Here is a 57,164-nt window from a genome sequence, read left to right as displayed (position 1 = left end):
GAGCCAGTGCGGCGTGACGGCGCTCGTCGTCCAGGACCTGCTGGGCGGCGACCTGATCCACGGCGAGGTGCACATGAACGGCGCCATGGTCTGGAACCACTACTGGAACCGGCTGCCCGACGGCGCCGAAGTCGACCTCACCGCCGACCAGTTCCGCTTCCTCGACGGCGCCACCGTCACCAACGGCCAGGTGGTACACCGCCCACCGGACGGCCCCCGCCGCTGCCGCGAGGAGTACGAACTGCTGCGCGAGCGCGTTCTGGCCGCACTGGCCCCCGAGCAGGGCTGAGGCAGGCCATGGAGATCGACCTGGACGCCGCGGTGTCCTTCGTCGCAACGCACGCCCGCATCATCGACAGGCGCCGCCTACAGTTCCTGCTCGACGAAGGCTCCCCGGCAGGCGTCCTGGCCGCCCTGGACGCCTACCGCAACCCCGACGGCGGCTACGGATGGGGCCTGGAACCGGACCAGCGCTCGTCCACGAGCCAACCGGTCGCGGCCATGCACGCACTGGAGGCGCTCGCCGCCATCCGCGACAACAGCGACCGCGCCCCGCAGATCTGCGACTGGCTCGCCGAGCACACCCTGCCCGACGGCGGCGTGGCATTCAGCCTCCGGCACTCCGACACGACGGGCTGCGCCCCGCACTGGCTCGGCGCCGACACGGGAACATCCTCGCTGCAGATGACGGCGCAACTCGCCGCCCAGGCCCACCGCCTCGCGCGGCACCGCAAAGACCTCGCGGACCACCCATGGCTGGCCGGGGCCACGAACTTCTGCCTGGACGCGATCGACCAGATCAAGGAGGCCCCCCACCCCTACGAGCTGATGTTCGTATTCCTCTTCCTCGACGCCATCGCCGACCACGACCCCCGCGCCGAGGAACTGTTCGACCGCGTCCAAGAATTCGTGGCCACCGACGGCCCAACCCCCGTACCGGAAGCAGAAGGCGAGGTATTGCACCTGCTGGACTTCAGCGCCTACGCCGACTCCCGATCCCGCGCACGCTTCGACCAAGCCGCGATCACCACCGACCTGCATCGCCTGGCCTCGCAGCAACAGGCCGACGGCGGATGGCAGGTCACGTTCCGCGCCTACTCCCCCGCCGCCGCCCTGGAGTGGCGCGGATACGCGACATTGCAGGCCATCGCGACGCTGCGGGGCGCGACGCTGTAGGCGGGGGCGGCTGCGGTTGGGCTGTGGTTTACAGGCGATTTTTACGGCTTCGCTTAAGGTTTGGTGACCTCGCAGGGGGACGCAGTTCGGTTCAGCGACTCGTTTCGCACTGGCGGCCGGCGGCGAGCGCGGACACGACCGCGCACCGGCCGAAACGACCGCGCGAAACATCGGCGGCCCGCGGTTGGCAACGGTGGGCGGTGACGCCGCAGCGCGGCCAGGCTACCTGCTCCGACTAGAACCGGTGCGCTCAATGCACTGGCGGCTGGCGACTGGCGGCAGCGGCACGGCAAGCGGGCCGGTGTGGCCGGGCTGCCGGCTCCGGTGAGAACCGGCGCCTTGGCGGCTGCGGATGGCGACAGGACAGACCGGCCGGTGGCGTGGTGAGGGGGTCCGAAGGACCATGTGGGGTGTTGGTTCTGGGTCCCCTCGTAGTGCTTCAGGTGGCGTCCCCGTGCACGGAGAAGGCGCCACCGTAGCGGCGGCAATAGCCGTGCCCCGACCCAGCTCAAGGCTCTACTTGCGTCTAGGCTGCCTACATGACAGCTGCGCGAGTGTGGTCCGTCACGTCCACGACACCCACCCAGGCCGACGCCCTGACGCTGGCGCGTGTGGCCGTGGACGAGCGACTTGCCGCTGGGGCTGAGATCACGGGTCCCGCGATCTCCGTCTTCTGGCACCTCGGCGAGCTCGGCGAGGGCGAAGAATGGCGCGTGACCTTGCGTACCTCTTCGTCGTCGCGTGATGCGCTGGCCGCACGTCTTGCCGACCTGCACCCGTGGGACAGCCCGGAGGTCTCAGCGGCGCCGGTGGCCTGGTGTGCCGAGAGCTACGCCGACTGGGTCGAGCGCACTACAGCTCAGCCGGAAGCGGCGGGGTGAGCTTCGCTACCCGTTCGGCCAGTTGCGACATCTCGGGAAGGCCATAGGCAGTGAGACGCTGGGCCACTTCTTTGATCCGGTTCGCTGGGCGGGCAGAAGCAACGGGGTTCGCGAGCGTAACGGCACGACCCAGCGTTGATGCCGCCTGATCGACCTCTCCAGCATCAATGTAGGCATCCGCCAACCATGTTGAATACAGCGCTTTGTCTCTAGCCCATTGATCCGGGTAGGTCAGGAGCGCACGCTCAAGCGCAGGAATAGCCTTTTCCGGAGCGTGAAGCACGGCCCATACACGCCCGGTCATAATTTCGATCTCGGTCGAGTCTATCCAGCTTGACCAGTGCGGAGCAGCTGCTAGTGGGCGCGACTCCAAAGAGGTCCAGGCCTGCTCCAACGCGTGTTCTGCGCCGCCGACGTCTCCAGCGACCGCGTACGACCATGCTCGGCGGGAAGCCACAAGTGCGAGAGTCGCAGGAGCAGCATCTACCGGAACTACTTGACACGCGGCATCAGCCGCGTGTGTCGCCGTTCTCGCGTCGGTTGCATAGGCAATGTGAACGAATGAGTTCGCCACCAGGTCGGTGCTCCCGGCATCGTCGGCAGCTCGACGGCTGTACTCGAACAACTGAAGGGCGGGAACGGCGTGACCTGCGTCAAAAGCCGCCCAGCCCGCCTGTTGTGCTTGTTCGGCTGCCAACTCGGTTAGCGCAACGCGCGTAGCGCCGCTGTAGTTGCCGTCGTTGAGTAGCTGCTCCGTGTGGGCGAGCTCTGTGCCGTATAGCCGAAAAGTGTCGGCACCACCCAAGTAGTTATCCAGGTCACGGAGCCGAGCGGACCGACTTCGCAGGCCCTCGATATCTGGCTGCCCAACTCAGCGGGGGCTGGTCTCCAACAATCCCAGACCTGAAAGCGCCAGGAAATCTCTTCGCTTCGTGGCGGCCACCTTCTCAACGTCTCGACGGGTCTCTTGGGGAACAACCCGAGATCTGCGTCTGAGCTGACGCCGAAGACAGCTTGCAAGGCTAGGCGTGTAGCCGCAACTGGCCAAGTGACCTCGCCACGTTCCATGCGGCTGATTGCCTGAGCGTCTACGGCCGGCCTGCGGCCAGTAGCCTGCTGAACCGCGTCGCCCACCAGCTCAGCTACCTCGGCTTGTGTCCAGCCGGAGCGAAGTCTCAGGGCAACAAGTCGCTCGTTGGTCATCACCATCAGGCTACTGATCCACGCCCTAAGTTGCCTACTATTCTGCGCCGTTGGCTGCTCTTGATCCAAATCATGCTAGTGGCATGGAAACGGGTCCGGAAGCGAGTGTGCTGAGGCGGCGTCCGGCTGGTTCGATCGGAGCGCTTGAACCAGTGGTGATGTCACCAAAGGCGGAAGCACGCCGCATCGCGCTCCGCGACTACGCCCGGTTGCGCCTTCATGCGCGCAATTGCACTGATTGCAGGCCGGGCCCTGAAGAGGCAGACCCTCCTCGGATCAACCGGGTGTGCAAGGTCGGCATGTTCGGCAAGGCCGAGTACGAGCGGGCGTATCGGACCTGGGTGAACTGTCCGGAAGGGGACGGCTCATGAGCCTGCTGAACGGTGGTGCGCCGGTGCCGCTGCATGAGATTTCGCGTGGGGCGTACGTGGCGATGGAGCCGACAAGATGGCGCTAGCTTGAGGGTTGGTCCGTTGGACAAGCTGCGACGCAGCAGAAGTGATTTGAGCCCAGGGCAGGCGTGGGGCGGTGGGTGGGGCGCGATACTAGTAGCCGCCTCAGCAACCTGGGCCAGCAGCCGGCCGATGCGCGGTTTGTCCGGTAGTGCTGTGTGCAGGGCGGGCCAGGCTGTCGGCGGCGATGGCTAGGCTCGCGGCATGCCTGAGCCGACAGATACCCGCTTAGACGCCCGCACTGTGCGAGCTTGGCTGAGGCGGAATGGTGTGGAGATCTCGGATCGCGGTCGCATTCCGAGCGATCTTATAGCTCGGTACGAGCGGGCACACGGGCTCGACCGGATTCCCGACGACCAGGGCCGCGCGCTTCCACTACTGCCTCATTTCCTTCATGGAGCGTTGCTCATCCGCACCGATTTCTCCGACGACGATGCCTGGCTCGCGGTGATCGCTGCGGTACGGGCGCCAACAGTGGAAGGCTTCACAGCGCACATCGACATCTGTGAGGATCGCGCGTTCGCGGATCTGCCTCCCGACCGGCTCACAGCCCACCTTCCCAACCGCCACAGGCACTCGGTCCTGTTCGTTGTCGACGCGGTCACCATCCGGAATCCCGAGCATCCGCTCGTCGCCATCGGTCTTGACGTCACGCAGCCACCCGTTGCCACGCTGCGGATCATCCCGTCGGCCGTGCAAATGATCGAGAACAACCTGACCAGTACCAAAATGTGGTTCCAGGACTTCGTGGTCCAGGCCGACCCGGACGGCGTGCTGCGTCTCTACTGATCTGTGGCAGGCGGCTTGGTTCCCGGTGAAGGTATCTGCATGCCCGCACCGACCGGTACCGGGCCCGCCCGTACTGGCAGGTTCGGCTGGCAAGCGGCTGTCCCTTGTGGTGAGCGTGTAGTTCGGTCGCGCGGACCGGCCAAAGGCCGCATGCCGCGCGGGCGGCTGGCCGGAGCCACCGGCCCGGACGCCGCCCCGCTGCGTCGCGCGGGCCCTTGTGATCGTTTCCCGGCATGCGCTCCCATCAGGTTGCGAGGAGGCTGCCGAGCGGCTGCGGTTCAGAGTCCTCCGCAGCGCCACCGGCGCCGGATGGGGGCGTGCCGTTACAATCTGCGCCATGAGCTGAGCGACGGCGGTGCCGTCTGCGCTCATGGTCAAGACGTGGGAGGGGTCTCATGGTCCTCAAAAACACATCGCCGGCCGTTGACTACCCGCGAACGCCGCGCTGGTGGGCAGTGCCATTGGTGGCGACCATCGCGATCCTGGTCACCAGTGTGACAACCCTGGTTGCCGCAGACGGCCGGAACTCGCGGCAAGGGACCGGGATTGCCGTCTACTTCCTCATACTCCTCAGCTTCTTCACGCTGTGCGGGATGTGGGCAGCAGCTGCGTTTCCCACAGGGAAGACCTCTCGTCCGGATCGAGTCGCGCCGGCGGTGTTCGGGTTCGCCTTCCTCGCAGCGGTGTTTCTGGTCGGCGCGACGCGGATCGCGTTTGCCTAGGCTTAGGCGAGGCCGTAAAAACCGCCTGTAAAACCACAGACAACCCGCACCGCACCGCTGAACCGCCCCGGCTTCGGTCCAGACTCTAGGTTTGGGTTGTGAGCTTGGCTGTTTGCTGGTTTTGGTAGAAGGCTGTCTCGTATTCAGTTGGTGGGACGTGGCCTATCTCACCGTGTAGACGGTGGTTGTTGTACCAGTCGGTCCATTCGGCGGTGGCCAGTTCGACGTCGGTCAGGGTGCGCCAGGGACCGAGGCGTTTGATCAGTTCGGTCTTGTAGAGCCCGATCGTCGACTCCATGAGTGCGTTGTCCAGGGCGTCGCCGACGGTGCCGATGGAGGCGGCGATGCCTTCGCCTGCAAGGTGGGCCGCGAGGCGGAAGCTGGTGTACTGCGATCCAGCATCCGAGTGATGGATGAGGCCGTTGCGCTCCTGCCCGGCACGGTCACGCTGCCATATGCCCATCTCCAAGGCGGCCAGCACCAGGGGCGTGCGCTTGTTGGTGGCCGCAGACCAGCCCACGATCCGGCGGGAGTAGGTGTCCACGACGAAGGCCACATAGACGATGCCGGCGTGCGCGGCCACGTGTGTGAAGTCCGCGACCCAGACTCGGTTCGGGGCTGCGGCGACGAACGCCCGCTTGACCAGATCCGGGGCCCGTTCGGCCGCCGGATCGCAGATCGTGGTGCGGACCTTCTTGCCGCGCACCACACCGAACAGGCCCAGCTCGCGCATCAGACGTTCCACGGTGCAGCGGGCGACCTGGTGGCCTTGCCGCTGCAGCTGACGCCACACTTTGCGCACCCCGTACACGCCGTAGTTGTCGGCATGGACCTGCGCGATGAGGGCCTTGAGCTCGGCATCGCGTAGGGCCCGGGCCGAGACAGGCCGTTTCTTGAACTTGTAGTAGGTGGATGGGGCGATCGGGCAGCCGTGCGTGGTGAGCGTGGTGCATATCGGCTCGACGCCGCCGAAGCGGTCCCGGTGCTCGTCGATGAATCTCACGAGCGTCGATGTGGCCGGTCGAGCTCGGCCGCGAAGAAACTGGCTGCTGCTTTGAGGATCTCATTGGCCCGGCGCAGCTCGGCGTTCTCCCGCTCCAACGCCTTGATCCGGGCAGCTTCCGCGGTGCTGACCCCGGGCCTGGCGCCGGCATCGACCTCGGCCTGACGCACCCAGTTCCGCAGCGACTGGGCCGTCCCGATCCCGAGCTTGGCCGCGATGGACTTGACCGCCGCGTCCCGGGATGGGTACTGGTCCTCGGTCTCTAACACCAGGCGTACCGCCCGATCCCGCAGATCAGCGGGGTATGGCTTCCTGTTCGACATAACGACTCGATCCTTCCAAAAAGATCGAGTCCGGACCAAACCCGGAGCGGTTCACCGCACCCCAACACAGACCCCCACACCAGCCCCCGCCCAGTTCATCCCGTCGCCTCCCGACGCAGCGGCGCGCGCCCGACCGGCTGGCGAGGCGGCGTGGTCGGCGCTATCCGCGGAATCGCCCTGGTAACCGACGCGCCTTCGCCAACCTCAATAGGTTCGTCATGATGCAGCAGATGCAGCGCATCCCCCTCAACGAGCTGATAGCTGACAGCATCCCCCGTCACCTCGACCCGCAGTCGACTGCCACGCACGCACAGGTTGACAGCCAGCCGCGTAATCCCTGCGGGGAGTCGTGGTTTGAAGCAGAGGGTGCCGTTGTGTTCACGCATGCCGGCGAGTCCTGCGACGAGGGCGATCCAGGAGCCGGCGAGGGAGGCCATGTGGAGTCCGTCGCGGGTGTTGTGTTCCAGGTCGTCGAGGTCCATGAGGGCGGCTTCGGCGAGGTAGTCGCCTGCGAGTTGGAGGTGTCCGACTTCGGCGGCGATGACGGCTTGGCTGCAGGCTGATAGGGAGGAGTCGCGGACGGTGAGGGTTTCGTAGTAGTCGAAGTTGCGGGTTTTCTGCTCGTCGGTGAAGGCGGCGGGGCGGAGGTGCATGGCCAGGACCAGGTCGGCTTGTTTGACGACTTGTTTGCGGTAGAGGTCGAAGTAGGGGAAGTGCAGTAGGAGGGGGTATTGCTCGGGGGTGGTGTTGGTGAAGTCCCAGGTTTCGTGGGTGGTGAAGCCGTCGGATTGGGGGTGGATGCCGGTGGCGGGGTCGTAGGGGATGTACATGGCTGTGGCGGCGTCGCGCCAGGAGGCGGCTTCTTCGGCGTCGACGCCGTGGTGGAGGGCTTTGTCGGGGTAGCGTTCGGCGACCTGCGCGGCGCAGGTGAGGTTGTGTTGGGCCATCAGGTTTGTGTAGACGTTATTGTCGGCGATGGCGGAGTATTCATCGGGTCCGGTGACGCCGTCGATGCGGAATCGGCCTTGGGGGTCGTGGTGGCCTAGTGAGCGCCACAGTCGGGCGGTGTGGATGAGTAGTTCCAGGCCGGTGGTTTTTTCGAATTCGGTGTCGCCGGTGGCGCTGATGTAGCGGGTGACGGCGTCGGCGATGTCGGCGCCGACGTGGAAGGCGGCGGTGCCGGCCGGCCAGTATCCGGAGCATTCGGCGCCGGTGATGGTGCGCCAGGGGAACGCGGCGCCTTTCAGGCCCAACTGCCGGGCGCGCTCCAACGCCTGGGGCAGGGTGTCGCAGCGCCAGCGCAGGGCGTCGGCGGCGGCGTGCGGGACGGTGTATGTCAGCACCGGCAGAACAAAAGTCTCGGTGTCCCAGAACGCGTGGCCGTCGTATCCGGTGCCGGTCAGGCCCTTGGCCGGGATGGCCCGGCCCTCGGCCCTGGCGCCGGCCTGCAACACATGGAACAACGCGAACCGCACCGCCTGCTGGATCTCGGCGTCGCCCTCCACCTCGACGTCAGCGCGGGCCCAGAAATCATCCAGATACGCACGCTGCTCGGCGACCAAACCGTCCCAGCCAGTCTGGACGGCACCAGCCAGCGCGGCCTCAGCCTGAGCCCGAACCGCAGGCTCTGAACGAGCTTGAGACCAGCCGTAGGAAACGTATTTGATCAGCCGCAACCGCTCCCCCGGCTGAAGCATCGCCGTGACGGTGTACCGAGCCAGGTCCTCGAAGCACTCCACAGTCTCTTTCAGCGACGGCAACGACGGCAGCGCCTGCACCTGATGGTCCATCGCCGCAGCGACCCGCAGCCCGCTAACCGCGGTCCGGTGCACCAGCACCCCTCCCGCCGGACGACTGCTGTGCTCCTCCGGCTGCAAAGGCGCCTCCAACACGGCTGCGGCTCGGGGATCAGCGGCAGCCCGCGGAATCTCCTCGTTGGCGACCAACTCGGACTGGATGACCACCCACAGCTCGGAATCGACAGCCTCCACCTCATAGACGATCGCCGCCACTGAACGCTGCACCAACGACACCATGCGCGCCGAACGCACCTTCACCCGCTTACCGGCCGGCGACTCCCACTCCACCTCCCGCTCCAGCAAGCCAGTCCGGAAGTCCAGAACCCGCTCATGCCCCAAACAGCGGCCATACCGCAGGTCGAACGGCGAATCGTCGACCATCAGCCGGATCACCTTGCCATTGGTCACGTTGATGACCGTCTGACCGGCTTCAGGGTCGCCGTATCCGGCCTCGGCATAGGGCAACGGCCGCGACTCGTACACGCCGTTCAGATACGACCCGGGCAGGCCATGCGGCTCACCCTCATCCAGATTCCCCCGCCACCCGATATGCCCATTCCCCAAAGCGAACACCGACTCGCTCTGACCCAGCACATCCAGGCCCAGCTCCGTCTCCCGCAGACTCCACGGCTCCACCGCATACGACGGATGCTGAATCACGACTGATCCGCCTTGCCCAACAGCTCAGCCAAGTCGGTCACGACCGTGTCAGCACCGGCATCCCGCAACGCCTGAGCCTGCCCCGCGCGATCGACGCCCACCACGAACCCGAACTTGCCGGCCTCCCCGGCCCGCACGCCCGCCAAGGCGTCCTCGAACACCGCGGCCTCATCGGGCTTCACACCCAAGGCCTCCGCCGCGGCCAGGTACGTGTCCGGAGCCGGCTTGCCCGGCAGATGCTCCTTCTCGATGGTGACCCCGTCGACGCGAACTTCGAACAGGTCAGCGATCCCCGCAGCCTTGAGCACGCTTTCGCAGTTGGCGCTGGAGGACACCACCGCCCGATGCAGCCCCGCCGCCTGAACAGCCTTCAGATACCGGACCGAACCGGCGTAGACGTGCACCCCGTCGGAGTCCAGCAGCCGCAAGACGATCTCGTTCTTGGCGTTGCCCAACCCGTTGACCGTCTCGGCACTCGGCGGGTCATCGGGAGAGCCATCCGGCAGCTCGATGTGCCGGGACGCCAAAAACGACCGTGTCCCATCGGCCCGAGTCTTGCCATCGACATATGTGTCGTAGTCCGCCACCGGATCGAACGGCACGAAAGGCCCAGGACGCGAACGCAAGAACGCGTCGAACATCTCCTTCCACGCCCTGGCATGCACCGTCGCCGTCTCGGTGAGCACACCGTCCAGATCGAACAGACACGCTTTGATCTGCTTCGGAAGACCAGTCTTCGCGGATGTATCGTCCATGAGGCCCTGTTGTCCAGACCCTGGAATTGCTAACACCCCCGACGCCGCTTTCCGGGTCAATCAGCCGACCGACCCGATTCGGATCCCGAACGCTGGGCATCCCTCGATCATTCTCACTGCCGGTCGATCGAAGGGGTGAACTGAACGATGAGCGCCACCCAAGGTGCCCCGGCCAAAGCCGCCCACCGCAGCCTGGTCCCCGCCCGCATGGACCGGCTCCCCTGGAGCAGGTTCCACTGGCTGGTGATCGTCGGCCTCGGCGTCTCCTGGATCCTGGACGGCCTGGAGATCCAGATCGTCTCGCAGGCCGGCTACCAGCAGTCCCTCGGCCTGACCACCGCCGAGGTCGGCGCGGTCGGCTCGGTCTACCTGGCCGGCGAGGTGGCCGGCGCGCTGGTCTTCGGCCGGATCACCGACCGGCTCGGCCGCCGCAAGCTGTTCATGGTCACGCTCGGCGTCTACCTGGTCGCCAGCGGCCTGGCCGGGTTCTCCTGGGACCTGTGGTCGCTGCTGATCCTGCGCTTCATCGCCGGCACCGGCATCGGCGGGGAGTACACGGCCATCAACTCCGCCATCGACGAGCTGATCCCCTCCCACTACCGAGGCCGCGTCGACATCGCCGTGAACGGCACGTACTGGGGCGGAGCCGCCCTCGGCGCCGCCGCGAACCTCTACCTGCTCTCCGACCAGGTGCCGCAGAACGTCGGCTGGCGCATCGGCTTCCTCATCGGCCCGGCGATCGGCATCGCGATCATCGCCCTGCGACGCCACATCCCCGAGAGCCCCCGCTGGCTGATGACCCACGGCCGCCAGGAGGAGGCCGAGAGCGTCGTCGACGACATCGAGGCCCGGGTGAAGGCCGACGGCGTGAGTCTGGAGGAGGTGCCGGACAGCAAGGCGATCGAGATCGTCCCCGAGAAGAACATCAGCTATCCGCAGATGGCGAAGGTGTTCTTCGGACAGTATCCGCGCCGTTCGATCCTGGGCTTCTCGATGATGGTCACCCAGGCCTTCCTCTACAACGCGATCTTCTTCACCTACGCCCTGGTGCTCCAGCACTTCTACGGCGTGTCGAAGGCCCACACCAGCTACTACTTCTTCCCGTTCGCCATCGGCAACCTGGTCGGACCGCTGCTGCTGGGGCACCTGTTCGACACCGTCGGCCGGCGCAAGATGATCCTGCTGACCTACGGCCTGTCCGGATTCCTGCTGCTGGTGTCAGCGTTCTTCTTCCACGCCGGCGTGCTCAACGCCACCACCCAGACGGCGTTCTGGTGCGTGATCTTCTTCTTCGCCTCCGCCGGCGCCTCCTCGGCCTACCTCACCGTCAGCGAGATCTTCCCGCTGGAGCTGCGCGCGCAGGCCATCTCCTTCTTCTTCGCGCTCTCCCAAGGCGCCGGCGGCGTGGTCGCACCGTTCCTGTTCGGCCACCTGATCGGCGGCCAGAACAACCCGCACCCGGACCGCACGCCGCTGTTCTGGGGCTACGTCATCGGCGCGGTCGTGATGATGATCGGCGGCGCGGTCGGCTGGTTCCTCGGCGTCAACGCCGAGCGCCAGGGCCTGGAAGACGTCGCGCCGCCGATCTCCGCTGTCGGCAAGAGCGGCAAGAGCGGCGGCGCGACCGCGTCGGCAACCGTGTGAGGGCCGATCGCGTAAAGGTCGATCGCAAAGAGGTCGATCGCATAAAGGCCGATCGTGTGACCGTCGATCAGTCGGTGCCGTAGTCGGCCTCACGCCACGGAGTCCCGCCGTGTCCGTGCTGGTGGTCGGCATCGAGCCCGGCGGCGATCCCGTCGTCGCCCCGGCTGAGCTTGAGCAACGCCGCGGAGATCCGCGTCGCCAGCATCCCGGAGACCTCCGAGGGCATCAAAAGCGGTCCGCCGTCCACGGCCCCCGCCGTCGGGGCCTCGACAGCGGGACCGAAGTCCGCGGGAACCACGACGACCTGCCGCGCACCAAGCTGCCCACACCGCTCGACACCCTCGGCGACGTCGGGCTCGCCGCCCCGGAGCGCCACCTCGACCCACGGCAGATCGCCTCGCGACTTGACCAGATGCGCGATCCGGAACAACTCCGCGTCATCGAAGGGGTTGGCCGCCTTGGCCGTCAACAGAACCGCGACATCCGGAGCGTCGAAGGGATCGACGACCCGCGCCACCGCCACCCGCAGCCATCCCGTCAAGAGCGTCGCGTTGCCGAACGGCTCGGCCAGCATCACGCGGCCGGCCATCGGGCCGCGCGTCAGCCAGGTCAGCGTCCGAGCGGTGTCGGCGACCAGCTGCGGATCACGTCCCAACGTCATCGGCACCACGCACACCGGCAGATCAGTACCGTCAAGAGCCTGCTGTACGGCGTTCTCCAACAAATGTCCCGCCGAAGACGCCCTCAGCAACGGGCCCTGCTCGACCAAAGGCTCGACCGGCACCTCGGCACCGCCCTCATGACCGCCGACGATGACCACGGCGGCCCGCGCCGCGTCCGGCTCCGAGTGGACCGTCGCCACTCCTCGGCCGACGATGTCGACGACATCGGCGGCATCACGAAGAGAAGAGTTCATATCCATTGCCAGGGCCTCAATTTCTAGTCTCACCGCTTGAACGGCCGACTCCTCATGACCGCTCCGGGCAGGCGGCCAGGCCGCCCACGCGCTTGCCCCGTATGACCAGCTATCCACAGGCCAAACCCTGTCGATCGTACGGAACCGGTGTTTCGCGTGGGTTTCGTCCGACAAGTGTCGAACAAACCTAATCTTCACCGGTTGAATGGCGGGATCATGGGTACTGAGAGGTCCGCGTTGCGGTTGTCCGGATTCGTCTTCAGAGAGCCCGTGAAGACCGTCAGCGCCCCCGACGTGTCCACAGCGGCGCGCCGAGGACAATTGGCATAGCGAGAGGCGTTTGGCTTGTGGATGCGATAACGGAGCGCGGCGCGGATTTCCTGGTCGTCGCCAACCGGCTGCCGGTCGATTTGGAGCAGCTGGAGGACGGCACCGAGCGGTGGCGTCCGAGCCCCGGCGGTCTGGTCAGTGCGCTGGAGCCGTTTCTGCGCCGGCGTAACGGCGCGTGGATCGGCTGGTCCGGACGGGCCGACATGGACGTGGCCTCGTTCGACGACGACGGCCTGCTGATGCACCCGGTCAGACTGTCCTCCGACGAGGTCCGGGACTACTACGAAGGCTTCTCCAACGCCACGCTGTGGCCGCTCTACCACGACGTCATCGTCCCGCCGGTGTTCGAGCGGTCCTGGTGGGACAGCTACGTCACGGTCAACCAGCGCTTCGCCGACGCCGCCGCCGAAGCCGCCGCCCCCGGGGCGACGGTGTGGGTGCAGGACTACCAGCTCCAACTCGTTCCCGCGATGCTGCGCGAAAAGCGTCCGGACCTGAGCATCGGTTTCTTCCTCCACATACCGTTTCCGCCGGTCGAGCTGTTCATGCAGCTGCCGTGGCGGACCGAGGTCGTGCGCGGGTTGCTGGGGGCCGACGTGGTCGGGTTCCAGATGCCCGGCGGCGCCCAGAACTTCCTGTGGCTGACGCGACGGCTGCTCGGCTTGGAGCCCACCAAGGCGGCTGTCAGGGTCCGCAGTCGCCCCGGGTCGGTGCCGTTCGACGGCCGGCAGGTACGCGTCGGCGCGTTCCCCATCTCCATCGACGCCGCGGGCTTCAACCAGCTCTCCCGCAGCACCCGCACCTCGGAGCGCGCCCTCAAGATGCGCTCGGAGATGGGCGATCCGCATCGCCTGCTGCTGGGAGTGGACCGGCTGGACTATACGAAGGGCATCGACGTGCGGCTGCGAGCCCTGCGCGAGCTACTGGTGTCGGGGCGGGTCGATCCGGAGTCCGTCGCCATGGTCCAAGTCGCGACGCCCAGCCGCGAACGCGTCGGGCAGTACAAGGCGATGCGAAGCAGCATCGAGGAACAGGTCGGACGACTCAACGGCGAGTTCGGCAGGGTCGGACGGCCCATCGTGCACTACCTGCACCAACCGATGGACCGCGACGAACTCGTCGCGCTGTACTGCGCAGCCGACGTCATGGTGGTCACACCACTACGCGACGGAATGAACCTGGTCTGCAAGGAGTACGTCGCCACCCGGCACGACCTCGACGGAGTACTGGTGCTCTCCGAATTCGCCGGGGCCGCGGCCGAACTGACCGGCGCCCTGTTGGTCAACCCGCATGACTCGGACGGTGTCGCACGGGCTTTGGAGCAGGCGCTGACCATGGACCCCGGCGAGGAGAAGGCGAGGATGCGGACCCTGCACCGGCAGGTGATGACGCATGATGTGGGCCGTTGGGCGCGGTCGTACCTGGACTTCCTGGACCCCAACGCCGCGACCGCCAACGCCACCGAGCTCCAGGCGGTGCACCAGTGACCACCGCCGAATCGCTGCCATCGGAGCTGCGGCAGGCCATCGCCGGCCTCGCCCGCACGCCACGGCTGCTCGTGGTCTGCGACTACGACGGAACGCTCTCGCCGATCGTCGCCGATCCAGCGAAGGCGGTCCCGCGTCCGGAGTCGATCCAGGCCATGGCGACGCTCGCCACGCTGCCCGACACGACCGCGGGCGTGATCTCCGGCCGGGCGCTGAGCGACCTGGCCGCGCTGTCCCGCCTACCGTCCGACGTACACCTGATCGGCAGCCACGGCGCCGAATTCGACGCCGGATTCGCCCACGCGTTGGACCAGCAAGCGCAGGCGCTGCACCGCCGACTGGCGACCGACCTCGAACAACTCATTGACCGCAGCCCCGGCGCCTCCTTGGAGCTGAAACCGGCCAGCATCGCGGTGCACGTACGCCGGGCCGAACCGACGATCGGCGCCTCCGTCCTGGAAGCAGTCCGCACCGGCCCGGCACGCTGGGACGGCGTGCACGTCACCGAGGGCAAAGCCGTGATCGAGCTGGCCGTCGTCGAGACCGACAAAGGCGAAGCCCTGGACATGCTGCGCCGTGGCGCCGACGCCACCGCCGTACTGTTCGTCGGCGACGACGTCACCGACGAAAAAGCCTTCGCCCGCCTCACCGGACCGGACGTCGGCGTGAAAGTCGGCCACGGCGAAACCCTGGCCGAATACTCCATACCGGACACCGAAGACGTCGCGGCCATGCTGGCCTTCCTCGTGACGGAGCGTGATCACTGAGTCCGATGCAGTATCGGCGAGCCTTCGGCATTACCATCGCGCCAACGGGTGAACCGATCTGAAGTTGAGGACTCGACTGTGGCGCGTTGGAAGCCATTGCCCGAAGGGCTGGACCCGCTGGTGGTCCAGTTCGTCGCGGAACTGCGGAAGCTGAAGGACGACAGCGGCCTGAGCTTGAATCAGCTCGCGAAGAAGACCGGATTCAGCGCCTCCTCCTGGGAGCGTTACCTCGGCGGCCGGGCGTTCGCGCCGGAGAGCGTGGTGCGTGCGCTGGCCGCGGCGGTGGGCGCCGGGGAGACGAACCTTCTGGTGCTGCATCGGACGGCCCAGCAGGCGTGGGTCGCGTCCCGGCCGGAGGACGTGGAGGAGGACGCCGAGGAGGCGGAGGAGGAGGCGGAGCCGCCGACCGCACAGGCTCCGGCGGACGAGGCGGAGCTCGGGCAGCGCGGCGCCGTCGGCGGCAGTGACGGCGACGGCGATACCGTTGACAGTGCCAGCGACGGTGACGGTAAACGTGCCGATGCCGGTGGCAGTAAGCGAAGCACGGTCGGCAGGAGGATCCCCTCCCTCCGGACCATAGGCCCGCTGCTCGCCTCCGCCCTCATCGGCTCGGCCCTCACGCTGCTCGTCGTCCAGCCCTGGCACGGAACGAAGACGGTCCTGCGCCCCGTGGCCAAGACCGTGCCCAAACACTACGACTGCCGATTCACCCAGACCGACGGCAAGTGGTACGCCGGCAACAGCACCACCAATTCGGCGGCGGTCACGTACGGCATGTCCGGACCGGACGTCGCCGAACTCCAGTGCCTCCTCCAGCACGCCGGCCACTCCCCCGGCGTCATCGACGGCGACTTCGGCCCGAACACGCTGCGTGCGGTCATCCAGGAGCAGTACACGGCGAACATCGATCTTGACGGCCAAGTAGGCTCGCAGACGTGGGCGAAGCTGCGCGGGTGAGCGGATCGCCGGTCGCGTGCGTCCTCCTCGCCGAAGAGCTCAAGGCGTTGCGCAAGCGCGCCGGGCTGAGCTTCGCGGCGCTGGGCGCGCAGACGCTTTACAGCAAGTCTTCGTGGTCCCGGTACCTCAACGGCGATGCGCTACCGCCGTGGAAGGCCGTGCAGGCGCTGTGCGAGCTCGCCGGAGTGGCGGAGCCGCGGCTGCGCGCGATGTGGGAGCTCGCGGAGCAGGAGTGGAGCCGGCGGGACGCGGTCGGCGCGGGTGCCGCGGACGCCGGCAGCGGGGTCAGCGGCAACGCGGTCGGCGGTAGCGCGGTCGCTGGCGGCGCGCCGGACGATGCCGACGTCACCATTCACGTCGGCACCCTGCCGCTGCCGGCGGTCGCCGCGCAGACAGCAGCCGCCGCGCCGGCGACGGCCGCACAGCTGGACGCCGCGCCGCCGACTTCGGCACCGTCGACCTCGGCCCTGTCTGCCCCATCGGCCCCGATCCCGGCCCCGGCCCCACGCCGCAAGCTCTTCTCCCACCCGCCGGGCTGGGTCTGGATGGTGGTCGGCGTCGTCCTGGCGAGCGCCGTGTTCGGCATCGGCTCGTGGTACCAGTCCCGCTCCGGCCAACCGGTCTCGTCCTCGGGCGTCAGCTGCGTCGGCGTGTCGTGCGACGGCCTGGACGCCCAGCCGACGTACTGCGGCGGCGACCCGACCCCGCTGGGCACCTGGGCGATGCAGGGCGTCACCGAGCTCGACCTCCGCTACAACGCCGCTTGCCGCTCCGCGTGGGGCCGCGTCTGGCACGGCACGATCGGCAGCCGGGTGTCGATATCGGTCGCGGGCAAGGACACCCGTTCCGCGGTCGTTCAGGACGCCTCGGACAGCACCAACTTCGTAGTCACGCTGATGGTGCCCGCAGTCACGCCCGGAGAGATGTTGCAGGTGTGCTGGACGCCGGTGCAGGGTGCCTCGATTTGCCGGTCGGCTCCGGTGCCTCGATGAAGCGCTCTGCAACACACGCAAGATAAACGCCGGCTGCGGAGACGTCCCCGCAGCCGGTGTTCCATACCGCAACTGAAGCCTTTACCCGAGCGCGAACCTCTGGTAGTTCCCGCCGTTGCACGGGTCTATGTAGACCGAACCAACGTTATTCCCCTCACCATCGGTGTTGCTGTCCAGACACCACGTGCCAGTGCTGAAGGTGTCGGTGCCGTCGGAGTTGCTGATGACGCTGAAGTTCACCGCGTTACCGGCGCATGATTCCGTCTTCATCAGGACGAGGTTGCTGTTGACCTGCGTTCCTGTGGTCAGGCACAGGTTGGTCTGGGCGTCCTCGAGAGCGCGGCTGGTCCCTTCGATATTGATGGGAAGCCAGTTCTGGAAGTTGCCGCCGTTGCACGGAAGCGCGTAGGCGTTGCCTGAGGTGTTGCTGTCCAGGCAACGGCCGGTCGCCTTGTCGTGCAGGTGGATCGTGCTGCCGCCCGCCGACGCCGAGCTGGTGAACGACATCGTCAGAGCTGCGGTACCGACAAGGACACCGGCTGCCTGGATCAACCTGGTGCGGAACATGAGCCACCTCCATCGCGCGGCGCCGGCGCGCAGTCCAAGCACGCACGGACACCCAGACTGCGCCGCGACCGTGTGGCCGGGGCACGGAAAGTCTCTCCGCAGGTGGGACGCGAGCGCGCCACCTCGCGCGACATTGACGGCCACGCGGGACGGGATGCCTCCTGACCTGGGGTTTCCCACCGGTGGTTGACGAAATCGCGGGCCTGGGACGTCCGGCCGCACCGCAATGCGGTGACGCCCCGGCGCCTGATCCGGCCGGCTCGGGCAGACGGAATAGCACCGGCGCGCATCGCCTTGGGCTGAGACGTGACTGATCATGAACTGTTCGATCTCGGCGACTTCCCGCTCCAGCACGGCGGCCTCCTGTCCGGCGCCCGGCTGGTCTACCGGACCTACGGACGGCTGTCGAGCGACAAATCCAACGCGATCGTTTTCCCGACCTGGTTCGCCGGCACGCACGAGAGCAACGAGTGGCTCATCGGCGAGGGCAAGGCGTTGGACACCGAGCGGTACTTCGTGATCGTCCCCAACCTGTTCGGCAACGGATTGTCCAGCTCGCCGAGCAACACCCCGCCGCCCCACGACCGTGCCCGCTTCCCGCGCACGACGATGTACGACAACGTCAGGGCCCAGCACCGGCTGCTGACCGAGCGGTTCGGCATCACGCGCCTGGCCCTGGTCGTCGGCGCGTCGATGGGCGCCGGCCAGGCCTACCAGTGGGCGGTCAGCCATCCGGCGATGGTCGAACGGGTGGCCCCGATCGTCGGCTCGTCCCACACCAGCCCGCACAACCAGGTGTTCCTGGAGGGCATCCGTGCGGCGCTGACGGCCGACGCCGCGTTCGACGGCGGCGACTACGCCGAACCGCCCCGCACCGGGCTCCGGGCGTTCGCGCGGGTCTACGCGGGCTGGGGCTTGTCGCAGGCGTTCTACTGGCAGCGGCTGCACGAGCAGCTGGGGTTCGCCACGCTGGAGGACTTCCTCACCGGGTTCTGGGAGGACGGCTTCGCCGACTGGGACGCCAACGACCTGCTCGCGATGATCTGGACCTGGCAGCACGCCGACGTCGGGCAGACCCCCGGCTTCGGCGGCGACACCCGGGCCGCGCTGGCGTCGATCACCGCGAAGACGTTGCTCATGCCGTCGGAGAAGGACCTGTACTTCCCGCCCGAGGACGAGGAGTGGAGTGCCGCGCACATCCCCGGCGCCGAACTGCGCGTCATCCCCGGTGTCTGGGGCCATCTCGCCGGCGGCGGCGACGACCCGCAGGCGGCGGCGTTCATCGGCGCTGCCCTGCGCGAGTTCTTGGGCGACGCCTGACCGGCCGACATCGCGGCGACCGGCGGCCTCCACCCCGGGCGACGCTGATCACCTTTCTCTCTGTCCGGGTTTGACCATCCCGGATCGCGGATAACCGGCGCGTTCGACCGGCGATACGTGCGGCCTCAGCGCAGCCGGATCGCCGGTGACACGTCGACTACTTGCTGTACAGGGAGAGTGGGATGCAGGACAGGAGTGTGAGTTCGGGAACCGGTAGGGAGCGAGAACCACTCCTCATCGTCCCGGCCGACGCCCAGGTGCCGGACCTGCGCAGGCGGGCAGGCCGGAGCCTGCGGCAGGTGCTGCTGCGACGCGGGGCGTTCGCCTCGGCGATCGCCGTCGCGGGGCTGGTCGTCTCCTACCACTACGGCGGCCTGATCGGGACCAGCCAGCACCAGGTCCTGCACCACCTGCTCGCAGTGGCCGGCGCGGTCGTGTTCCTCGTCAGCGCGGTGATCGCCGTGCGCTGCGCGACGAACGACATCCTGGGGCTCGTGCACGTCCCGGGCCGGCTCAGCGACGCCCGGGCGAGCACGTTCCGCATCCTGTGCCTGCTCTGCGGCTACATCCTGGTGGTCCTCGGCGCGCTGAGCCTGCTGCAGGTCCCGGTGGGGCACCTGCTCCTCGGCGGGGTCCTGACCGGGGTGATCCTGGGCATCGCGGCGCAGCAGGTCCTCGCGAACGTCTTCGCGGGGATCATGATCCTGTTCGCCAAGCCGTTCGCGATAGGCGACGAGCTCCGAATCCGCTCCGGAGCCCTCGGCGGGCCCATCGTCGGCCGGGTGTCCGGGATGACGCTGACATACGTGACGGTGTCGACCATCGCCGGGCCGGTGTTGGTGCCCAACAGCGCGGTACTCGCGGCGGCCGTGGGTCCGGCGGCGGAGTGGCTCGAACCGTAAGCGGCGTGGCTGGAACCGTAACTGGCGTGCCTGGAACCGTAATCGGCCACGGTCGGGCCACCGCTTACCGATTGGCCGTGTGATCTCCGGACTGCGAACTCTGATACTGGCCAGACGTTCGTCTTTGGAGGAGATCACTGTGTCTTTCGTTCGCATCGAATCCTTGCCCTTCACCGCGGCGGTCCCGCACGCCGGCTTCACGTTCGTCAGCGGCCAGGTCGGCGTGGACCCGGCCTCCGGCGCGCTGCCGCCCGGAGGCGTCGTGGCCCAGTTCGAGCAGGCGGTGGCCAATCTCGAAGCCGTGCTCGCGGCTTCCGGCCGGACGCTCGCCGATGTCCTGCGCGTCGGCGTCTACCTGACCGACATGGACGACTACGCCGCCGTGAACGACGCCTACCGGAAGGCGTTCGCCGAGCCGTATCCGGCGCGCACCGCGATCGGCGTCGTGGCGCTGCCGCTCGGCGCGGCGGTCGAGATCGACGCGATCGTCGCTGATCGGGGCGCCCGGATGTGAGCGGCCCGGTCCGCCCCTCAGTCCCCGGTCGGCGCCCGGTCCTGCGCCGCCATCGCCGAATCCCACGCCTTCCGGTCGCCTGCGGTGGTCGGCGGCGGGAACAGGCTGCGCGGCCACAGCTTGCGGGCGCGGACCACGTCGACCTCGACGGCGTACAAGGTCACGCGGGCCTGAAGGTACAGCCAGGCGATCAGGCCGAGGACCAGGCCGAAGGCGCCGTAGAGGGTCGAGGCGTGCCGCAGCTGGTGCGTGACGTAGTAGCCGCCGACCGCCTGCAGGATCTGCCAGCCGACGGCGCCGATCACCGCGCCGGTCCACAACTGGCCGCCGGGCACCTCGGCGGCGATCGCCAGGCGCAGGGCCAGCCAGTACGTCAGGGTTCCGATCGCCACCGCCGCCAGGAGCGCCGCCAGCCGGACCCCGAGCGCGAGCGGCCCGCTGCCGAGGCCGGCCGCCAGGTCGGCCACCAGGGTGGTGACCGCCATGCCGACGCCGACCACGGCGATGAACGCGTAGCTGCGCAGCCAGGACCACGGGAAGCCGGGCCGGCGGTTGTACGGGACCGCCCACATGCGGTTCAGCACGTTCTGCGCGGCGTTGGCCAGCCCGCGCGCGCCGAGCAGGGACCCTGTCAGCCCGACCACCAGGCCGACCGGGCCGCGGCCGAGGGCGTGGATGTTGCCGCGCAGCTGGTCGCCGATCACCGGGAAGTCCGCCAGCGCCGAACGCAGCACCCACTGTTGCAGCGCCGGGTCGTGGCGCAGTGCGAACCCGAGCACCGTCACCAGTAGGAGCAACAGCGGGAACAAGGAGACGAAGGCGTAGAAGGTGAGCAGCCCGGTGAGGTTGCCGACCTGGTCGTCGGAGAGCTTGCGCCACACCGCTGCGGGGAATGCCAACCAGCGACGCCGCTGCTGGAAGGTGTCGATGCGGCGGGTCAGGGCCCTGGTACGGTCGCCGAGGCTCATGACGCCGTGCCGGGTCGGCCAGACAAGGACGCGTTCATGCGAGCTCCTCCTCGTTCACGGCTCCAGGCCCTTCGCTATGTCCAGCGCGCCGCATGCCAAACAGCCCCGCACAGCCCGGAACGGCCCGGAACGGCCCGGAACGGCCCGGAACGGCCGAAGAGGAGGACGCAGACCATGTGCCGGTTGTTCGCGATGACGAGTGCCCCGCAGCGCGTGCGCGCGACGTTCTGGCTGCTGGAGGCCAAGGACAGCCTCGCCGTACAGAGCAGGCGGGATCCGGACGGGACAGGGCTCGGCTACTTCCGGCCCGACGGGGAACCCGTGCTGCACAAGGCCCCGATCGCGGCCTACGAAGACCGCGCCTTCGCCGAGGAGGCGCGGAGCGTGGAGTCCGCGACCTTCATCGCGCACGTCCGCTACGCCACGACCGGCGCCTTGTCCGAGCGCAACACCCACCCTTTCTGCTTCGGCGGGCGGATGCTGGCGCACAACGGCGTCATCGGAGGGCTGGACGAGCTCGAACGGCATCTCGGCGACGCCATGGAGCAGGTCCGCGGCGACACCGACTCAGAGCGCTTCTTCGCGCTGGTCGACCGCGAGACGGAGGCCGCCGGCGGAGACGTGACGGCGGGTCTGCGGTCAGCGGCTCAGTGGACTGCGGCGCATCTGCCGCTGTTCGCCCTCAACATCGTGATGACCACCGCCGACCAGCTGTGGGCGCTGCGGTATCCCGACACCCACGGCTTGTACGTGCTGGACCGCCACAGCGCCGGCCCCCACCGGGGACGCCACCTCGACCAGTCCGGGACCGGCGGACGGCTGCGGGTGCGCGCCGACGACCTCGCCGAGCTGCCGTCCGTCGTCGTGGCCAGCGAGCGCCTCGACGACAACCCCGACTGGCGCGCGCTGCGCCCCGGCGAACTCGTGCACGTCGGCCCGGACCAGCGCGTCACGAGCCGGATCGCGCTCCCGGACCCGCCGGCGTACCCGCTCACGGTCGCGGATCTCGATCCGCGTGCTGCCGCGTCGCAGAACACGGCTTGAGGGTCGGCACGCGCATCAGGTCTCGGCACGCGCATCAGGTCGTCATCGGGTCGTGATCGGGTCTTCACCGACTCAGGACGCTCAGCCACTCCCGCAACAACGCCGCCTCGGTGGCTCTGAACCCGGCGTCCACGACCGGGTCGCCCCCGCGACCGTCACCGACGGCGGCCAGCAGCGCCAGAGCGCGCTCGGCCATCCTCGCCCGGGCGTCGTCGGCCGCCGGTTCGGTGCTGACGATCGAATCGATGACGGTGTCACGCAGCCCGGTGAGCGGGGCCGGGTCGCGCTCGTCCTCCGGCTGCGCGAGCAGCTGCAGCACGGCGCCGGTCGTCGAGGCCTCGATGGCCCGCGCGGCCGTCTCGACCGGGACCCGGAGCCGGCCCTGCTCGCGGGCCCGCTCCAGCAGGCGGCGCAGGATCTCGCCGTTCTCCTGGACGGCGGCCGGACGGCGGCCCGGGCGCAGGTTGCCGTACATCAGGGCGTAGAACGCGGGATTGCGCAGCCCGAACTCGACGTGGATGTTCCAGCCGCGCCTGATGTCCTCGATCGCGTCCTCCCCCGGTTCCAGAGCCCGCTTCTCGGCCAGGTAGCTCTCGAACCCGTAGCTGGCGAGGGCGTCGAGCAAGCCGTCCTTGTCCCCGAACAGGCGATACAGCGCGGGCGTCTGCACCCCGGCGGCGGTCGCGACCGCCCGCGTCGAGATGGCGGCCGGACCGTGTTCGGTCAACAGCTCGGCCGCCGCCTTCAGGATCGCCTGCTGCTGGTCACGGCGGTCCGCACCCGTCTCGGAGCCAAGGTCGCTGCGCATGTATCGATGGTACCAAGATTTGGGTGACGTTGACACTGACAGCGATACCCGCTTAGCGTTGACACTGTCATCACGAGGCGAGAACGTCGCCGATTGCTAGGAGATCCCATGGCCCCACCCGTTCCGACCGTCCGACTCAGCTCCGACGGACCCCTCGTCGGCGCGCAAGGGCTGGGCTGCATGGGGATGAGCGAGTTCTACGGCGACACCGACGCCGACTCGGCCCGCCAGACCCTCAACGCGGCCCTGTCCGCCGGCGTCACCCTGTTCGACACCGCCGACATGTACGGCCACGGCGACAACGAGCGCTTCCTCGCACCGTTCGTCCGCGCCCACCGGGACGACGTGGTCATCGCGACCAAGTTCGGCAGCGTGCGCGCCGCCGACGGATCGATGTCGTTCCGCAACGACCCCGCGCATATCCGCCGGTCCGTCGATGCCAGCCTGACGCGACTGGGTATCGAGGTCATCGACCTGTACTACATGCACCGGCGCGACCCGGCGGTCCCGCTGGCCGATTCCGTCGGGGCGATGGCCGACCTCGTCCAGGCCGGCAAGGTCCGCCACCTGGGCCTGTCCGAGGTCACCGGCGAGGAACTGCGCGAAGCCCACACCCACCACCCGATCAGCGCGGTGCAGTCGGAGTGGTCGCTGTTCACCCGCGACATCGAACGCGGTCTCGTCCCGGCCGCCGCCGAACTCGGCGTCGGCGTGGTCGCCTACTCCCCGCTCGGCCGAGGCTTCCTCACCGGCGCCCTCCCCGGCGAGTTCACGGCCAGCGACGTCCGCTCCCGATTCCCGCGCTTCACCGGGGAGAACGCCCGACGCAACACCGCCCTGCTGCACCCCATCACCACGATCGCCGCCGGCCGCGGGGCCACGCCCGCACAGGTCGCGTTGGCCTGGCTGCACCAGCGACGCACCGTCCACGACCTCACCGTCGTGCCGATCCCCGGCACGCGGCACCCGAACCGCCTGAACGAGAACCTCGCCGCCCTCGAACTCACCCTCACCGCCGACGAACTCGCGCTCCTCGAACCCATCGCCGCCCAGGTCACCGGCGACCGGTACCCCGACATGGCCGAGACGTCCAACGCCCGCGAAGCCTGACCAGCAAGAACACGAACACGAACACGAAGAACGGAACAACGATCATGACCGGCATCACCATCGCCATCGCCTACACCTCCGGCTACGGCCACACCCGCGAACTGGCGAACGCCGTCGCCCAGGGCGCCGCGTCAGTGCCCGACACAGTCGTCGCACTGATCGACGTCGTCGCCATCACCGACGACGACTGGCACACCCTCGACCACTGCGACGCCATCATCTTCGGCAGCCCCACCTACATGGGCAGCGCCTCGGGCGCCTTCCACGCCTTCGCCGAGGCCACCTCCGCACGCTGGATGACCCGCGCCTGGCAGGACAAGCTCGCCGCCGGCTTCACCAACTCCGGCTCCATGAGCGGTGACAAGCTCCACACCCTGCAGTACTTCGCGATGTTCGCCGCCCAGCACGGCATGCACTGGATCAACCTCGGCCTGCTCCCGGGCTGGAACACCACCACCGCCAGCGAGCACGACCACAACCGGCTCGGCTTCTACCTCGGCGCCGGCGCCCAGACCTGGAACGACCAGGGCCCCGAGGCCGTCCACCACGCCGATCTGACCACCGCCCACCACCTCGGCCGGCGAGTGGCCACCCACACCAGCCGCTTCGCGGAGAAGGAGACCCTCGACCGCGCCGACATACCCGTCACCACAGCCGGCTGAGCCACACAAGGCGCGGGGGTCGGTCATGGAGCGTCCCGGCCCCCGGGGCCAGGCGCCCGGCGACTATGAACGATCGGCCCGCGTCCGCCCCGGACCGGCGGTCGTGGACAAAGCACGCAGGTCGGCCTCGCCCGCGAAAAGCACCGGCGTCGCCGCCTGCATCGGCGACGGCACCAACCGCTGGCCGGCAACGCGCGCCGAGGAAATCTGGCTCCGGCACTGAAAATCCGGCGCTGAAAAAGTGTCAGGCTCCGGGCCCCGCCAGGAATGGTCGACGGGTCCCGGAGCCGGACGCTGTACGAGATGCCACCTTCTCGCCGTCATATAGGTGTCGGAACGCGCTCCACCGTTACACCCCCTGCTGACCTGTGGCGGAACACGACTGGCCGCTCTGCTCGCCGCGCCGTTCACCGTCGGCGGCACGCCGATACTCGCCGTGAGAATCCGTTGACAGGGTTCGAAGTTGTCCCGAGAATCACCTTTGCAGGACATGGGGCAGCAGATCCCCATACATCGCCACCTTCGCGCCAGCTTGTTCCTCCATGCCCGGAGAGCCCTGCCCACACCCATGAAATCAGGGCTCTACCATCCGTCACCCCGTCGGATGGCGCCTCCGCCGGCCACCGCTGCGCCGAGCCGCCCCCCCGACGGCTGAAGGGAGAACAGAACCGTGTCGATCAGCTCCAGCACCGCGCTCCCCCACCACCGATCCGGCCGCAAGCGCCTGGCCGCCGGCTTCGGCGCGGTCGCCCTGACCGCCGCAGTCGGCGTCGCCACCGCTTCGGCCGCCACGGCGAGCCCGTCCGGAAACGCCGCGCCCCACCAGCTGAAGGCTCGCAGCGTCCACATGGCGCCGGCCGCCGGCAGCAACCTGATCAACCACGGCGGGCCGGTCGAGAACGCCCCCAAGGTCTACGTCGTCTACTGGGGGTGGCAGTCGGACACCAGCGGTGAGCAGGCCTATCTGAACAACTTCCTGTCCTCCGTCGGCGGCACCCAGTGGCTGTCCACCGTCAACCAGTACGGCGGCGGCTCCCAGTCGGGGCTGCTGGCCGGGACCTGGTCGGACAGCGCCTCGGTGCCCAGCCACCCCAGCGATTCCGCGATCCAGTCCGAGGCCGCCAAGGCGGCCGGGCACTTCGGCGCGGGCACGTCGTCGAACGTCGAGGTCGTCGTCGCCACCCCGACCGGCCACAGCACCAGCGGCTTCGGCACGCAGTGGTGCGCCTACCACGGCGCGGTCAGCTCCGACCGGAACGTCACCTACACCGACCTGCCCTACATGACCGACGCCGGCAGCTCCTGCGGCGCGAACTCGGTCCGCAGCAACCTGGACGGCGTCAGCATCGTCGAGGGCCACGAGATGGCCGAGACCATCACCGACCCGCTGCTCAACGCCTGGTACGACGGCAGCGGCTCGGAGATCGGCGACAAGTGCGCCTGGCAGAACCTGTCGACCATCACGACGTCGAAGGGCACCTTCGCCGTCCAGCCGCTGTGGAGCAACGCCGCAGGCGGCTGCGTGCAGTAGCAGGCAGTAGCAGGCAGCACCACCGACGGGACACGAGAACGGGGCCGGGCTCCTCAGGGGGAGCCCGGCCTCCATCCACGGTCCGGCGCGAGAGGATGAAGGTCATCCCGAAGACGGGATGGGAGTAGTTCCTCTTTGCGAACGGAGTGGATCGTGGTTGCGCATCCGGACGGTACGTGCCCGGTGACCGCGTTGTTGCCGCAGGGCCCGGTGACCGACGTGGATCTGACCCTCGCAGCGGCGCGAGACCAGCTCGCGTCCGAGCCGGAACGGCACGGCGAGATCGGCGCCGTCCTGATGCACCTGCTGGACCACGGCACCGACCACCGTCCGAAGGTGGCGCGGGCGATCGCCGCCCTGGTACCCGAGATGCGTCCGCAGGCCGCGGCGCGGGTCCGCGGGTACCTGGCGGACCGGTCCAGCGATCCGGTCCCGGCCGGCTATCCGGACTGGTACACGCCGAACGAGAGCTACGAGCAGTTGGCTCTGGCCATCTCGCTGGGGTTGCTGGATCCCGGACAAGCCCCGGCCGCGAGCGCCGCTTTCGCCGCCGCGGACACGCGGATGGTGCTGAACTTCGGCGACGGCTACGCGGCCCTCGGCCCGGACCACGCCCGCGAGGTGCTTGCCCGGTTGGCCGAAGCCGCCGCACGCGGACGAGGAGAAGCGGAGCAGGCCGCGGCGGCGATGGCGAAGCTGGACGCCGCGTACCACCTGGAAGCGTGTCAGGCTCTGGAAGCCGTGGCGGCAGGTGGAGTGCCGGTCGGGCTGATAACGCGGCCGCTGACGGCGTTGGCCCCCGAGGCCGTTCCCGTCGCCGTACGCGTCGCCATCGCCTCGCTGCTCCTCGACCCCGCCTCCTACCTGTCGGTGCAGTCGGGCCCTGATCTGGTCGACGTGGTGCGCGCGGCCGGTGAGCAGTACGCGTCGGACGTGGACACGGCGCTCTGGACGCTGGTACGCGACGGCTCCAACGACATGAAGCTGCGGCTGGATGCCGCCGCGAAGCTGCCGCCGTCCTCGCGGACGCAGGCCGAGTCTCTGATTCTCGACATACGCGACGCGCCCTCCCCCGACGAAAAGACGAGCGCATCACCAGTGCACGCAGCTGTCGCCGAGGCGTGGCGCCGTATCGAACTCGCGCTCGCCGCCGTCGCACCCGACTCTCTCAGCGGCCTCGGCGCTCCCGCCTCCCAGCTGGAGCTCGAAGTCGCCGAGGCGAAGCTCGGCTCCCGGCTGCCGCCGGACTTCGCCGCGTCGTGCCTGATCCACGGCAGCATCGACGTCCCCGGCGCCGACCGGTACGGCTGCATGCACGTCGGCCTCGCGCTGCTTCCCGAAATGCGCGATGCCATGGACTGGAGCGATGAGTGGCGCGCGTGCGTACCTCTGGTGGGCGAGCCCGACGGCTCGTACGTCGTGCTCGACCTCGATCCCGACCGCGTCCCGGGCCGACTGCTGTACTCCGATCAGGGCGGCGACCCGGATCCGGATGACGTCCGCGCCCCGAACTGGCTGTCTGTCCTCGAAAGCTTCGCCACCCACCTGGAAGCAGGCCTGCACCCCGAAGCCGGAGCGTCCGACGAAGGCGCCCTCGCCGACGCCGAACTGGCCGCGTTCGTCACCGCGGTCCGCCAGGACCACGGCCCTTCCGCCCGCGAACTCGGCGCTGCCGCAGTGCGACAGGGCCAGCGTCAGCGGGTCAGCGCACAGCCGCGCGGTCCTGAGGTCGGCACAGTCACCGACATGCCAGTCGGCCCGAACAAGGTCCCGGTCCGGGTGTACCGGCCGACCGACGAACCGGGCCGCGATCCAGCCCGCGAACCGCGCGGCACGGTGGTGTTCCTGCACGGCGGCATGTGGGTCATCGGCGATCTGGAGTCCCACGACCGCGCCTGCCGCCGGCTGGTCGAGGCCGCGGACGTCACCGTCGTGGCCGTCGACTACCGCCGGGCGCCGGAACACGCGTGGCCGGCCGCCGTGGACGACGCCGTCGAGGTCCTGCGCTGGGCCCACGACGGCGGCGCGGCAACGACCGGAACCACTGGGACCGCCGGAACCACCGGAACCGCCGCCCCGCTGGTGGTCATGGGCGACAGCGCCGGAGGAAACCTCGCCACGCTGGCCTGCCTCCGCCTGCGCGACGAAGGCCTCCCGGTCCCCGCGCTCCAAGTGCTGGTATATCCGAACACTGACCTGACGCTGTCCCAGCCCAGCGTGAAAACCAGGGCCACCGGCTGGGGCCTGGACGCGGACGCCGTCGCCTGGGGCGCCGAGCTGTGGGTGCCGGAGCCCGACCGCCGCGCGGACCCCGCGGTCAGCCCGCTGTTCGCCGACCTCCGCGGCCTGCCGCCGGCCGTCGTCGTCACCGCCGAGCACGACCCGCTGCGCGACGAGGGCGACGCCTACGCCGCAAGGCTTGGGGCGGTAGGCGTACCGGTCCGCCACCGCTGCGAAACCGGCCAGGTCCACGGATTCCTGACCCTGGACCTCGTCTCCCCCGCCGCCGCGTCAGCCGGCAGCCGGGTGTTCGCCGATCTCGCCGAGCTGCTGTGACGGTGTAGGTCGTGGTGTGGATCGGGTAGCCGAGGAGGCTGCGGAACTCACGCCTTGGAGGCCGTCATCGCGGCCCCGACGATCCCGGCGTTGTTCCGAAGCGTGGCGGGGACGATCTCGGCCCTGATCCCCTCGACGAGCGGGAGGAACTTGTCGGCCTCGCGGCTGACCCCGCCGCCGATGATGAACAGGTCCGGCGAGAAGAGCATCTCCACGTGCGCCAGGTACTTCTGCACGCGGCGGGCCCAGTGCGCCCAGCTCAGGTCCTCGTCCTCCTTGGCCTTGGACGAGGCGTGCGTCTCCGCGTCGCGGCCGTGCAGCTCCAGGTGCCCGAGCTCGGTGTTGCGGACCAGGTGGCCGTCGGTGAAGACCGCGCTGCCGATGCCGGTCCCGAAGGTCAGCAGGATGACCGTGCCGTCCCGGCCGCGCCCGGCGCCGAACGTCATCTCGGCCAGGCCGGCCGCGTCGGCGTCGTTGAGCACCGTCACCGGCAGGCCCAGCCGGGCGCCGAGCAGCGCGTGGGTGTCCAGGCCGATCCATTTCTCGTCCATGTTGGCGGCCGTGCGGGTGACCCCCGCGGTGACCACGCCGGGGAACGTCAGGCCGATCGGCCCGGTCCACCCGAAGTGGCCGACCACCTCGGCGACGGCGTCCGCGACGGCGTCGGGAGCGGACGGTTGCGGCGTCAAGACCTTGTAACGCTCGGCCGCGAGCTCTCCACTGTCCACGTCCACGGGAGCGCCCTTGATCCCCGAACCGCCGATGTCCACGCCGAAAGTCTGCACGGACACGACGATAAGGCCCGACGGCGACAGCCGCAGCCGGACCTGCCCCGACGAGGCACGTGTCACAAAGTCGCGGGCTGTCTCGACTCGGGTCGTGAAGAGGCCAGCGGAACCAAGAGCTGAACCAAGAGCTGCTGGACCAAGAGCTGGATCAAGACATCGAGGGAGAGACCCGTGAACGTGGCACTGTGGATCGCCGCCGTCCTGCTGGCGGCGGTCGCGCTGACCGGCGGCGTGCTGAAGTCGTTCGTGCCCAAGGCCAGGCTGGCCGCGCAGCACGGCGGGGAGTGGGTCGAGGGCGCCAGCGTCGGCTTCGTCAAGGGCATCGGGGTCCTGGAGATCCTGGCGGCGGTCGGCCTGATCGCACCGCGGGCGGTCGGCGTCGCGCCGGCCATGGTGCCGGTCACCGCCTTGTGCTGGGTGCTGCTGATGATCGGCGCGATGATCACGCACGGCCGGCTCGGGCAGAACAAGTTGGTGCTGGTGAACCTGGTCTACCTCGCGCTCGCGGTGTTCATCGCGCTGGGCCGGGTCTGAACTGATGTTTCCCTGTCAGCCCGGAAGCGATTGCCCTGTCAGCCGGGAAGCCCCAGCAAGAACTCCGGGTACAGGTTCACCGTCTGCTCGATCAGTCCGTGCAGCCCGGCCGTGTACTCGATGAACTCAGTAGCCCCGCCGATCTCGTCGACCGTCGCGTGGAGCCCGTCGATCAGCGGCCTGACGATCCCCGCGAACGCCCGCAGCCACCCCGGCTCGGTCAACCGTGCCGCGAACTCCTCCCGGGCCGCCGCCGAGTCCGCACACCCCACGAGCAGCTTCTCCGCCACCGCGCGTTCCGCCTCGGACAGCGACTCCAGATACCGCACCACCATGTACGTGGCCGTGCCGTTGCGCAGGTCCTCGTACCGGCGCGATGCGATGTCCCGCTGGTCGTTGGCCAGCTGCCGCAGGACGCCGAACCGCTCCCCGAAGTCGCGCAGCGCGTCCACCTGCGCCGGGGCGCATCCGGCCAGCACCGCTCCCATCGCCGCGGCCATGGCGTAGGGCGCGCCGGTCTTGCCGCGGTAGCCGGCCATCACCTCCTCGGCGGTGGCCGTCGCCGCGGTCGATGACAGGTCTGCGAGCTGCCCGGCGATCGCCCGGTGCCAGCACCGCGACAGCTCTTGGCGCAGCAGCAGCGCCCGCGCCGGATCGTCGCGGCAGGCGTCGTCCAGGACCGTCGCCGACAGGTGGCAGGCGATGCCGACCACCGCGAGCAGGTCCCGGTCGGCCTCGGAGGCGGCGACGGCCCCCGGCACGGCGTCGGACAGGTCGTCCAGGTAGCGCGCCGACACCCACCACAGCACGTGCGCCATCGCGGCGGGCTCCGCGGCCGCCGGCTCGCCGGAGGACAGCCCGTGTACCAGGAACGGCAGGGCCACGATGCCGTCGACCGCCGGCCCCGAGCCGCGTGCGGCGAGCCGGTCCAGGAAGCCGATCAGCGCGTCCCCCATCGCGCGGTCGGCCATACCGCCGGGGCCGGTCGAAGCGGTCAGCTGCTCCCCCAGCTCCCGCAATCGCCACAGCACGCCGGCCGAATTCCAGGCAGGTGCCTCCGTCGTCACGTCCTTCTCCCCCCGGCCCGGGCCGGCGCGGAACCGGCCGCCCCGCCAAGCGCCTTGACAGGGTCCGTGAAATTTTCATCCATGCATCGACAATCAGTTCGCTGAGACGCTAGCGTACTGAGATGAATCAAGCCAGCAGCCTTATTCACACCAGCTGATATAAGGTCCTGGCCTGAATCAGGCCATGGTGCGACCCGGGGGGGGTCTTGGCTTGGCGCGCTCGCGCGCCGCAAGGGGGGAGGTACGCCGGTGGCCGACATGAGCCAACGGTTCGACTGGCGGCAGGCGATCACACCCGCGCTGTTCGGGATCGGCCTGGTGGTGAACGTCGCCGGGTTCGCGCTCGTCCTGCACCACCACGACGAGCCCGGCCGCGCCTTCGCGCTGGTGTTCATCGCCGCCAACCTGCTGTGGCTGCTCGCCGAGGCCCCGGTCAGCCTGGGCCGGCCCGGCGCGCCGCCGCGCGAGGTGGCCACGCTGATCGCCTACGGCCTCACCCGGTTCGCCACGGTCGCCGCGGCCCTGTTCATCATGCCGCTGGGCACCGAGTCGCCGATCCGCGAGGCGATCGCAGCCGCGGTGTTCATCGGCGGCGTCACACTGCGCCTGGTGGCCATCAGGACCCTGGGACGCTTCTACTCCCACCACGTGATCCGCCACGACGAGCACGCGATCGTCTCCTCCGGCCCGTACCGGCTGATCCGGCACCCGGCCTACGCCGGCATGCTCCTCGGGCACGCCGGCCTGATCGTGTTCTTCTTCAACTGGCCGGCACTGGTGCTGCTGGCCGGGCTGGCCGGCGTCCTGTCCTGGCGGATCCGGGTCGAGGAGCGCACCCTGCTGGTGCTCCCGGCCTACAGCGCCTACGCGGCTCAGCACGCGCGCCTGCTGCCGGGGGTCTGGTGAGCCTGCCGACCGGAGTGCCCAGGCTGGACGCGGACGTCTGCGACACGCTGCTGAGCACCACGCGCTCGGTCCGCCGAGGCATGGATCTGGACCGTCCCGTGCCGCGAGCCGTCGTCGAGGACTGCATCCGCCTGGCGCTGCAAGCACCGAACGGCGCCAACCGGCAGGACTGGCGCTGGGTGCTGATCTGCGATCCGAAGCGGCGCGAGCAGGTCGCCGAGATCTACCGGAAGGCCTTCCACGGAAGGTACGGCGACACGTCCGCGGAGAACGGCGTCCTGCGCGACGCCGGTGAGCTGGCCGATCGGCTGCATCGCGTCCCGGTGCTGGTCCTCCCGTGTCTCCAGACCGGCAAGCCGCTCCCGGCGGGCAATCAGGCCGGCGTCTGGACGTCGCTGCTCCCGGCCGCGTGGAGCTACGCGCTCGCCGCGCGCAGCCGAGGGCTGGGGACCACGCTCACCACGGTCCACCTCGGTCTGGAGGCGGAGATGGCCGACCTGCTGGGTCTACCGGAGCACGTCCACCAGGGGCCCCTCATCCCGACCGCCTACGCCCTCAGGACGACGTTCGGGCCCGGCCGACGGCGCCCGCTGGAGGAGGTTCTGCACGTGGACGGCTGGCAGCCCGAGCCCGTGACGACGGCCGGGGAGGCGGACCGGTGACGGCACCCGCTGACACCCGACTCCACGTCCCAGCCCTGCTCCACGGCAAAGCCCTCCTCGATCCGACCGCCGCCGGCCACAAGTTCTCCCGCCTCGCCGAATTGCGCACCGCCGGATTCGCCGTCCCCGACCTGTTCGCCGTCCCGGCGTCCGCCTTCGACCGGGCGCTCGCACCGGCGCTCGCCGACCTGGACGCGCCGCCGACCGCCGCGGTATCCGAAGACGTACGTCGCTGGAGTGAGAAGGCGCGCGCCGCTGTGCTCTCCCTCCGGGTGGACGAAGAACTCGCCGATGCCGTTCACACCGCGTTCGACGACGTCATCGGTGCCGACGGGCTCGCCGCCGTCCGCGCGTGCGTCGTCCCCGGGCCGGGCCAGCATGGTGAGGACAGCGCGGCCGATCCCTTCGCCGGATTGAGTGACAGCTTCCTGTATGTCCCGCGCGCCGACCTGCTCCGGCGGATCGTCGGATGCTGGGCGTCCGCCTACAACGCCGAAGGCGTCCTGTACCGGCTGCGGCGCGGCAGCGACCCCGGTGCGGTGCGCGTCGCGGTCGGCGTGCAGCGGATGGTGCTCGGCGCCAGCTCGTTCGTCGCCTTCACGCGCGATCCGCGCGACGGCGCCGACCGCGTGGTCGTGGCCGCGGCGTACGGCATCGGCGAAGGCGTCGTCCAGGAGCGCGCCGACGTCGACCACTACTTCACCGAGCGGGCCACCGGCGCGGTGCAGAAGGAGATCGCGGTCAAGCGCCGCATGGTCGGCGCGCCCCTGTTGACGGACAGTGACAGCCCCGAGAGCCCGGCCGAACCGGCGGAGTGCGAGGTGCCGGCGGAGCTGGCCGAGCAGCCGGTCCTGCCGGACGACGCCTTGGCCCTGGTCGTGGAGACGGCCCGCCGGATCGAGGAGCATTTCGGCCGTCCCCAGGACATCGAAGGCACCTTCGACGCCGACGGCGCGCTGTGGATCGTGCAGTCCCGGCCGCTCGCGGAACTTCCCGAGCAGGTGGTGTGGAGCAACCACAACATCACCGAAAGCTATCCGGGAGTCTCCTGCGCGCTGACGTACTCGCTCGCGCGCGACTTCTACAAGACCATCTTCACCGACCTCTACCGCCGCATGGGCATCCCCGAGGCGCGGCTGCGGGAGAATGCGCACCACCTGGAGCGCATGGTCGGCCTGCACGAAGGCCGGGTCTACTACCGGCTCGACGCCTGGTACGCACTGCACGGCATGATGTCCGAGTTCGAATTCGTCCGGGGCTGGTGGGAGCACTCGATGGGGCTGCGGCCCCAGCCGGGGATGGACCTGTCCCCCGGCTGGCGCGGCCGGGCCCTGCGCACCGCGCCAGGCACCGTGCGCCGCAGCGCACGCCACTTCCGCCAGGTACGTGGGTTCCTCGCGTGGTGGGACCGGACCGCCGCCGAGGCCGGCGACCTGGAATCCCTCGACGCAGAGGCGCTGATCGCGTTCTACCGGGGCCTGTGGGCGGAGGTCGGCGCGCAGTGGGGTGTCACGCTGACCAACACCGTCCTGGGCATCTTCCCCGCCGCGGGCTTCGAAGGCCTGCTGCGCCGCTGGACCGGGTCGCAGCACCGGGCACTGTTCGGCGCGCTGCTGGCCGGCGGCCCGGAGAACCGCACGCTGGCCGGACTCCGCGGTGCCTTGGAGCTGTCGGACCTGATATGCGCCCGGCCCGAGGCCCGCGACCGGATCCTGAACGCCGCGAGCGCTGCGGAGGACGCCGCGGTGTGGCAGGAGATCGTCGACGGCGAATACGGGCCCGAGATCGCGGACGCGGCGCGGCGCCAGCTGCGCCTCTACGGTGACCGGGCCGTCGGTGACCTGAAGCTCGAACAGTTCACGCCGCGCCAGCGGCCGGGGATGATGATCGACATGCTGCGCCCGCACCTGCGGCAGAGCACAGGCACGAGCACTAGCTCAGGCTCAGGCTCAGGCTCAGGCTCAGGCTCAGGCTCAGGCTCAGGCTCAGGCACCAGCACCAGCACCAGCACCAGCACCAGCACCAACGCGGGCGCAGGCACGAGCACCAGCGCAAGCACGAACACGAGCACAAGCACGAGCTCAGGCACGGGCTCAGGCACGAGCACGGGCGCAAGCTCAAGCACGAGCACCAACGCAGGCACGAGCGCCGAGGCCAGCCGCGCCGATGAGCGGAAGGTTCGCGCCGACGGCGAACGCGAGCTGCGCGAGCACTGCCGCAACCCACTGCGGCGCGTGATCATCCGGGCCTTCGCCTCCCGGATGCGGGCCCACCTCAAGGCCCGCGAGGACACGCGGTTCTGCCGTACCGAGCTGTTCGGCCTCTCCCGGCGAGTGCTGCTGCGCCTCGGCGTCCTGCTGGCCGGCGCCGGGCGGCTCGACGACCCGCGCGACGTCCTGGATCTGACCGTCGAAGAGGTCCTGGGAGCGTTCGACGGGACCCTGCCGGGCAGCGACCTGCGCGCGCTCGCAGCCCTGCGCCGCGCCGACCGGGAACGCTGGGAGGCGCTGCCGGTGCCGCCGTCGCGGCTGGTGAGCGTGGCGGGACGGCCGCTGGACCCGGCGCGCCCGGCGACCGCCACTCCTGCGGACGGCGACGCCCTCGACGACGAGAACCTGCTGCGCGGCCTGGCCTCCAGCGCCGGCGTGGTCCGGGCGCGGGCCCGCGTGGTGCTGGACCCGGACGTGCCCGCCGACACCTGCCGCAACGCGATCCTGATAGCGCGGGAGACCGACCCCGGCTGGCTATTCCTGATGACCGCGGCCCGCGGGCTGGTGGTCGAGCGCGGGACGCTGCTGTCGCACACCGCCGTCACCGGCCGGCTTCTCGGGGTCCCCACCGTGGTCGCGGTCGACGGGGCCACCACCCGCATCCCCGACGGCGCCCTGGTCGAGCTCGACGGCGCGGCGGGCACCGTGCGGATCCTGGCCGAGGAGACTGCGGGTCGAGGCGGAGGTGCGCCGATCCCGCCCGAGCACGCAGCCGGCCAAGGCGATCCGGCAATCCTTGGCGAGGAAGCAGCCAGCCAAGGCGGTGCGCCGACCCGCGGCGAAGAAGCAGCCGGTCGAGGCAACCCGGCAATCCGCGGCGAGGAGGCAGAGCCTTGATAGCCCGCCTGCGCCGCTACGTCCGAGGCAGCTTCCCTCCGGCGCTCTACCTGCCCTACGCCCTGGCCTGGGCGCTCGGCGGAACCGCCATGTTCGCCCTCGGCCAGCGCTTGCAGACCCGCATCGACACCTGGCGGCCGGGCTGGGCCACGCTCGCCACAGTGGCGTCGTTCACGGTCCTGCTCCTGATGGTCCGCGCCGTCGACGACCTGCGCGACCTGCACTACGACCGGATCCACAACCCGCGGCGGCCGCTGGCGTCCGGCGCCGTCGCCGTCCGCGACCTCGGCGTGCTCCTCGGAGCCGGGGCCGTCGCCGTCCTGCTGCTCAACGCCCCGCGCGGCCTGGCCTTGGCCGGTGCGGCCTCGGCGCTGCTCTACCTAGCCCTACTCCTGGCCGCCGACCGGCTGGCGCACTGGCCCTCCGGGGACGCGCTCGTCGTCAGTGCCCTGATCAGCCTGCCGGTGCAGCTGCTGCTCGGCGGCTACCTCTACACCGCGCTGCTGCACGACACCCACCGGTCCGCCGGGACCGCCGCGCTTCTGCCGCTGGCCACCATGCTCGCGGTCTTCACCCACCTCGAACTCGCGCGCAAGACCACCCGCGCGCCCAAGCCCGGCGAGCGCTCGTACGTAACCGTGTTCGGCGTCGAAGCGACGGCGCGCGCCGCGCTCGCCTCCGCTGCCGTCGCGACGGTTCTCGCACTGCTGCTGGTCCGGCCGTGGAGCGCCGGTGCCGAGGCCGGATGGCTCGTCCTGCTGCCGGCCGCGCTGCCGGCGCGGGGCGCGCTGCGGTTCTGGCGCGACGGCGCCGAGCGCTGGCCGGCGGCCGATGCGGGGTTCTACCTCCTTGCGGCGTTCACCGCCTTCCTCGTCGTCGATCTTTTGGAGAGGCACGCACCGTGACCGACGAGCCCGACAAGCCACCGCTCTTCCCGTTCCCCCATCCGCACAGCTCACGGCCGCCCGCGCGATTCGCCGAGCTGACCACCGAGCCGGGGCTGCCCCGCGTGGTGCTGTCCAACGGCGCGTCGGCGCTGCTGGTCAGCCGGTACGCGGACGTGCGCGCCGTGCTGTCCGACGACCGGTTCAGCCGCGCCTCGTTCAGCGGCAAGCCGATGTTCGCGCGCTCCAACGCATCGCTGGCGCTGGCCACCAGCGACCCGCCGGTGCACAGCCGCCGGCGGCAGGCTGTCGCCAGCGAGTTCACGGCGCGGCGCGCCCGCGAGACGGCGCCGTGGCTGCGGGAACTCGCCGCGTCCAGCGCTCGGCGGCTGCGCACCCTCCCTCAGCCCGCTGACCTGGTCGAGGAGTTCACCGTCCCGTTCGCCCTGCGCACCGGCGCCGAACAGCTCGGCCTGCCGTACGACGACGCGGTCAAGCTCCGTCCGGCCATGGCCGTGATGATGTCGTTCGGCAGCCACACCCCCGAGGAGGTGGCCGCGGCCCACGCCGAGGTGCACGGGTATTTCGGGGACCTGGTCGCCCGGCGCCTCGCCGACGCCGACGCCGACAACGAAGCCACCACCGGCACCGGCCGCCCGAACGACGACCTGCTCACCCGGCTGCTCCTCGGCAAAGGCGCCGACCGCCTCAGCCACGAAGAAGTCGCGGTCTTCGGAGCCGGGCTGCTGATGGCGGGTTTCGACACCACCTCGCGGCAGCTCGCGATGGCGGTGCTGACGGTGCTGCGCGACCCGGCGCTGACCGCTCGCCTGCGGGAGCAGCCCGAGGCGCTGACGCCCGCGCTGGAGGAGATCCTGCGCTGGAGCTCGCTGATCGCGACCGGCGGCGCGGCCCACGTGGCGCTGGAGGACGTCCAGCTCGGGGACGTGCTGGTGCCGGCCGGGGAGGTGGTGGTGCCGCTGACCGCCGCCGCGAATCAGGACGCGTCGATCTTCGCCGCGCCGGACCGCTTCGACCCGGGGCGCGAGGACAACCCGCACATCGCCTTCGGCCACGGCCGCCACTACTGCCTCGGCGCGCCGTTGGCCCGGCTGCAACTGGAGGTCGGGATGTCCGCGCTGCTGGCGGAGTTCCCGACACTGCGGCTGGCCGTCCACGAGGACCAGATCCCGTGGACGACAGGCCAGTTCATCCGCGGTCCGCTGGCGCTGCCGGTGCGGTGGGACGGCGCGGGGTGGCCCGGGGTGGCTTCCTCGACCGAGGAAACCGCCGTGGGGGCGTCCGGATGCCCGTGGTCCCCAGACACAGGAAGCGAGGAACCATGAATCCTCCGTCCGCCGCAACGCCGATCGTCCTGGTCGGCGACCGCTTCGACCACTTCATCGCCGCCGGCCTAGGGGTCGGCGTCACCGCTTTCGCCGAGGCCGTGGGCCGCGGCGCGTACGACGACCTCGCCGAGCCGGTCCAGGTGCACCTCGGGCAGGGCCTGGACGAGGCCGCGGTCGCCGACGCCGGCGGGGCCGTCGAGCGCCGGGGCCTGGCCAGACGGCTGCTGCTCGACCCTCGCGACCTGCCGACCCCGGTCGAGGCGCGCGCGGTGCACAAGCACGACCCGCGCAACGTGCTCCTCGCGGACTTCGAGTACTGCGGCCCCTACACCTTCGAGGCCTCCCTGCGCCTCCACAACGACAACGAACTGCTCCAGGACCACCAGGCCGGCGCACACCTGCAGGGCATGGTCCTGATCGAAGCCGCACGCCAGATGTTCCTGGCGGTGTGCGAGCTCGGCTACCTGCGCCCCTGGCCGGACCGGAAGTTCTCGTTCCTGCTGACGCAGGTCGACACCCACTTCGAGCGGCTGGCGTTCCCCCTGCCGCTCCGGATCCGGCTGACTGCCCACCGCGCGGACACCCAGGACATGAACCGGATGGTGTTCGACACCGAGACCCGGTTCGTCCAGGGCGGGCGCGAGGCGGCCACGACCAGGGTGGCCGCCCTGGTGCGACCGCTGGAACGGACCACGCCGGTCGAGCTGCGCACCGCGCAGACGGCGATCGCGACCATGGAGAAGGCTCGGCCCCTGGCGGGGCGGTGAAGCTTGGGGACCGGCGTCGGTCACCGCCGACGCCGCCTCTCCACCCTCAGATCCACTCCCACCGCGCGCCGAGTATCCCGGGCCGGATGTCGGGCACCACGATGTGAATGGCGCGATGGCTGTCGACCGTGAGCTCGGCGCTCTCGTCGATCGGCCCCTCGGTCCGACGCGCCGCGAACCGCTGGCAGCGCACCGGGAGCGCGTCCGGGTGGAAGCGGACGTAGAGCACGAACATCCCGCCGGCGAAGCGGTACCCGTTGAAGTGCTGGCAGCATTCGATGTCGCTGTGGGGGCGGATCGTGTATCTGAGCACCTGCGTCTCACCGGCCCTCAGCGAGCGGTCGAACAGCAGCTCGGTCAGAACTGAGCGAGTCTGCGCGTGCCGCCGGACGCGTCCGATCCGGCAGCCGTCCCCGACTTCGATCTCGATGGCGTCGGCCACCGTCCCCGGATCACCGCTGTAGATCATGAGCGCCCGGTCCACACCGTCGTAGTGCGCGCGCAGCACCCAGATGACCTCCACCTCGACCAGCTCGCGCCGAGCCCCGACCGTCACCGAGTTGTACTCCGCGACGATGTCCAGCTTGCCGGCGGCCGGGCTGTCCAGGTCGGCGATCTGCCGGCCGAGGTCGCCGGGCACCCGGACGATGTCGGCGAACGGGTTCGGCCACTGGCCGGTGCGCACGGCGAAGCCGCGCGGCTTCGGCGGCCCGAGCAGAACCGTCAGCGAGTGCGGCGGCAGGCCCAGGATTCCCTCCAGCGCGGCCACCGCCCGCAGCGATTCGGGGCGCTCGGGACGCCGGATGCCGCGCTGCCAGTAGCTCAGCGTGGTCACGCCGACGTTCAGACCGCTGTCGACGAGCCGGTTGCGCAGCCTTTCCAGGCTCAGGCCGCGGGCGGCTATCGCCGTGCGCAGCGCGACGTCGAACGGCCCCGTGTTCAACGCCGCCGCCACCGCGGCCTCCACGGCACCGGTCTTGTCGGGTGGTGCCATCAGACCTCCGGTTCGCGGCCGTTCGGCGGTTGGCACAGACGAGATGGCGAGCGCTACCGACCCGGTGTGAATATACCGGCCTACCCGTGCTCCTTCCATGCACGTGCCTTGATCAACCGTGCATTGGCGCACGTCGGGACGGACGCCGGGGTTCGCCGCGGGAGGCGGTCGTTCACAGGCGTTCCCGTTATGTGAACGGCGACGCCGCAGGGTCCTGTTCGAGCAGGTCGCGCGTCCCTATCTTTCGGTCGAAGGCGGCCGCCTCTTTCCACCGTTCGATCCCCCAACAGCACATCCACCGCCACCGCAAGGAGACTGGAATGGGAGCAAGAACTCCGCTGCGCGCGCCGACCCGGCGCGGCACCTTCGTCGCGGCCTGCACCGCGGTCCTGGCCTTCGCGTTCGCCACCACCGCGTCGGCCGCCGAGCTGGGCATCGACATGCAGGTCCAGCAGCAGGACGAGTGGTGCTGGGCCGCCTCCGGCGACACCATCGCCACGTTCCTGGGCCACGGCACCGACCAGAACTCGTTCTGCGACCTCGCCATCGGCCAGGACACCTCGCAGCAGTGCCCGAACCAGCCGGGGCAGCTCGCCTGGGACCAGAACGCCTTCCAGTCCCTGGGCATATCGCCCGGCGTGGAGAGCGGCGCGGTCGGCTTCGACCAGATCGTGTCGGACATCGACGCGGGCCACCCGCTGGAGACCGGCATCTCCTGGACGGCCGGCGGCGGCCACGCCGAGGTGATCTACGGCTACGACTCGGCGAGCCAGACCATCAGCTTCGGCGACCCCTGGCCGGACGACCAGCGGATGAACCAGATGGACTACAACAGCTACGTCAGCAACGACCAGTTCACCTGGGACGACACCCTCTCCCAGATCGGAGCGTGAGACGACAATGCGCGCCACCACCGTGTTCTCCCTGTTCTCGCTCCGCAACCTGATCGGCGCCTCGGCCGTGGCCGGAGCCCTCGTCGTCGCCGTCGCCCCGCTGAGCTCGGCGGCCACCGCCACCCCGGCCGTCCCCGGCGTGTCCGGCACGGACGTCTCCGCCGCGAGTCAGGCGGCGGCGACCCCGGCCGTGCTCCAGCGGCTCGGCGGATTCTTCGCCCAACTGGGCCCGGCCGGCACCCCGCTGACGGTCCACGCCGCCGCCCCGGCGCAGGCCGCCGTCGCCGCCCAGGCGCCACACCTGGTCGGTGCCACGGTGCCGGTGTACTACCTCAACCCGGCGTTCGTCACGGCGAAGTACGGCACGGCCGCGGTCGCCAAGCAGGAGTTCATGGCCACCGCGGCGGTCTCGGCGTCCGGCCAACGCGCCTCGGTCTGGACCGCCCGCAGCGCGGCCCACCCGAATGTCTGGACCGAGTTCAACATCGCCTCGGGCAGCACCGAGACCGACATGGCGGCAGCCGCCGCCAAGCTGGGCCCGGGCGCGATCGCCTTCTACGAGCCGCAGATCCACGCCTGGTACGGCCTGCTCAAGGACCGCGTCTCCCCGCTGAACGACGACGCGGTCCGCTCGGTGGGCACCACCGGCATCTCGCTGCTGGGCTACCAGCGCCTCGTCCACGGCCGCTACGCCGACAAGGTCCCCGGCACCGCGTACGCGGACCAGCACCTGCTCGGCGGCTTCAGCCGCGGCCCGGCGAAGGCCGCGAACGGCGGCGGCAGCACCGAGATCGCGGTCGGCGCGGCGAGCGCGGCGGTGCTGGCCGGGCTGTACGGCATCGGATTCGCCGTCCGCCGTCGGCGCGGCACCACGTTCGACGCCGACTGAGGAGACAGTGGGCAAAAGCGCTGAGTACGAACACTGAGTACGAACATTGAGAGAAGCGGCCGCGCGGGAAACCGCGCGGCCGTCTCGGCGGTCTCGGCTGTCGGCAAAACCCGTGTCAGTTTCAGTGATTTCACCGTGGACGGCCTCAAATCCACGGTGGTGGACTGTCCGCTCCAGCGCGCGGTGCTGGTGGCGATGACAGGACAGGGGGACGGGCATGCTACGCGGGAAATCGGGACGTGTCGCACAGTTCGCGGTGGGATCCGCGGTGCTGACGATGCTGGCCGCGGCCTCGACGGGCTGCTCGAGCAGCGGAAGCGGCTCGAACTCGGCGCAGGCTTCGCCAAGTACGAGCACCGCCACATCGAGCAGCACCGCCGAGATGACCGCACCGGCACCGACCACCCCGACCACAACGACTGCGGCTCCCACGTCGACTCCGGCGCCGACGACCAGCGCCCCCGCCACCTCGGCCTCGGTATCGCAGTCGACCGGCAGCTATCTCAAGACTCTGCTACCGGCCACCGACACCGAAGCCATGCTGGGCCTGGGTCCCAGACTGCCGACCGGGTGGACGGCACATCCCGAGGACGAGACGGACAGCGGACCCGCCGCCACAGCCCCGGCACCTTCTCTGGTCAGCGCCGACACCTGCGACTACCTGATCCACCCGAAGACCACCGAGGCCGGAGGTCTCGACCTGGCCGGCGGCCTGAGCGTGGCCACCGCCTCCGAGTCGCTGGGCTCCGGCACCGCACCGGTCGGCCTGGCCCTCTACGCCTACCACCCCGGCGACGCGGCCAAGTCCCTCTCCCAGATCCGCCAGAATCTCACGGCGACGTGCGCCGAGTTCCGCGAGATCATGACCGGCGGCGATTCGGTGGACGTCTCCGTCTCGGCGACCCCGGTCAGCGGCCTCGGCGACGAGGCGCTGCTGGTCAAGGTCACGCCACAAGGCCCCTACATCGACGAGGAGAACCTGTTGGTGCGCCACGGCAACCTGATGCTGTCGCTGTGGTCGCTCAACGTGTACGGCAGCCTCCCGGACCTGTCCCCGGTGGCCACGGCGCTGATCCGCAGCGCCGGCTGACGGCCGCCTTCGCGCCGCCGCTACGACGACTCGCCGAGGTCGCGCGCGAGCCAGGCGGGCGTGTCGAAGCGGATCGCCGGGACGCCGACGAGCGCTGCCAACAACTCCTCCAGGCGCTCCAGCTCGGCGGCGCCGATCTGCCGTTCCCAGCCGTCGCGCAGTTCGTCGAAGATCTGCTCGCCCTGCTGCAGCACCTCGAAGCCGAGGGCCGTCACCTGGAGTCGCTTGCGGCGGGCGTCGAGGGGATCGGTCTCGCGGGTCACGTAGCCGCGTTCCTGCAGGACCGCGATGGTCTTGGCCGCCGCTTGGCGGGAGACCGACAGGCGTTGGCTGAGCCGTGTGGCGTCGTCGGCGCCCGCGGCGATGCCCCGCATGGCGAAGTCGTGGACCGGGCGCACGTCGGGGAATCCGCGGCGGGCCAGTTCTTCGGTCGCGCGGTCCACCAGCGTGCGGAAACCGCCCAGGAGGAGAAGCGCTAAATCGGCGCCGGAGCGGGACACTGCAGCAGTCTAGGGAGCGGGTTGCGGTTAGGCAACCCGGTTGCCTACTATTGAGCAACCGGGTTGCCTATTCGAGGAGACGCCATGGCGAGTCCATCGAGCCCATCGAGCCCATCGACCCGACCCATCCCACCGACCGGCGCGACGATCCCCGAGGTCACCCACCACCGCGTCGAGCTGAACGGGACCACGCTGCACTACGTGGCCGCCGGCTCCGGCGGCACCCCGGTCCTGCTGGTCCACGGGTTCCCCGAGACCTGGTGGGCCTTCCACAGGCTCATCCCGCTGCTCGCCGAGCAGCACCGCGTGTTCGCCGTGGACCTGCGCGGCTTCGGCGACTCCGGCAACGGACCGGGCACCTACGACAGCGCCACCGCCGCCGAGGACCTGCACCTGCTCATCGAGCACCTGGGGGTGGGTCCCGTCCACCTCACCGGCCAGGACATCGCCGGGGCGACCGTGTTCCGACTCGCGACCGTCCACGCGCACGACGTGCTCAGCCTCACCGCGATCGAGACCGGGCTGCCGGGCTTCGGGATGGAGGCGCTGGCCGACGTCACGCACGGCGGCGTCTGGTACATCGGGGCACTCACCGCCCCCGGCATCCCCGAGATGCTCCTCACCGGCCGCGAGCGCGAGTTCCTGGCGCGGTTCCTGTTCCCGGCGCTGACCGCGGTCCCGGGCGCGGTCACCGACGCCGACCTCGACGAGTTCGTCCGCACGTACGCGCGGCCCGACGGCTGGCGCGGAGCGACCGGCCTCTACCGGTCGATGCTCAGCGAGAGTGCCGACATCAGGGCTCTGGCACAGGCGCCGGGGCTGAACGTGCCCGTTCTCGCAATCGGGGCCCGCGCGGGCTCCTTCACGTCGGCCACCATGACCCAGGCCGCGTCGACCCAGGTCAGCTCGGTCTCGCTGGACGGCGTCGGCCACTACGTCGCCATGGAGGCTCCCGAAGACCTGGCCAAGGCCATCGCCGAGTTCACTGCGAGCATCGACCGATAGCACGCGACCGAAGCGGGCCGGACGGCGTCGGCTGACGAAGTGCGCCGCGAACTCGCCGCGGAGGTGAAGAGTTGCCGCTACGCTTCGCACACCGCTTCGCAAAGCGCTCACCCACACACCCAGCTTTGGAGCAGCCCACAATGACCTCCCCATCGATACGCAGGCCGCTGGCGCTCGGCGCCGTCCTGGTCAGCTCGGTGAGCGCGATATCCGCGGTCGTCCCGACCGTCGCGCAGGCGACCACCTACGGCATGCCGGCGCCGGCGAGCCCGGTGACCGTCACCGTCGGCAACCAGGTCCATGTGGTCGGGGGCGGGGTGATCGGGTTGCCCGCCGGGGCGCGTGACGTCTCCTGGTCCGGCAACGGATCGCGGCTGGCCTTCATCGGCGCCGACGACGGCGTCTACACCGCGGACGCGGACGGCTCGCACGGCGTGCTCATCGCGGCCCCGGAGGCCGCGGCCGGGATCCGGGCGCACACGGCCTGGTCCGCCGACAGCCGTTCCGTCATCTGGTCTCAGCAGGATGAGTCCCGCTCGGGGTTGCCGACCTTGGTGCAGGCACCCAGCGATGGATCGTACGCCGACGCGCAGCTGCCGCCGGACCCGGTCGTGGACGCCGCGGCGCTGGCCGCCGCCGGGCTGCCGACCGATGTCGGGATGCGCGACCCCGATGTCGCGGCCGACGGGTCGATCGTGTTCCAGACCTCCTCCGAGTACACGAGCCCCAGCCCTCAGGGCGTCGCCGTCATCACCTGGAACGGCACGAGTGCGAAGGTCACCCAGGTCCTGCCCATCCCGTCCCAGTCGTCCACGATGGGCACCGACCGGCACCCGTCGATCTCGCCGGACGGGAAGACGGTCGTGTTCACCGGCCAGGTGCACTACGACGAGCTGTTCACCTCGACCCGGCAGGCGGACGGCAGCTGGTCGGCCCCCAAGCAGGTGACGTTCGACCGGTACGGCGGCGTCGACTACGTCGACCACACCGGACCGGTGTTCGAACCCGACGGCAAGACCGTCGCCTTCCGCCGCTCCGACATGACGAATCCGAGCTCGCCGGTCAACGGCACCTACACGGTCGACGTCACGGTGTCGGTGCCGCCGACGGTCTCGGTCGACACCCCGACGAACCCTGAGACGAAGATCTCCGGCGACTACGGCGACGTGGCCGTGCGCACCGACGCCAAGACGGCCGTCGTCCGCATCGCGGGTGCCGACCGCGTCGACACCGCGGTCAGGGCCTCCCGCCAGCTGTGGGCCACGGTCGGCGGCGCGAACGACCAGCGGGCGAGCGCCGACTCCGTCACCTTGTCCCGGTCGGACCTGTTCGCCGACGCCCTCGGCGGCGCGGGGCTGGCCGCGCACAAGAACGGACCGCTGCTGCTCACCGACACCAAGACGTTGTCATCGGAGACGCAGACGGAGATCCGGCGGGTCCTGCGCCCCGGCGGCACGGTCTACCTGCTCGGCGGACCTGCGGCGATCTCTGACGGCGTGCTGCACGCCCTGGCCGGCCTGGGATACCACCCGGTGCGGATCAGCGGTGCGGACCGCTACGCGACGGCGGTGAAGATAGCCCAGGCGGTCTCGGCCAATCCGACGGAGATCCTGGTGGCGACCGGCGTGAACTATCCCGACGCGCTGTCCGCCGGCGCGGTGGCCGCCTCGCTCGACGGCGCGGTCGTGGTCCTGACCGACGACACCACCATGCCCAAGCCCACCGCCGCCTACCTGAACGGCTTCAACCTCGGCGGCGGCACCGACGTCGTGACCGTCGGCGGCCAGGCCAAGCAGGCGGTCCAGTCCGGCAAGTGGACCACCCGGGGATTCTCCTTCGCGGCGCTGACCGGCAAGGACCGTTTCCAGACCTCGTATCTCGTCGCCCGCGCCTTCTTCGGCGGCGCCGAATCGGTGGGCCTCGCGACCGGCACCGCCTGGCCCGACGCGCTGTCCGGCTCGGCGTTCCTCGGCCGCACGTACGGCCCGCTGCTGCTGCTGAATCCGGCCGTCGGCCTGTCTCCGGACGACAGCGGCTACATCAACGACAACCGGGGATCGCTGGGGCTGGGCGTCGTCTTCGGCGGTGACGCCGCCCTGCCGTCCGGGGTCGACGCCCAGCTCACCGCGGCGATCGGCGGACCCGCCGGGACGGTCACGATCCCCGCCTCGAGCCCTCCGAGGGCAGCCGCGGCCAGGGTTCCGGCGAACGCGGTCGTGGTGCCTCAGCCGTAGCGGAAGTGCCCCACGCAGGTGCCCCACGCAGGCGCCCCAGGTCGGCGACGTTGCCGACCTGGGGCGACCGTGGCTTCTCAGCCGTAGCTGTGGAACCCCCGCCCCGTCTTGCGGCCCAAGTGCCCGGCTTCGACCATGCGCGCCAGCAGCGGCGGCGGCGAGTACTGCGGGTCCTTGAACTCCGTGTACATCGATTCCGCGATCGCCTTCACGGTGTCGAGTCCGATGAGGTCGGCCAGGGCCAGCGGGCCAAGCGGGTAGGCGCAGCCCAGGACCATGCCGCGGTCGATGTCCTGGACCGATGCCATGCCCGATTCCAGCATCCTGGTCGCGCTCAGCAGGTAGGGGATCAGCAGGGCGTTGACGATGAAGCCGGCCCGGTCCCGGGCCCGGATCACCTCCTTACCCAGGGCTCCGGCCACGAAGCGGGTGGCGCGGACCTCGGTCTCCGGGTCCGTCGCCAGCGACGGCACCAGCTCGACCAGGCTCAGGACCGGGACCGGGTTGAAGAAGTGCATGCCGATCACGTGCTCCGGACGGGACGTCGCCGTCGCCAGGCGGATCACCGGGATGCTGGAGGTGTTCGTCGCCAGGATCGCGTCGCGGCGCCGCACCGTCGCGTCGAGGCGGGCGAAGACGGCGAGCTTGGCGGCCTCGTGCTCGGCCACGGCCTCGATCACCAGGTCGCGGTCGCTGAGCCGGTCGAAGTCGGTGGTGACCGAGATCAGGTCCAGGGCGTTGTCGCGCTCACGGTCGGTGATCTTGCCCCGGTCCAGTGCTCGCGCCAGTGAGGCCTCGACGCGGGCCCGGCCGGCCGCGGCGGTCGCCGGGCCGGTCTCGGCGACCACCACCTCGAAGCCCGCGCGGGCACAGACCTCTGCGATGCCCGCGCCCATCTGGCCGCAGCCGACGACTCCGATCAGGTGGACGCCGTCCGGCTCGGCAGCAGGCACCCCATCGGCCACGGCCTCGATCACCAGGTCGCGGTCGCTGAGCCGGTCGAAGTCGGTGGTGACCGAGATCAGGTCCAGGGCGTTGTCGCGCTCACGGTCGGTGATCTTGCCCCGGTCCAGTGCTCGCGCCAGTGAGGCCTCGACGCGGGCCCGGCCGGCCGCGGCGGTCGCCGGGCCGGTCTCGGCGACCACCACCTCGAAGCCCGCGCGGGCACAGACCTCTGCGATGCCCGCGCCCATCTGGCCGCAGCCGACGACTCCGATCAGGTGGACGCCGTCCGGCTCGGCAGCAGGCACCCCATCGGCCACCACTTCATCGGGCCCGACAGCGCCGCTCACGACGGCAGCCGCAGCACGCCGGTCCCGCGCTTGATCAGCTCGCCGGCGACGACCAGGCGCTGGATCTCCGACGTGCCCTCCCAGATCCGGTCCACACGCAGCTCGCGGTAGAGACGCTCGACCGGGTAAGACCGGTCGTAACCGCGGCCGCCGAAGATCTGCACGCAGCGGTCGATAACGCGGTTGGACGCCTCGCTCGCCGCCAATTTGGCGATCGCCGCTTTGGCGTGCAGGGTCTTGCGGTCCGCGTCGGGCTGCGAGATCTCCCAGGCGACCTGGAGGAAGTAGGCGCGATTGACCGCGATGTCGACCGCGCAGTCGGCGAGCATGCCCTGGATCAGCTGGAAATGGGCGATCGGCTGCCCGAACTGCTCGCGCTCCACGGCCCAGTCGCGCGCCAACTCCAGCGCGCGCTCGGCGGCCCCGATGGTGCGCGCGGCAATCATCAGGCGCTCCTCGGTGAACCAGGCGCGCGTGATGTCGTAGCCCTCGCCGATGCCGCCGAGCACCTGGTCGTCCGGCACGAAGACGTCGGTGAACGTGAACTCCGGGTGCTCGTAGACGAACGTGTGCATGAAACGCGGCGTCCGCTTCACCGCCACGCCTTCGGTGGCCTTGTCCACCAGGAACAGCGTCGGCGCGCCGGTGTCGCCCGCGGCGGCCAGGACGATGAGGAAGTCCGCGTGGTCGCCGACCGTCACGAACCACTTCTCGCCGCTGAGCGACCAGCCTCCGGCGGTCTTCGTCGCGGTGGTCGTCAGGTTCTGCGGGTCGGATCCGGCGTTCGGCTCGGTCACCGCGTAGCAGTCGCGGCGCTCCCCGCGGATCACCGGCTCCAGGAAACGCTCGCGTTGCTCGGGCGTGCAGAAGCGCAGCGCGTTGGCCGGGCGCCAGACCATGTCCCACAGCGCGCCGGTCAGGCGGCCCAGCTGCTCCTGCACCACGGCCTGCTCGAAGATGGTCAGGCCGGCGCCGCCCCACTCGGCCGGCATGTTGACCGCCTGCAGGCCGGCGGCCAGCACCGCGTCCCGGACTTCGGCGTGCGCCTCGGCCGGCAGGCCGTTGTCCTCCTCGCAGGCGAGTTCGTACTTGGTCATGAAGTCCGCGAGCCCGCGGGCCGCGGTCCGCAGGTCGAGCTGGCGCTGGGTGAGCCGGAAGTCCATGTCAGTCCTCGTTCTCAGGGGCGGGGCGGGTGTGGGCAGGGCTGATGAGGTCGGGGTGGGTGAGGGCGGGGCCGGGCACCGCGAGCGCCCGGGTACCGCGCTTGATCAGCTCGTTGGCGATGATCACGCGCTGGATCTCCGAGGTCCCCTCCCAGATCCGGTCCACGCGCAGCTCGCGGAAGATGCGCTCGACGGCGTACGCGCTGTCGTAGCCGCGGCCGCCGAAGATCTGCACGCAGCGGTCGGCGACCCGGCCGGCCGCCTCGCTCGCGGCGAGCTTGGCGGTCGAGGCCTTGGCGTGCAGGGTCTTGCGGTCGGTGTCCGGCTGGTCGGCCTCCCACGCGACCTGGTGGGTGTAGGCCCGGTTGACCGCGATGTCGACGGCGCAGTCCGCGAGCATGGCCTGGATCAGCTGGAACTCGGCGATCGGCTTGCCGAACGCCTGGCGCTCCACGGCCCAGTCGCGGGCCTCCTGCAACGCGCGCTCGGCGGCGCCGACGGTGCGCGCGGCGATCATCAGGCGCTCGTCGGTGAACCACTCCTTGGTCAGCTCGTAGCCCTGGCCGATCTCGCCGAGCACGTCCTCGTCGGCGACGAAGACGTCGGTGAGCGTGAACTCGGGATGCCCGTTGACCGCGTGGTGCATGAAGTGCGGGACCCGTGTCATCTTCAGGCCCGGCGCGTTCTTGTCGACGAAGAACAGCGTGGCGAGCTTCTCCGGGCCGGAACCGTCCGCGGCCTCCACCAGCGCGTCGGCCTGCACCAGCAGGAAGTCGGCGATGTCGCCGCAGGTCACGAACCACTTCTCGCCGCTGAGCAGCCAGCCGCCCGCGGTCCGCCGGGCGATCGTGACGCCACTGGCGGGATCGGAGCCGGCGTCGGGCTCGGTGACCGCGAAAGCGTCGAACTTCTCGCCCCGGATGATCGGCAGCAGGTACTTCTCGCGCTGCTCCGGCGTGCCATAGGCCAGGACGTTCGACGGCCGCCAGGGGATGTCCCACAGGCAGTTCGTCGCCTTGCCGAACTCCTCCTCGACGATGACCTGGTCCAACAGCGACAGCCCGGGGCCGCCCCACTCGACCGGCATGTTGATCGCGTAGACGCCGGCGTCCATCGCCGCGCGCGTCAGTTCCCTGACGGTCTCCTTGGGGAGCGCACCGCGCGCTTGCTCGGCCTGGTCCTCGTACTGCATCAGGAGCTTGACGTAATCGGCGACGCGCTGTTTGAGGTCCCGCTGCGCGGGCGTGTATCGGAACTCCATATCGGGCTCCTCAGTAGTCGGAAAGGGACGGTGGGAACAGCGGCACGGCCCGGGCGTCCAGGGCGAGCGCCCCGGACGGCAGGGCCAGCAGCGGGTTGACCTCGAACTCGGCGAGATCGTGCTGGGCGGCGGCGACCCGGGTGATCTGCTCGATGGCCTTCGCGGCGGCGGCCACGTCGACCGCCGGCCGGCCGCGTACCCCGGTCAGGAGGGCGGCGCAGCGCAGATCGCGCAGCATCGTCTCCGCGCGGGCGGCCGAGACCGGGGCGAGGGCGAACACGACATCGCCGAGGACTTCGGTGAACACCCCGCCGAGGCCCACCATCACGATCGGGCCGAAGCGCGGGTCGCGGTTCACGCCGACGATCAGCTCGACGCCGTTCGCCAGGTCCGCCATCTGCTCCACCGAGTAGGACGGTGCGGACAGGCGCGCGTGCATCTCGCGGTACGCGGCCGTCAGGGCCTGCTCGTCGGCGAGGTTCAGGGCGACACCGCCGGCGTCGGACTTGTGGAGCAGATGCAGAGCCTTGAGAACGAAGGGGCCTGATGTACTGCGCGCGAACGCCCGGAGCTCATCCTCGCTGCTGATCTCGGCCGAGTCGGGAAATCGCAAGCCTGCTTCGGCCAGCAGGGAGCGGGTGGCGTAGTAGCCGGTGTCGGTCATGGGTGCGGCGGGTTCAGGCAACGGCTCGATCGCCGACGCACCGCCCTGGCCGCCCTGGCCATCCTCGCCTGCCTCGGGCACCACGACGGCCGCCAGCGCCCGCGCCGCGTCCTCGATCGCCGCGAACACCGGTATGCCCGCGGCCTGCAGGTTCTGACAGCTCGGCGCGTCCGGATACATCGACTGCGCCACGACCGGCTTCGGAGAGGCCCGCACCGCCCGGGCGATGGAATCGGCGGCGGCGAGCTCGGCCGCGCCGAGCGTCCCGGCCGCACCGCCGAGGCCGCCGGTGTCGGCGGAGTACCCGCCGAAGTACCCGGTCATCAGGACGGCGTCGACCTCGTCGGCGTCCAGCAGCGTCCGGACCACGGCCGCGTACGACATCGGGTCCTGCTCCCCCATGCCCGCCAGGTCGACCGGGTTGCCGAGCGCCGAGGGGCCCCACAACTGCCCGGCCAGCCGTTCCCGGACCTGCGCACCGAGCTCGGGCACCTCGAACCCGGCGGCCTCGGCGGCGTCCGCGGCGACGACGCCGTGCCCGCCGCCGTCGGTGAACACCGCGACCCGGCGGCCGCGCGCCCGGCGACCGCCGGCGACGGCCGCCAGGACGGCGGTCATCTCCCGCGGCGTGCGCACCAGTTCCACGCCGGCGTCCCGGCACGCGGCCGCGACGACGTCCGACGACGTGGTCAGCGCGCCGGTGTGCGACGCCGCGCTGCGCGCCGCCGCCGGCCCGCGTCCGGCGCTGAGCAGCACCACCGGCTTGCCCGCCGCGGCGGCCGCCCGCGCGAACGCCCGGCCGTCGCCGAAGTCCTCGGCGTACACCGCGATCGCCTTCGTGGCCTCGTGCCGCGCGCAGTCCCGGACCAGGTCCACGAGCGTGACGTCGGACTGGTTGCCGAGCGAGACGAACCGGGAGAAGCCCAGGCCGTGCGGCGCGAAGGCGAGCTGGAGCTCCAGCGCGAGGTTCCCGCTCTGGCTCAGCAGCGCGACCCCGCCGAGGTCGAAGGTGTCAGAGGCCAGATACAGCTCGGTCGTGTTGTCGGCGATGCCCAGGCAGTTCGGCCCGACCAGGACCGCGCCGGCGGCGCGCACCTTCTCGGCGACGGCCCGCTGCCGCGCGAGCCCGGCGGCGCCGGTCTCGGCGAAGCCCGCGGTGACCGCGACGATCGCGGTGGCGCCGCAGGCCAGGGCCTCCTCGACGGTCTGCTCGTAGGCCGGGGCCGGGACCGAGACCACGACCAGCCCGAGCGGCTCGCCGAGCGCGCCGAGGCTGGGCGCCGCGGCCCGGCCGAGCACGGTGCCGGCGCGCCGGTTCACCAGGTGGATCGGCCGGCGGTGCGACGCGCGCAGCGCCTGCGCGGCGATGGCGTGCCCGTACTTCGCCGGATCGTCGCTCGCGCCGACCACGGCCACCGACACCGGGTCGAACAGCGGGGCCAGGTCGCGGCTCATCGCCGCGGCTCCAGCCGCAGCGCGCGGTTGGGGCAGGCGGCCACGGCCGCCTCGGCGGCCGCCTCGCCGCCGGCCGGGACCTCGGGCGCGAGGATCGCGGCATAGCCGAAATCGTCGAGTTCGATCTGCGCGGGGGCCTTCTCCTGGCACACGCCGTAGCCCTGGCACAGGGTGGCGTCCAACAGTAGTTTCATGGTTCCTCTATCGCGGTGCTGATACGGGGTGACTGGTGGTTCGGACGGTCGGGGGTTCCACCCGGAACCGGTCGGCGTCCGGTGTCCGGTCGGCGGCGCAGCCGGGGCAGCCGCCGTCGAGATGCGTCTCGACGAGCGGGCCGAAGGTGCGCAGAACAGAGGCGGCGAGATTCGCCGCGGCGTCGAGCAGGCCGCACGCGCCCCGGCGGCGCAGGCTCTGCGACCACCGGCCGAGCCGGGCCAGGTCGTCGGGCTCCGCGGTACCGGCGACCACGGAGGTCATCGTGCGCGCCAACGCCGTCGTCCCCGAGACGCACACGCCGCACTGGCGGCTGCTTTCCCCGGCGAGCCAGACCAAGCCGTCGGCGGCGAGCGCCACCGGGCATTCGCCGGGCGCCAGGAAGTGCACGGCTCCGCAGCCGAGGGCCGAGCCGGCCGCGTCCAGGGCCGCCGGTTCCAGCGCGGTGGCCAGGCGGCGGGGGTCGAGGATCCCGCCGAACACGCCGCCCATGAGGACGCCGGGGGTGTCGAGGCGGTCCGCCCGGTAGGCCAGTGCCTGCACCGAGGTGCCGACGGGGGCCTCGACCAGTTCGGGTTCCAGGCCCCGGCCGGAGACCGTCAGCAACAGCGAATCAGGGATCTGTGACCGGGTGGCCAGCAGCGCGATCCGGGCCAGGGTCTCGACGTTCGCGACCAGCGTCGGGGCGCCGTCGACCCCGGCCTCGAAGGGCCGCGGCGGTTTCGCGGTCGGCAGCGCGGGCCCGCCGTTGATCCTGCGGACCGCCGCCGTCTCCTCGCCCGCGACGTAGGTGGGCTCGGGCCGCACGATCCTGGTGGGCACGACGGGTTCCCGCTCGGCCAGCGCACGGCCCATGCTGTCGGCGGCTTCGTCGTCGGCCACGTAGACGTAGCAGCACGCGGCGCGGGTCATGTCGACGGCGCGCAGCATGCCGTCCAGGACGAGGTGCGGGCGCGCCCGCATCAACCAGCGGTCCTTGGCCGATCCCGGTTCGCCTTCGGCGCCGTTGGCGACGACCACCGGTACCGCCCCGGAAGCGCGCACCGCCCGCAGCTTGGCCGCCGCGGGGAAGCCGGCACCGCCGCGCCCGCGCAGTCCCGCGGCGTTGACGCGGTTGAACAGCACGTCGGGTGACAGATCGCGGTATCCGCCGGCCCGCCAGTAGTCGTCACGGGTCTCTCTTCGGCCGGGGTTCTCGCCGAGCAGCGGCGCCGGGCCGGTCATCAGGGAATGGATCCGTGTCATCTCCGCCTGCCCTCCTTTCTCCGGTTCGCTCCGCATCAGCCCGCAAGTCCTCGCAGGACCCGTACGGCCTCGGTCAGGGCCGTCCGCTGCGTCGCGGCCCGGCGGTAGGCCGGGCCGGGCAGGCCGATGAGCATCGTGTGATGGTCGAGGACCACCTCGGCGGCGAGCAGCGCGGGAGCTGCGTCGGCCGGCCCGCCGGCGGTCTGAGCGGTCTGGGCGGCCTCAGCGGCCGCGCGTACCAGGGCGGTGACCTCTTGCAGGTAGCGCAGCCACGACCGCTGACCGCCGTGGACGAGCAGATCGCCGATCCTCCGGCGCTCCGCGGCGACGCTGAACAGCCGGGCCCGATCCGCCGGCGGCGCGGCGGATCTCAGGCCCCGCATCCGCAGCGCCGCGACCGCCTCGGGCAGCTCGCGCTCGGGTTCGGCGGTGAGGCCGAGCCACACGGGTCGGCGGCGTTGGAACAGTCCTGACACCTTCCACCTCCGGGGTCGATGCGGTGGCCGGGAGCGTAACTGACTGATTGATTAGTTAGCAACTCTTGACAGCCCGGCAACTTCGGTGGAACCTGACTGACCAATTGGTCAGCTAGCCCTGAAGGAGGGACCTGTGCCGATCACCGAACCGCTCGCGACGACCACTGCGCCCGGCGCGCAGCAGGCCGCCCCGGGCCCAGCCGGGCCGCACCCGGCCGAACCACCCCCGCCGCCGGCCCTGGCCGCGCACTACTACACCGACCCGGCGCTGGCCGAGGCCGAGCTGAACGCGGTCTTCGCCAAGAGCTGGCAGCTGGTCTGCCACGAATCCGACCTGCCGAACCCCGGCTCCCGGCTGACCGCCTGGGCCGCCGGCCGCGAGGTGCTGGTGGTCCGGACCGACGAGGGCGGCCTGAACGCGTTCCTCAACGTGTGCCGGCACCGCGGCACCCGGCTGGTCGACGGCCCCGAGCCGGAGCCGAAGACGGCCGCGGCGATCCGCTGCCCCTACCACGGCTGGACCTACAAGCTCGACGGCACGCTGGTCGGCGCGCCGGAGGGCCGCCAGATCCCGTGCCTGGACAAGCCGAAGCTCGGGCTGTTCACCGTCGCCGTGGAGTCCTTCCTGGGCTTCGTGTTCGTCAACATCGACGGTACGGCCGCACCGCTGGCCCAGACCTGCGCGAAGCTGGCCGAGCAGGTGGGCCGGTACGCCGGGGGCGACCTGGTGCCGGTCGGCCGGGACCGGATCCACGATCTGGACCGGGCCGAGGTCCAGGGCGCCAACTGGAAGGTCGCCGTCGACAACTACCTGGAGGGCTACCACGTACCGGTGGCCCACCCCGGACTGATGCGGCTGCTCGACTACCAGAACTACCGGATCACCGAGGAGGCCGAGGACTATGTCCTGTTCCAGACACCGCTACGGGACAAGCCGTCGTCCAACTGGCGCGAACGCCTCTATCAGCGGCTGACCTCGACGATGCCGGGACTGCGGGCGGAAGACCGCAGGATGTGGCGCTACGCCGTCATCTACCCGAACACGCTGCTCGACTTCTACCCGGACCACGTGCTCGCCTGGACCGCCGTCCCCGCCGGCCAGGACCGCGTCGCCGTCCCCGGCGGCTTCTACACCCGCCGGGGCTCCAGCGCCCGGACCCGCCTGGCGCGCCGGCTCAACATCGCCATCGGCTGGATCACCAGCGACGAGGACGCCGAACTGCTGCGCCGGGTCCAGCACGGCATCCGCACCCCCGGCTTCGAACCGGGGCCGCTGTCGCGTCGCGAAGCCGGCGTCGGGTGGTTCGCCGATAGGATCCGAGCCGATCTGGGATCGACCGAAGGGAGCGGTGAGCGGCGATGAGCGCGGAAGCCAGGACCGAGCAGACACGCGCGGCGATCCTGCGGGCGGCGTGCGAGGTCATCGCCGAGACCGGGTTCGAGAAGGTCAGGATGCGGATGGTGGCCGAGCGGGCCGGTGTGTCCACCGCCGCGCTCCACTACCACTTCGCGACCCGCGAGAAGCTCTTCCTGGAAGCACTGCGCTACTCCTACGACACCACGGGTTCTGAGAACGCCGCGAGCGTGCCGCCGTCCGAGGCGCCGCACTCCTGGCGCCTGGCCCGGGCCATCGACGACTGCCTGCCCGGGGACCCCGAACTGCGCCGCGACTTCCTGCTCTGGCAGGAGCTGCACCTGCGCGCCGTCCGCGACCCCGACTCGCGCTCCGTCGCCCGCGACCTGTACGCGAACCTGCGGGACTGGATCGCCGGGATCGTCCGCGACGGCCAGGGCGCCGGCGAGTTCGAAGCCTGTGACGTGGGGCGGCTGGCCGACCTGGTCATCGCGCTCACCGACGGCTACGGTGCGCGGATCCTGCTCGGAGCCTCGGCGATGACGATGGACGACGCTCGCGACCAGATCTGGGCCGTCGTCGCCCCGCAGCTCGGGCTGCGCACACCGGTTCCGGCAGCCGGGTCCCGGGCCGCCGCCGGGTAGAGCCCGGCCCGGCGAAGGCCGGGGCCGGCACCCGGTGCATCCAACGAACCCACTGCATCTACCGCACCCATCGCACCCACCACTCTCCCCCACGACCGCGCCGCGCCACCGCGGCGGTGCAGAGCCCGCGTCGCAGCCACCGGCGCGCGGTGAAAAACAGGTCCGCGTACCGCTTCGGGCCGGTAACCCCTCCTCATAAGCGCTCGACCCCGCCGCCGGCGGTTTCTGGGTACCGCCTTGCCCCGAACCGAAGTCCGACGCCGGGCCCCTCCCACCCACGACGAAAGGACAAGCCATGTCCCGCCAGTCTCCCGAGGAGTCCTTCGAGCTGTCCCGCCGATCGCTGCTGCGCGCCGGGGCGGCCGGCGCCGTCGCGCTGACCGCGGCCGGGTGCGGATTCACCGGATCGGGCGCCGCCGCCGGATCCGGCGGGCCGGCGGGCTCGGCCGCGACGTCCGCCGAGCCGCCCATCGAGGTCAAGGTGGACGGAGACCTGGTCTACTTCAACTGGGCCGACTACGTCGACCCGTCGGTCTTCGACGGGTTCCAGAAGGAGTACGGCGTCAAAGTCGTCCAGTCCAACTTCGACTCGATGGAGTCGATGGGCGCCAAGCTGGCCGCCGGGAACAAGTACGACGTCGTCTTCCCCTCGGCCAAGTGGACCCAGCGCCTGGCCGCGGCCGGGAAGCTGCACCGCATCGACCACTCCGCGCTGAAGAACGCCCCGTCGATCTTCGACCACTACGACTACTTCCAGGACCCGTGGTACGACGACGCGTCGGCGCACAGCGTCCCGTTCACCATGTACAAGACCGGCATCGGCTGGCGCAAGGACAAACTCGGCGAGCTGACCGGCTCCTGGCAGGACCTGTGGTCGCCGGCCGCCGCCG

General features: G+C 70.4%; 52 protein-coding genes and 1 pseudogene (2 of these 53 cut by a window edge). 33 read left to right on the top strand and 20 right to left on the bottom strand.

Features of this window, described 5'->3' with window-relative positions; genetic code table 11:
* The 3 genes from ABH920_RS18120 to cutA form a co-directional block, all read left to right on the top strand.
* Positions 1-289, top strand: the 3' portion of a protein-coding gene (locus ABH920_RS18120; RefSeq protein WP_370350176.1) for a hypothetical protein. 104 nt of this gene lie to the left of the window's left edge; the window shows 289 of its 393 coding nt (coding positions 105-393); its start codon lies beyond the left edge, outside the window; it ends in the stop codon at positions 287-289.
* Positions 290-297: 8 nt separating this feature from the next.
* Positions 298-1,176, top strand: coding sequence for a hypothetical protein (locus tag ABH920_RS18115; protein WP_370350175.1), 879 nt, complete (start codon positions 298-300; stop codon positions 1,174-1,176).
* 539 nt (positions 1,177-1,715) lie between these two features.
* On the top strand, positions 1,716-2,057 hold the full coding sequence (cutA, locus tag ABH920_RS18110) for a divalent-cation tolerance protein CutA (RefSeq protein WP_370350174.1): 342 nt from the start codon (positions 1,716-1,718) through the stop codon (positions 2,055-2,057).
* Here cutA and ABH920_RS18105 read toward each other — a convergent pair.
* Together ABH920_RS18105 and ABH920_RS18100 are read right to left on the bottom strand one after the other, a co-directional pair.
* Positions 2,029-2,862 (bottom strand): XRE family transcriptional regulator, encoded by an 834-nt coding sequence (locus ABH920_RS18105; protein ID WP_370350301.1) that lies wholly within the window; start codon positions 2,860-2,862, stop codon positions 2,029-2,031. The genes cutA and ABH920_RS18105 overlap by 29 nt on opposite strands.
* Positions 2,760-3,260: a helix-turn-helix transcriptional regulator gene (locus ABH920_RS18100; protein WP_370350173.1), complete on the bottom strand. Its 501-nt coding sequence runs from the start codon at positions 3,258-3,260 to the stop codon at positions 2,760-2,762. The genes ABH920_RS18105 and ABH920_RS18100 overlap by 103 nt, the downstream gene beginning before the upstream one ends.
* A gap of 656 nt (positions 3,261-3,916) precedes the next feature.
* Between ABH920_RS18100 and ABH920_RS18095 the strand changes: the two genes are divergently transcribed.
* On the top strand, positions 3,917-4,501 hold the full coding sequence (locus ABH920_RS18095; RefSeq protein ID WP_370350172.1) for a histone-like nucleoid-structuring protein Lsr2: 585 nt from the start codon (positions 3,917-3,919) through the stop codon (positions 4,499-4,501).
* 395 nt (positions 4,502-4,896) lie between these two features.
* Positions 4,897-5,223 (top strand): hypothetical protein, encoded by a 327-nt coding sequence (locus ABH920_RS18090; RefSeq protein ID WP_370350171.1) that lies wholly within the window; start codon positions 4,897-4,899, stop codon positions 5,221-5,223.
* An 85-nt stretch (positions 5,224-5,308) separates the two neighbouring features.
* Here ABH920_RS18090 and ABH920_RS18085 read toward each other — a convergent pair.
* The 3 genes from ABH920_RS18085 to ABH920_RS18075 all read right to left on the bottom strand — a co-directional run bounded on the left by ABH920_RS18085 (position 5,309) and on the right by ABH920_RS18075 (position 9,763).
* Positions 5,309-6,549, bottom strand: a protein-coding gene (locus tag ABH920_RS18085) for an IS3 family transposase (RefSeq protein ID WP_370350291.1) whose coding sequence is annotated in 2 segments (ribosomal slippage) — positions 5,309-6,267 and positions 6,267-6,549 — 1,242 coding nt in all. Because the reading frame shifts where the segments join, the coding sequence is not laid out codon by codon here.
* 95 nt (positions 6,550-6,644) lie between these two features.
* Entirely contained in the window at positions 6,645-9,008 is a 2,364-nt protein-coding gene (locus ABH920_RS18080) for a glycoside hydrolase family 65 protein (protein ID WP_370350170.1), read from the bottom strand.
* Entirely contained in the window at positions 9,005-9,763 is a 759-nt protein-coding gene (locus ABH920_RS18075; protein ID WP_370350169.1) for a beta-phosphoglucomutase family hydrolase, read from the bottom strand. The genes ABH920_RS18080 and ABH920_RS18075 overlap by 4 nt, the downstream gene beginning before the upstream one ends.
* Positions 9,764-9,910: 147 nt before the next feature.
* Here ABH920_RS18075 and ABH920_RS18070 point away from each other — a divergent pair, with 147 nt between their 5' ends.
* Positions 9,911-11,407 (top strand): MFS transporter, encoded by a 1,497-nt coding sequence (locus ABH920_RS18070; protein ID WP_370350168.1) that lies wholly within the window; start codon positions 9,911-9,913, stop codon positions 11,405-11,407.
* 67 nt (positions 11,408-11,474) lie between these two features.
* Here ABH920_RS18070 and ABH920_RS18065 read toward each other — a convergent pair whose 3' ends face one another.
* On the bottom strand, positions 11,475-12,323 hold the full coding sequence (locus ABH920_RS18065) for a sirohydrochlorin chelatase (RefSeq protein WP_370350167.1): 849 nt from the start codon (positions 12,321-12,323) through the stop codon (positions 11,475-11,477).
* 347 nt (positions 12,324-12,670) lie between these two features.
* Between ABH920_RS18065 and ABH920_RS18060 the strand changes: the two genes are divergently transcribed.
* The 4 genes and pseudogenes from ABH920_RS18060 to ABH920_RS18045 all read left to right on the top strand — a co-directional run bounded on the left by ABH920_RS18060 (position 12,671) and on the right by ABH920_RS18045 (position 16,856).
* Entirely contained in the window at positions 12,671-14,140 is a 1,470-nt protein-coding gene (locus ABH920_RS18060) for a trehalose-6-phosphate synthase (RefSeq protein ID WP_370350166.1), read from the top strand.
* Positions 14,137-14,898: pseudogene (gene otsB / locus ABH920_RS18055) on the top strand (trehalose-phosphatase); the annotation flags it as partial. The gene ABH920_RS18060 and the pseudogene otsB, both read left to right, overlap by 4 nt.
* An 87-nt stretch (positions 14,899-14,985) precedes the next feature.
* On the top strand, positions 14,986-15,864 hold the full coding sequence (locus ABH920_RS18050; RefSeq protein ID WP_370350165.1) for a helix-turn-helix domain-containing protein: 879 nt from the start codon (positions 14,986-14,988) through the stop codon (positions 15,862-15,864).
* A complete protein-coding gene (locus ABH920_RS18045; protein ID WP_370350164.1) occupies positions 15,843-16,856 on the top strand; it encodes a helix-turn-helix domain-containing protein in 1,014 nt (337 codons plus the stop codon). Before ABH920_RS18050 ends, ABH920_RS18045 begins: the two co-directional genes overlap by 22 nt.
* 81 nt (positions 16,857-16,937) lie before the next feature.
* On the opposite strand, the gene ABH920_RS18040 is transcribed toward ABH920_RS18045, so the two are convergent.
* The gene (locus ABH920_RS18040) at positions 16,938-17,423 is read right to left on the bottom strand and encodes a ricin-type beta-trefoil lectin domain protein (RefSeq protein WP_370350163.1); all 486 of its coding nucleotides are present in this window, start codon (positions 17,421-17,423) and stop codon (positions 16,938-16,940) included.
* A 306-nt stretch (positions 17,424-17,729) separates the two neighbouring features.
* On the opposite strand from ABH920_RS18040, the gene ABH920_RS18035 reads away from it, so the two are divergent.
* The 3 genes from ABH920_RS18035 to ABH920_RS18025 all read left to right on the top strand — a co-directional run bounded on the left by ABH920_RS18035 (position 17,730) and on the right by ABH920_RS18025 (position 20,159).
* A complete protein-coding gene (locus ABH920_RS18035; RefSeq protein ID WP_370350162.1) occupies positions 17,730-18,743 on the top strand; it encodes an alpha/beta fold hydrolase in 1,014 nt (337 codons plus the stop codon).
* A gap of 182 nt (positions 18,744-18,925) precedes the next feature.
* A complete protein-coding gene (locus ABH920_RS18030) occupies positions 18,926-19,645 on the top strand; it encodes a mechanosensitive ion channel family protein (RefSeq protein ID WP_370350161.1) in 720 nt (239 codons plus the stop codon).
* 139 nt (positions 19,646-19,784) lie between these two features.
* Entirely contained in the window at positions 19,785-20,159 is a 375-nt protein-coding gene (locus tag ABH920_RS18025; protein WP_370350160.1) for a RidA family protein, read from the top strand.
* Positions 20,160-20,176: 17 nt separating this feature from the next.
* On the opposite strand, the gene ABH920_RS18020 is transcribed toward ABH920_RS18025, so the two are convergent.
* On the bottom strand, positions 20,177-21,127 hold the full coding sequence (locus ABH920_RS18020) for a YihY/virulence factor BrkB family protein (protein WP_370350159.1): 951 nt from the start codon (positions 21,125-21,127) through the stop codon (positions 20,177-20,179).
* A gap of 174 nt (positions 21,128-21,301) precedes the next feature.
* Between ABH920_RS18020 and ABH920_RS18015 the strand changes: the two genes are divergently transcribed.
* Entirely contained in the window at positions 21,302-22,171 is an 870-nt protein-coding gene (locus ABH920_RS18015) for a class II glutamine amidotransferase (protein ID WP_370350158.1), read from the top strand.
* A gap of 64 nt (positions 22,172-22,235) precedes the next feature.
* On the opposite strand, the gene ABH920_RS18010 is transcribed toward ABH920_RS18015, so the two are convergent.
* On the bottom strand, positions 22,236-22,979 hold the full coding sequence (locus ABH920_RS18010; RefSeq protein ID WP_370350157.1) for a TetR/AcrR family transcriptional regulator: 744 nt from the start codon (positions 22,977-22,979) through the stop codon (positions 22,236-22,238).
* 108 nt (positions 22,980-23,087) lie between these two features.
* Between ABH920_RS18010 and ABH920_RS18005 the strand changes: the two genes are divergently transcribed.
* The 4 genes from ABH920_RS18005 to ABH920_RS17990 all read left to right on the top strand — a co-directional run bounded on the left by ABH920_RS18005 (position 23,088) and on the right by ABH920_RS17990 (position 28,838).
* A complete protein-coding gene (locus tag ABH920_RS18005; protein WP_370350156.1) occupies positions 23,088-24,089 on the top strand; it encodes an aldo/keto reductase in 1,002 nt (333 codons plus the stop codon).
* A gap of 44 nt (positions 24,090-24,133) precedes the next feature.
* A complete protein-coding gene (locus tag ABH920_RS18000; protein ID WP_370350155.1) occupies positions 24,134-24,751 on the top strand; it encodes a flavodoxin family protein in 618 nt (205 codons plus the stop codon).
* Positions 24,752-25,421: 670 nt separating this feature from the next.
* On the top strand, positions 25,422-26,282 hold the full coding sequence (locus tag ABH920_RS17995; protein WP_370350154.1) for a hypothetical protein: 861 nt from the start codon (positions 25,422-25,424) through the stop codon (positions 26,280-26,282).
* A gap of 153 nt (positions 26,283-26,435) precedes the next feature.
* Positions 26,436-28,838, top strand: coding sequence for an alpha/beta hydrolase fold domain-containing protein (locus ABH920_RS17990; RefSeq protein WP_370350153.1), 2,403 nt, complete (start codon positions 26,436-26,438; stop codon positions 28,836-28,838).
* Positions 28,839-28,885: 47 nt separating this feature from the next.
* Here ABH920_RS17990 and ppgK read toward each other — a convergent pair whose 3' ends face one another.
* The gene (gene ppgK, locus ABH920_RS17985; RefSeq protein WP_370350152.1) at positions 28,886-29,623 is read right to left on the bottom strand and encodes a polyphosphate--glucose phosphotransferase; all 738 of its coding nucleotides are present in this window, start codon (positions 29,621-29,623) and stop codon (positions 28,886-28,888) included.
* 174 nt (positions 29,624-29,797) lie between these two features.
* Here ppgK and ABH920_RS17980 point away from each other — a divergent pair, with 174 nt between their 5' ends.
* Complete coding sequence (locus ABH920_RS17980) at positions 29,798-30,160, top strand: DoxX family protein (protein ID WP_370350151.1); 363 nt, start codon at positions 29,798-29,800, stop codon at positions 30,158-30,160.
* A gap of 38 nt (positions 30,161-30,198) precedes the next feature.
* On the opposite strand, the gene ABH920_RS17975 is transcribed toward ABH920_RS17980, so the two are convergent.
* Positions 30,199-31,227 (bottom strand): polyprenyl synthetase family protein, encoded by a 1,029-nt coding sequence (locus ABH920_RS17975; RefSeq protein ID WP_370350150.1) that lies wholly within the window; start codon positions 31,225-31,227, stop codon positions 30,199-30,201.
* 258 nt (positions 31,228-31,485) lie between these two features.
* Here ABH920_RS17975 and ABH920_RS17970 point away from each other — a divergent pair, with 258 nt between their 5' ends.
* From ABH920_RS17970 to ABH920_RS17945, 6 genes are read left to right on the top strand one after another with little or no spacing between them, the layout of a single operon-like run.
* Positions 31,486-32,133, top strand: a complete 648-nt coding sequence (locus tag ABH920_RS17970; RefSeq protein ID WP_370350290.1) for an isoprenylcysteine carboxylmethyltransferase family protein — start codon at positions 31,486-31,488, stop codon at positions 32,131-32,133.
* Positions 32,130-32,795: a nitroreductase family protein gene (locus ABH920_RS17965; RefSeq protein WP_370350149.1), complete on the top strand. Its 666-nt coding sequence runs from the start codon at positions 32,130-32,132 to the stop codon at positions 32,793-32,795. Before ABH920_RS17970 ends, ABH920_RS17965 begins: the two co-directional genes overlap by 4 nt.
* Entirely contained in the window at positions 32,792-35,902 is a 3,111-nt protein-coding gene (locus ABH920_RS17960; protein WP_370350148.1) for a PEP/pyruvate-binding domain-containing protein, read from the top strand. Before ABH920_RS17965 ends, ABH920_RS17960 begins: the two co-directional genes overlap by 4 nt.
* Complete coding sequence (locus ABH920_RS17955; RefSeq protein ID WP_370350147.1) at positions 35,899-36,807, top strand: hypothetical protein; 909 nt, start codon at positions 35,899-35,901, stop codon at positions 36,805-36,807. The genes ABH920_RS17960 and ABH920_RS17955 overlap by 4 nt, the downstream gene beginning before the upstream one ends.
* A complete protein-coding gene (locus ABH920_RS17950; protein ID WP_370350146.1) occupies positions 36,804-38,132 on the top strand; it encodes a cytochrome P450 in 1,329 nt (442 codons plus the stop codon). The genes ABH920_RS17955 and ABH920_RS17950 overlap by 4 nt, the downstream gene beginning before the upstream one ends.
* Positions 38,129-38,902: an AfsA-related hotdog domain-containing protein gene (locus ABH920_RS17945; RefSeq protein ID WP_370350145.1), complete on the top strand. Its 774-nt coding sequence runs from the start codon at positions 38,129-38,131 to the stop codon at positions 38,900-38,902. The genes ABH920_RS17950 and ABH920_RS17945 overlap by 4 nt, the downstream gene beginning before the upstream one ends.
* Before the next feature lie 46 nt (positions 38,903-38,948).
* On the opposite strand, the gene ABH920_RS17940 is transcribed toward ABH920_RS17945, so the two are convergent.
* Positions 38,949-39,896, bottom strand: a complete 948-nt coding sequence (locus ABH920_RS17940) for a hypothetical protein (protein ID WP_370350144.1) — start codon at positions 39,894-39,896, stop codon at positions 38,949-38,951.
* A 320-nt stretch (positions 39,897-40,216) separates the two neighbouring features.
* Between ABH920_RS17940 and ABH920_RS17935 the strand changes: the two genes are divergently transcribed.
* From ABH920_RS17935 to ABH920_RS17925, 3 genes are all read left to right on the top strand, one after another.
* Positions 40,217-40,789: a papain-like cysteine protease family protein gene (locus ABH920_RS17935; protein WP_370350143.1), complete on the top strand. Its 573-nt coding sequence runs from the start codon at positions 40,217-40,219 to the stop codon at positions 40,787-40,789.
* A 7-nt stretch (positions 40,790-40,796) separates the two neighbouring features.
* Entirely contained in the window at positions 40,797-41,678 is an 882-nt protein-coding gene (locus ABH920_RS17930; protein WP_370350142.1) for a hypothetical protein, read from the top strand.
* Between the two features lie 217 nt (positions 41,679-41,895).
* Positions 41,896-42,768 carry a hypothetical protein gene (locus ABH920_RS17925; protein ID WP_370350141.1) on the top strand — a complete coding sequence of 291 codons (873 nt, stop codon included), beginning with the start codon at positions 41,896-41,898 and terminating at the stop codon, positions 42,766-42,768.
* 20 nt (positions 42,769-42,788) lie between these two features.
* Here the strand turns inward: ABH920_RS17925 and ABH920_RS17920 are convergent, their stop codons facing one another.
* Positions 42,789-43,268, bottom strand: coding sequence for a MarR family winged helix-turn-helix transcriptional regulator (locus ABH920_RS17920; protein WP_370350140.1), 480 nt, complete (start codon positions 43,266-43,268; stop codon positions 42,789-42,791).
* A gap of 84 nt (positions 43,269-43,352) precedes the next feature.
* Here ABH920_RS17920 and ABH920_RS17915 point away from each other — a divergent pair, with 84 nt between their 5' ends.
* A complete protein-coding gene (locus tag ABH920_RS17915) occupies positions 43,353-44,273 on the top strand; it encodes an alpha/beta fold hydrolase (RefSeq protein ID WP_370350139.1) in 921 nt (306 codons plus the stop codon).
* 140 nt (positions 44,274-44,413) lie between these two features.
* Positions 44,414-46,507 carry a cell wall-binding repeat-containing protein gene (locus tag ABH920_RS17910; RefSeq protein WP_370350138.1) on the top strand — a complete coding sequence of 698 codons (2,094 nt, stop codon included), beginning with the start codon at positions 44,414-44,416 and terminating at the stop codon, positions 46,505-46,507.
* Between the two features lie 77 nt (positions 46,508-46,584).
* Here the strand turns inward: ABH920_RS17910 and ABH920_RS17905 are convergent, their stop codons facing one another.
* From ABH920_RS17905 to ABH920_RS17875, 7 genes are read right to left on the bottom strand one after another with little or no spacing between them, the layout of a single operon-like run.
* Positions 46,585-47,757 carry a 3-hydroxybutyryl-CoA dehydrogenase gene (locus ABH920_RS17905; RefSeq protein ID WP_370350289.1) on the bottom strand — a complete coding sequence of 391 codons (1,173 nt, stop codon included), beginning with the start codon at positions 47,755-47,757 and terminating at the stop codon, positions 46,585-46,587.
* Between the two features lie 38 nt (positions 47,758-47,795).
* Positions 47,796-48,962, bottom strand: a complete 1,167-nt coding sequence (locus ABH920_RS17900) for an acyl-CoA dehydrogenase family protein (RefSeq protein WP_370350137.1) — start codon at positions 48,960-48,962, stop codon at positions 47,796-47,798.
* Position 48,963: 1 nt separating this feature from the next.
* Positions 48,964-50,223 (bottom strand): acyl-CoA dehydrogenase family protein, encoded by a 1,260-nt coding sequence (locus ABH920_RS17895; RefSeq protein ID WP_370350136.1) that lies wholly within the window; start codon positions 50,221-50,223, stop codon positions 48,964-48,966.
* A 10-nt stretch (positions 50,224-50,233) separates the two neighbouring features.
* Positions 50,234-52,342 (bottom strand): acetate--CoA ligase family protein, encoded by a 2,109-nt coding sequence (locus ABH920_RS17890; protein WP_370350135.1) that lies wholly within the window; start codon positions 52,340-52,342, stop codon positions 50,234-50,236.
* Positions 52,339-52,536 carry a ferredoxin gene (locus ABH920_RS17885; protein ID WP_370350134.1) on the bottom strand — a complete coding sequence of 66 codons (198 nt, stop codon included), beginning with the start codon at positions 52,534-52,536 and terminating at the stop codon, positions 52,339-52,341. Before ABH920_RS17885 ends, ABH920_RS17890 begins: the two co-directional genes overlap by 4 nt.
* A gap of 7 nt (positions 52,537-52,543) precedes the next feature.
* The gene (locus tag ABH920_RS17880; RefSeq protein WP_370350133.1) at positions 52,544-53,800 is read right to left on the bottom strand and encodes an NADH-ubiquinone oxidoreductase-F iron-sulfur binding region domain-containing protein; all 1,257 of its coding nucleotides are present in this window, start codon (positions 53,798-53,800) and stop codon (positions 52,544-52,546) included.
* 35 nt (positions 53,801-53,835) lie between these two features.
* Positions 53,836-54,276 carry a hypothetical protein gene (locus ABH920_RS17875; protein WP_370350132.1) on the bottom strand — a complete coding sequence of 147 codons (441 nt, stop codon included), beginning with the start codon at positions 54,274-54,276 and terminating at the stop codon, positions 53,836-53,838.
* Between the two features lie 133 nt (positions 54,277-54,409).
* On the opposite strand from ABH920_RS17875, the gene ABH920_RS17870 reads away from it, so the two are divergent.
* From ABH920_RS17870 to ABH920_RS17860, 3 genes are all read left to right on the top strand, one after another.
* Positions 54,410-55,639: an aromatic ring-hydroxylating dioxygenase subunit alpha gene (locus ABH920_RS17870; protein ID WP_370350131.1), complete on the top strand. Its 1,230-nt coding sequence runs from the start codon at positions 54,410-54,412 to the stop codon at positions 55,637-55,639.
* Positions 55,636-56,274: a TetR/AcrR family transcriptional regulator gene (locus ABH920_RS17865; RefSeq protein ID WP_370350130.1), complete on the top strand. Its 639-nt coding sequence runs from the start codon at positions 55,636-55,638 to the stop codon at positions 56,272-56,274. The genes ABH920_RS17870 and ABH920_RS17865 overlap by 4 nt, the downstream gene beginning before the upstream one ends.
* A 295-nt stretch (positions 56,275-56,569) precedes the next feature.
* Positions 56,570-57,164 carry the 5' portion of a spermidine/putrescine ABC transporter substrate-binding protein gene (locus tag ABH920_RS17860; RefSeq protein ID WP_370350129.1) on the top strand. It continues 572 nt past the right edge of the window, so 595 of the gene's 1,167 nt are visible here — the first part of the coding sequence; its start codon is at positions 56,570-56,572; its stop codon lies beyond the right edge, outside the window.

It is taken from the genome of Catenulispora sp. EB89 (genome assembly GCF_041261445.1).
In the GTDB taxonomy this organism is placed as follows: domain Bacteria; phylum Actinomycetota; class Actinomycetes; order Streptomycetales; family Catenulisporaceae; genus Catenulispora.
The sequence above is the reverse complement of the archived record's forward strand: the minus strand, read 5'-3'. Positions and strand labels throughout refer to the sequence as shown.

Bases quoted from the DNA above. Each gene is read 5' to 3' on its own strand.
- ABH920_RS18115 (WP_370350175.1), top strand. From the start codon at position 298: ATGGAGATCGACCTGGACGCCGCGGTGTCCTTCGTCGCAACGCACGCC.
- cutA (WP_370350174.1), top strand. From the start codon at position 1,716: ATGACAGCTGCGCGAGTGTGGTCCGTCACGTCCACGACACCCACCCAG.
- ABH920_RS18100 (WP_370350173.1), bottom strand. From the start codon at position 3,260: ATGACCAACGAGCGACTTGTTGCCCTGAGACTTCGCTCCGGCTGGACA.
- ABH920_RS18095 (WP_370350172.1), top strand. From the start codon at position 3,917: ATGCCTGAGCCGACAGATACCCGCTTAGACGCCCGCACTGTGCGAGCT.
- ABH920_RS18090 (WP_370350171.1), top strand. From the start codon at position 4,897: ATGGTCCTCAAAAACACATCGCCGGCCGTTGACTACCCGCGAACGCCG.
- ABH920_RS18075 (WP_370350169.1), bottom strand. From the start codon at position 9,763: ATGGACGATACATCCGCGAAGACTGGTCTTCCGAAGCAGATCAAAGCG.
- ABH920_RS18070 (WP_370350168.1), top strand. From the start codon at position 9,911: ATGAGCGCCACCCAAGGTGCCCCGGCCAAAGCCGCCCACCGCAGCCTG.
- ABH920_RS18065 (WP_370350167.1), bottom strand. From the start codon at position 12,323: ATGAACTCTTCTCTTCGTGATGCCGCCGATGTCGTCGACATCGTCGGC.
- ABH920_RS18040 (WP_370350163.1), bottom strand. From the start codon at position 17,423: ATGTTCCGCACCAGGTTGATCCAGGCAGCCGGTGTCCTTGTCGGTACC.
- ABH920_RS18030 (WP_370350161.1), top strand. From the start codon at position 18,926: ATGCAGGACAGGAGTGTGAGTTCGGGAACCGGTAGGGAGCGAGAACCA.
- ABH920_RS18020 (WP_370350159.1), bottom strand. From the start codon at position 21,127: ATGAGCCTCGGCGACCGTACCAGGGCCCTGACCCGCCGCATCGACACC.
- ABH920_RS18015 (WP_370350158.1), top strand. From the start codon at position 21,302: ATGTGCCGGTTGTTCGCGATGACGAGTGCCCCGCAGCGCGTGCGCGCG.
- ABH920_RS18010 (WP_370350157.1), bottom strand. From the start codon at position 22,979: ATGCGCAGCGACCTTGGCTCCGAGACGGGTGCGGACCGCCGTGACCAG.
- ABH920_RS18005 (WP_370350156.1), top strand. From the start codon at position 23,088: ATGGCCCCACCCGTTCCGACCGTCCGACTCAGCTCCGACGGACCCCTC.
- ABH920_RS18000 (WP_370350155.1), top strand. From the start codon at position 24,134: ATGACCGGCATCACCATCGCCATCGCCTACACCTCCGGCTACGGCCAC.
- ABH920_RS17970 (WP_370350290.1), top strand. From the start codon at position 31,486: ATGAGCCAACGGTTCGACTGGCGGCAGGCGATCACACCCGCGCTGTTC.
- ABH920_RS17945 (WP_370350145.1), top strand. From the start codon at position 38,129: ATGAATCCTCCGTCCGCCGCAACGCCGATCGTCCTGGTCGGCGACCGC.
- ABH920_RS17940 (WP_370350144.1), bottom strand. From the start codon at position 39,896: ATGGCACCACCCGACAAGACCGGTGCCGTGGAGGCCGCGGTGGCGGCG.
- ABH920_RS17935 (WP_370350143.1), top strand. From the start codon at position 40,217: ATGGGAGCAAGAACTCCGCTGCGCGCGCCGACCCGGCGCGGCACCTTC.
- ABH920_RS17930 (WP_370350142.1), top strand. From the start codon at position 40,797: ATGCGCGCCACCACCGTGTTCTCCCTGTTCTCGCTCCGCAACCTGATC.
- ABH920_RS17925 (WP_370350141.1), top strand. From the start codon at position 41,896: ATGCTACGCGGGAAATCGGGACGTGTCGCACAGTTCGCGGTGGGATCC.
- ABH920_RS17915 (WP_370350139.1), top strand. From the start codon at position 43,353: ATGGCGAGTCCATCGAGCCCATCGAGCCCATCGACCCGACCCATCCCA.
- ABH920_RS17910 (WP_370350138.1), top strand. From the start codon at position 44,414: ATGACCTCCCCATCGATACGCAGGCCGCTGGCGCTCGGCGCCGTCCTG.
- ABH920_RS17900 (WP_370350137.1), bottom strand. From the start codon at position 48,962: ATGGACTTCCGGCTCACCCAGCGCCAGCTCGACCTGCGGACCGCGGCC.
- ABH920_RS17895 (WP_370350136.1), bottom strand. From the start codon at position 50,223: ATGGAGTTCCGATACACGCCCGCGCAGCGGGACCTCAAACAGCGCGTC.
- ABH920_RS17890 (WP_370350135.1), bottom strand. From the start codon at position 52,342: ATGAGCCGCGACCTGGCCCCGCTGTTCGACCCGGTGTCGGTGGCCGTG.
- ABH920_RS17885 (WP_370350134.1), bottom strand. From the start codon at position 52,536: ATGAAACTACTGTTGGACGCCACCCTGTGCCAGGGCTACGGCGTGTGC.
- ABH920_RS17880 (WP_370350133.1), bottom strand. From the start codon at position 53,800: ATGACACGGATCCATTCCCTGATGACCGGCCCGGCGCCGCTGCTCGGC.
- ABH920_RS17865 (WP_370350130.1), top strand. From the start codon at position 55,636: ATGAGCGCGGAAGCCAGGACCGAGCAGACACGCGCGGCGATCCTGCGG.